The following is a 57,671-nucleotide window of genomic DNA, read 5'->3' on the forward strand; positions in this document are numbered from 1 at the left end:
CCATTTTTTCTGCATATCAATTCCCAAGAGTATGCATATGGGCAAAAATGAGATCGCCACACCCTGTATCACTGAGTATACCTTAGCTCTGGAAATTATTAATAATAGAAGAAACCGGAGAGTGACAGAAGAGGGGTAAATTCATTCGACAATAATCTAAACCTACAAATTAAGCTATTGCAAAACTACTGAATTTGGAGTTAATCAGATTCTGAGTGTTCTTTGGTTCTTTGTGAGATTCTATCAGCTTCTTGGTCTCCTTTGTCTGTTGTGATTAGATAAGCTATATCGCCAATACTCGGCTCTGTTCCTAATTGGCTCCATTCACGATCAATGCGATGTATAGCACTATCAATGTCTAAATCCCAGATCTTGAATTCTAGTTTCTTTTCATTGTTATACTCAAACATTCCTAGTTCCATAAATCCACTTTTTAGGTATTCCCGAACTATTTCAAGTGTGATCACTTTTCTTTCATTTTCATTGGCTTTTGGGAAAATCAAACGGACTTCAGAAATTATTTGCCACAGGCCTACATCACCGTCTGAAGCTTCAAGAATCCAATCTTCCCAAAACTCATACTGCATAAATTTATTCTTCATTAAACCACCTCGAATTCCTGCCTTTTTATTTGGAATGCCATTAATCATCATCATCTGGAAAATCATCAGATTCATTAGATGATTTTTTCTCTTTCAATTGCACCATGTTAGATGCAGCACTAATCCGTCTTAATTGTAATACAGCCCACTCAGCAACCTCTTGAACTTCTTCATCTGGATCGTCAACTGCATGGCACATCATATGGCTGACAGTGGCGATTAGTTCATACATGCGAGTAAAATCTCGAATCGCATTTTTTCTGACATCCGGATTATCATCTTGTAACGATAAAGATAAAGCTCGATTCATGGGCTTAATGGTTTTTACGCCAATTTCCGATAGAGCAGATAAAATTAAAGTCCGCTGTCCTGAATCAGAATCGAACAGTAAATTCAGCAAGGGTTGTACGGCCAAAGAATTCCCCCGTTGTCCCAATTCCCAAATGGCTTGACGGCGCTTTTGAGGATCGGCACTTTCTAAATCTTTAATTAAATCTTCAACAATTGTAAGTTTAGGTAAACGGGTGGTTTCATTAACGGGCAAAAGCTGATCGGTTTTCTCCGATGCTGAAGATTCTTCTTCAGAAGAAATGGATTCTTTTTCGAGTTCTGGATGGGCGTTTTTTTCTGGAGAAACTTGCTCAGGTTGCTCTTCAGATAAACCTTGAGATTCGGTTTCTGGATCGTGATGGGCTGATTTCCCATTGCGCAGTTTTTCTAGAGCCGCTTGAGCCAGAGAAGGCATCAGTTCAGGGGCGGAAGAATCAGCTCCTGACTGCACTGATTCTAGTTCTTCCTCGTCTTCTTGCTCTTCAAATTCCTCTTCTTCTACTCGTCGATTGAGCAGTTTTAGGAGGATAAAAACCGTTCCTCCTAAAACGGTTAAGCCTCCTAACCCCATCATCACCCAACCAATGATTCCTTGTCTCTGAGAAGGTTTTTGATCCTTCTTCTCTTTCTCTGATTCATTTTCTTCGCTTTCAGCTTTGCTAGAAGCCTGGACAATGAGGGCAGAGTCTAACTTATCCCAAGTATTTTGCCCGACTTGACCATCGGGATCTAATCCTTGTTCGTTTTGGAATGCGATCGCGGCTTCCTGGGTCGTTTGAGCAAAAATACCATCCACTTCACCTTGAAAATGACCTAAGTCTTTAAGCTGTTGCTGAAGTTGGGTAACCGCTTCTCCCTGAGCGCCCAGGACGAGAAAGGGTCTAGGGGTGCGGCTTTTTTCGGCTTCTTCTAAAGCAATTTCACTGTTATTGCGATAAAAGTTAATCCTCTCTTGAGCTTTAGCATAACAGTCATCTTCTGCGGGCACTTGAGTCATGAAGTCGGCGGCTTGTTGCCATTGCTCGGAGATTTGAGTCCATTGCCCAGCAGTGGTGGCAATTTTTCCGGCTTGATTGGCTTTCTGAGCTAATTCTAGACCCTGAGTGCAAACATTTTCAGAGGCTTGAGCCAGCAGAAGAGGTCTGTTTTCAGGGTCAGATAAGCTAGAAGTAGCGATAATTTGACCCATACCTCGACTGCGCTCGGTAACCATCCCTGGCGCGATCGCTGTGGCAGAAGTAATGATTCCTAGACTGGCAAGGGTACTAAAAATGCATAAGGGGAGGCGATAGGACATTAGGGTAAGCCGCTGCCGGAGAAGTGAGTTTATGGATCGGGATCTATGAGTCTGTGATACCTTGGATTGCTTGATCTGGCAAGGATCTGTCCTCCCTGTTTTGGGGGATTATGCCATGGGAATGGGGGTTTCAGAAGATGCTCGGAAGGGGGTTGAGCAATTTGAGGTATGGGTATGGAGGATTCTAAGGGGATTTTACCATAAGGTCGAAGGGCTTTTGGACTCTACGGTTTACAGATTATGCTCATCAATTTCGACTATCTGTGGGGCTAGGGAGGAATCTGGGTTAGGGGAAAATTTCAGGTTAAATTTGGCTGCTAGGATTTCTCGCTGATTAACCAAGTAGATGCTGATTAGGGTTAAGCCTACACCCAGCCATTGTAAGGGGCTGAGGATTTCTTCGAGGATCAGATTGCCAAACAGGAGGGCAAAGACAGGGGTGAGGAAGGTGAGGGAGCTGAGGCTCGTGAGATTTCCAGAGGAGGCAAAGTAAAAGAAGAGTCCATAGGCGATCGCGCTGCCAAAAATCGTTGAATAGGCGATCGCGATCCAATCATTGATCAATAGTCCATCCCATTGGTTAGTTTCCCAAAGTCCAGAGGCGAGCATCAGGGGAAGTCCTCCTAGGATCATATGCCAACCGGTGGCCATGACTGGGTCGGCATGACGGCTCACATAACGAATGAGAATGGTTCCCACTGCCATGGAGAGGGCAGCAAAGAGCATTAATCCTTGTCCATTCTGGAAAATTTGGGTCAAGTTGGGCATCTCTTGTACCGGAAATCCACCTAAAATCCATTCATCGGGTAATCCAATCAGACTAATGCCACTTATACCTAGGATTAAACCGAATGCCCCCCACAGACCAATCGTTTCCCCGAATAACCCGGCAGCCAGCAGCGCTACGGCTAGGGGTTGGGAGTCAATCATCACCGATCCGAGTCCCGCATTGGTTCGGACTAATCCTTGGGCAAGAAAGCCTTGGAAGAGGGTTCCATCCACAAGGGCAAAGAGACTAATCCATAACCCAGCTTTCCATCCTTGGGGTTGGGGGCGTTGAGTGAGCCAACCGGCGATCAGGATTAAAAGTCCAGCAGGAACAAGACGCATGGTAGCCACAAAGAAGGGGGTAGTGTGAGGAAGAGAACCTTTCATCGCTACCATAGCCGTTCCCCAGAAGAAGAACGGCGCAATTAAGATCACGGAGAAGAGCAAAGAGGATTGACTATTGAAGGGTTTCAGTTGCATATTTCTACAGTTGAGGGCAGCAAGCCAAGATTCTGAGTGGGCGAATGGTTAAGATACATTGTAGTCTATGTAGATTTGTGAAGCGATCGGTCAAGGGGTTGAGAACGGGTTAAGCAATAATGGGTAAGGGGGCTGGTCTGGTTCTCTGTAAACATCTAGGTTAATTATGATTTGGTTTTTTAAGTCAAAAGCACGAAAACAAATAGCTCGGATTGAAATTAATGGGGCGATCGCCTCTGCAACTCGCAAACGGGTTTTAGAAGCGCTCAAAACAGTCGAAGAGAAAAAATACCCGGCTCTGCTACTGCGGATTGATTCTCCTGGGGGAACTGTGGGGGATTCCCAGGAAATTTACGCCGCCTTAATGCGACTGCGCGAAAAGCTCAAAATCGTGGCCAGTTTTGGTAATATTTCTGCATCGGGTGGCGTGTATATCGGCATGGGAGCCGAGCATATCGTCTCGAATCCTGGAACGATCACCGGCAGTATTGGGGTGATTTTGCGGGGTAATAACTTAGAGCGCCTGTTAGAGAAAATTGGGGTCTCGTTTAAGGTCGTCAAATCTGGCCCTTACAAAGATATCTTGGCCTTTGACCGAGAATTAACCCAGGAGGAGCAAGATATTCTCCAACAGATGATTGATACGAGTTATCAGCAGTTTGTGGAAACGGTCGCCCAATCTCGGAACTTAGAGGTAGATCGGGTTAAAAGTTTTGCTGATGGTCGAATTTTCACTGGTCAACAGGCCTTAGAGTTAGGAGTGGTTGACCGACTGGGAACCGAAGAAGATGCTCGCCTCTGGTTAGCCAAATTAGTCGGTCTTGACCCCCAAAAAACCGAATGTAAAACCATTGAAGAACCCAAACCTTTATGGAGTCGCATTATTAGTGGCGATAATCAGGTAAAATCAGGATTGCCGGCTGCGATGGACTGGTTGGAGTTTGAGGCATCAACCAATGGCTTGCCCTTATGGTTATATCGACCTTGAATAGGGAGTAATTTTTTCTGTATCCAAACCAGACCAGCAATCATTACAAGCATGGAGAAGAGGAACGTGGGTTGGCAAGTCCGGGCAATTCGTGGAGCAACGACAGTAGAAGCAAATACCGTTGAGGCGATTCAGAAAGCGGTCACCGAGTTACTCGATGAGCTAGACCGAAAAAACCAGCTTTGTCCTGACCAACTGATTAGTGTTACGTTTTCAGTCACACGCGATCTTGATGCAGTGTTTCCAGCGGCGATCGCCCGTCAAAGAAAAGGATGGGATCATGTGCCATTATTGGATGTGCAACAAATGCATGTGGAAGGAGCCTTATCCCACTGTATCCGATTTCTGATTCATGCTTATTTGCCTGTGGAACATCATGTGAGCCATCCCTACTTAAGGGAAGCGAAGAAACTACGACCCGACTTAAACCCAGATCTGCGAGAGGGATTAAGCTAAAAAACTCAGAAGGCTGGACAGTAGCAACAGTCTGGAGGCTATCATGAAATTAGGTTACATAGTAGAGCAGGAGTTATGAGGACTGCTGAGATTGCTGCCAACTCTCTCCTGCGTTTGGTAAGGCTTTCCACTAGAACTGTTCCGGCCTGTAAATTATGTCCTTTGCTTCTGTATCTTTTCAATTGCCAAGTCTAGAAAGTGTACTGGATCGTCACCCTGTTGTGATTTCCCCCGATCTGAGTGTAGAGGAAGCGATCGCGTTTTGGAATAGCGAATCGCCCTATCCTTATTTTGTGGTCAGCCAAAACCAACAAGTATTAGGGGTAATAACGGTATCGGATTATCATCAGATTCGCCCCCATTGGCAACACTGGAGATCGGTGAGTGTTGAGCGAGTCATGACTCCTCAGGGTTGTAGTTTAACGTGGCAACCGGATTTAGATCTGTTGGCCGTCACGAAACTGATGGTTGAGCAGCAGATTGAGTATTTGCCCATACTCGATCTCCAACAGAATATCATGGGCGTAGTCTGTGCCCACGATCTGCAAAAAAGACTACAAGATTTAGATGCGATCTCTGTTTACTATGGCTTGGCACAACTTCAAGCAACACACCAAAAATCTGACGATCGCCACAATATTGGTTTTCAGACCCTTCTGGATCGCACAGTTACAGAAATTCATCAGGGTTTAAAGTGCGATCGAGTCTTAATTTATCGTTTTGAACCGGATGGCAGTGGTACGGTAATTGCAGAATCTGTATATCCCTTATGCAAGTCTTTGCTAGGTATAAAGATTTATGATTCTCATTTTGGTGAAGATCTGTTTAAAGCCTACATCAATGGCCGAACTCAAGTTACCCACGATATTGAATCAGGAGGCTTAACCCCTTGTCATGTGGAATTCTTACGGCAAATTCAGGTCAAGGCAAATTTGGTGGTTCCCATTCTCCAAGAGAATCATCTCTGGGGATTGCTAACCGCACAACAGGCGATCGCCCCTCGGCATTGGTCTAGAAACGATGAAGCCTTTCTTAAACAGCAAGCGGATCAATTGGCAATCCGCCTCAAACAAAGCTTACCGTTCCAAGATTTACCGACCCAACTGAGGGAACATCAATGGATGCACTATACCTTGGAACAAGAGAAGAACTTTACCCACGCCATTCTCAATGCGGTTGATGCGTTAGTGGTGGTTGTTAATCGACAGGGTGAAATTATTTACTTTAATAATGCCTGCCAACGTTTAAGTGGTGTTCTGGAAAAACAAGCTCAAGGTCAGCGATTTTGGGAATTTCTGATTCCCGTAGCCGAACAACCTCAGATTAAACAGGCGATCGGGCAAGCACTCCAGGGGGAATCGACTGGGGCTTATCAATGCCACTGGGTGATTCAAGGTAGTACAAAACGCCGTATTGAGTGGTCAAACCAGAGTTTTGGCAACCTAGGGATCGTTACCCATGCGATCGTCACTGGAATAGATTTAAGCCGACGACAGGAAGCTCAAATACAACTTCGGTTTCGCGATCGCCAACAACAAACTTTAACCTATTTAAGCCAGTATGCGATCGCTGCTACAGACCGACAGAGTCTGATGAACGAAATTGTACAGCAGGTTGCCAAAACCCTAAGTGTTGACTATGTAGAAATTCTGGAATTATTGCCCAATCAAGCGGCATTTCAAATGCAAGCTGCCCATGGATTTACCTCTGTTCATTATCAGAATCTTCAGCATTCTATTGAACAACTGACACTCAGTGCCACGAAAAATACACAACTGGGGTATACCTTATGGTCTGGTCAATCTGTCGTTGTGGACGACCTACAAATAGAAACTCGCTTTCGAGGATCGGTGTTACACAATCAAGGTAGAGTTATCAGTAGCATAACAACCATCATTCCCGGTGTAAAACAACCCTTTGGAGTACTGGGGGTCTATAGCAGGGAGCATCGTCATTTTAATCCTGATGAAGTGCAATTTTTGGAGGCGATCGCCCATTTATTCGCTTCTTTCCTGGAACAACACCGACTCACTGAAGAATTAAACCAATTTTTTAACCTTTCCCTCGATCTGTTTTGTATTATTACTTTTGACGGTTCTTTTAAACGGATCAATCCCCGTTTTCAAGGACTCTTAGGATATAGTCCACACCAACTGCAATCGAGGAGCTTATTTGACTTCATCCATCCCGATGATTTAGCCGCCACCCAAGCTCAAGTGAAACAACTTGCCTCTAGAGTCCCCACCGTTAATTTTGAACATCGGTATCGCTGTCAGGATGGTTCCTATCGATGGATTGCTTGGACGGCTATGCCAACGGATGAATCTTATTTTTACGCTGTTGGTCGAGATATCACAGAGCGGCGAGAAATAGAAATAGCCTTAAAAGAGAGTCAAAAACGCTATGTGACTTTAGCCACTGCTTCTCCTGTGGGGATCTTTCAAACGGATAATCAAGGTTTGTGTTTATACGTCAATCAGTGCTGGTGTAATATGACCGGTCTATCAGCGCAAGAAGCAATGATGGAGGGTTGGTCGCAAACTTTGCATCCCGAAGATTTAGAGTGGGTACTTCGGGAGTGGAATGAAGCTGTCGAGGAGCATCGCACCTTTTCTTCTGAGTATCGGTTTCAACATCGAGATGGCACAGTGGTTTGGGTCATGGGTCAGGCGGTTGCTGATCTAGATGAGGAAGGAAATATTGTAGGGTATGTGGGCAGTATTACTGATATTAGCGATCGCAAGCAAGCCGAAGAAGCTCTTAAATATCTCAATCAAACCCTAGAAGATCAAGTGGCTCAACGCACGGCTGATTTAGAAACCGCCAATGAAGCCCTCCGTTATGCCGAAGAACGGTTTAGAATTGCCCTAAAAAATTCCCCCATTATCGTTTTTAACCAAGATTTAGATCTGCGATATACCTGGATTTATAATCCCGCTCTCGGTTATACCGCAGAAGCAGTAATTGGAAAGTCTGATCGAGATTTGTTTGCTCCAGAAGATGCCCAAAAATTAGAACGAATCAAACAACAAGCCTTAGATTCTCAGAGCAGTGTGCGAGAAGAGGTCATGCTTGCCGATCGTGGGAATTTGAAGTGCTACGATATAACCGTTGACCCCTTATTAAATTTAGAGAACCAAGTTATTGGAATTACTTGCGCAGCCTTAGATATTACCCACCGTAAAAAAGCCGAATTAGCTCTGCAAGAGAACGAGCGATTTATTCAACGTATTGCTGATGCCAGTCCGAATATTCTCTATATTTATGACTTAGAACAACACAAGACTGTTTATAGTAACAAAGATATTGCCTTGGTATTAGGGTATACTCCCCGTGAGATTCAGGAGATGGGCAATATTGTCTGTGAAGACTTCCTGCATCCAGAAGATCGACCTAAACTAGTCCAATGGCAGGAAGAATTAGTCGATGCAAATAATACAGACATTTGGGAGATCGAATACCGAATGCGCGATCGCAATGGAGAATGGCATTGGTTCGTAAGTCGAGATACGATTTTTACTCGAAATGCCCAGGGAAAACCAATACAGCTTTTGGGGGCGGCTTCTGATATTACGGAACGCAAGCAAGTTGAAGAGCAGTTACGCTTGAGTGAACGAGCGATCGCTGCTAGTAGTAATGGTATCGTTATTATCGATGCTCAACAGCCCGATTTTCCCGTGATTTCAGTTAATCCTGCTTTTGAGCGAGTCACCGGATATTGTGCACAAGATATAATCGGTAAGAATTGCCGAATTCTACAAGGGACAGATCGTCAGCAAGAGGGACTTGCAACGATTCGTAAAGCATTAAAAAACGAAGAAAGCTGTACGGTTGTATTACGAAACTATCGCAAAAATGGAACCTTGTTTTGGAATCGAACAACCATTTCTCCAATTCATGACGATCGGGGTATTTTAACTCACTATCTAGGCATTCAAAATAATATCACTGAAATCAAAGTTGCTGAAGAACATTTACTGGCTAAAGTTAAACGTGAAGAGCTGTTTGGCATGATTACTCAACGAATTCGAGAATCCTTGGATTTGCAAGAAATTCTGACAACTACAGTCCAAGAAGTCAAAAAACTTTTACTCTCCGATCGCGTATTAGTCTATCGGGTTTTACCTAATTATACAGGGCAAGTAATTGCTGAAGCTGTTAATCCAGGTTGGACTGGAACCTTAGATAAAAAATTCCCAGAAGAGACTTTTCCTCGAGAATGCTACGATCAATATATTGCCGGCAAAACCTATGCCACATCCGACATTACTCAAACAGATATTCGTCCTTGCTTGGTTGAGTTTTTACAAGAATTTCAAGTCAAAAGTAAAATCGTAGTTCCCATCATTCAAAATAATTTACTTTGGGGATTGTTGATTGTCCATCAATGCGATCGAGTCAGAGACTGGAAAGAGGAAGAAATTGAGGTATTAAAACAGATTGCTTCCCAATTAGCGATCGCTATCCAACAATCAGAATTTTATCAACAACTGCAAAGAGAGCTTAAAGAACGAATTGTTGCTGAAACAGCTTTATTGATGAGCCAAGAAAGGATTCAATATTTACTCTCTTCTAGTCCTGGTATTTTATATAGTTTGCGGGCAAACAATAGCTTTGAATTTACATTTGTGAGTGACAATGCCTATGATGTCATTGGCTATGAATTATTAGAAATGTTTGAGAAAAACTTTTGGTGGACTCATCTGCATCCAGAAGATCAAGACAAAATCAGTCAGCATGGCTTAAAAAGTTTATTTGACCAGGGTTTTTATAGCCATGAATACCGTTTTTTACATAAAGACGGGAGATATATTTGGATTTACGATAAACTCAATTTAGTCCGTGATGAACAAGGCAATCCTCTAGAAATTATTGGCTATTGGATTGATATTACCGATCGCAAACGAATTGAACAAAAATTACAAGAAACAACCTCTCGCTTAACCAGTTTAATCTCTAATCTTCAACTGGGTGTTTTAGTCAAGGATGAACATCATAAAGTCGCGTTAATTAACCAAGCGTTTTGTCATCTATTCAAAACGACAAGCTGTTCTGACCGATTAATTGGGCAAGAATGGGGAAATATTGGAGATGAATTTTCACATTTATTTGATCGCCCAGAAGAAATCAGTCAACACCATCAAGAAATTCTCGACCATAATAGAATAGTCACAAACCAGGAAATTCAATTGGCTGATGGTCGCATCTTAGAACAAAATTATGTTCCTATATTGATTGACTCTATTGATCGCGGACATCTATGGATGTATCGAGATATTAGCGATCGCAAACAAGCTGAAAGTCGATTGGTGACTTCTTTAAAAGAAAAAGAAATTCTCTTAAAAGAAATACATCATCGAGTTAAAAACAATTTATTGGTCGTTTCTAATTTATTGGAATTTCAAGCGGATTATGTCAGCGATCCTACTTTAATTAAAGTCTTGGAAGATAGTCGAAATCGTATTTATTCCATGGCTCTGATTCATGAAAAGCTCTATCGATCGATGACCCTAGATACGATTAATTTTGGTGAATATTTGGAAGATTTAGTCCCCAATTTGTTTGAATCTTATAATGTAGAAGAGAATAAGGTTAGATTTTACTTAGATATCGAACCCGTTCTATTAAATATAGAAACGGCTCATCCCTGTGGCTTAATTGTGAATGAATTATTATCCAATACCTTGAAACATGCTTTTCCTGAAGGAACACAAGGAAAAGTGGAGGTGATCATGTATCAGCAAGATAACAATCAAATTGTGGTCAAAGTAGCAGATAATGGAATGGGTTTCCCAGAAGACTTAGATTTTCGCAACGTTGATTCTTTGGGCATGGAGTTGGTTTGTACCCTAACAGAACAGTTAGAGGGTGAAATTACATTATTGAGAGACCATGGCACAACATTTGAATTACGATTTTCAGAGTTAAAGTATCGTCAGAGGGTATAATTATGTCTCCTGTCAAGATTTTAATTGTTGAGGATGAGTTACTGATTGCCAAAGGATTAGCCCGTAAGTTAGAGAAGTTAGGCTATGAAGTAGTGGGAATTGTCTCTTCTGGAAAAGCAGCTCTCAACAAAATTAGAGAGATTATTCCCGATTTGATTTTAATGGATATTGTGATTAAAGGAGATATAGATGGCATTGAAACCACAGAAAAAATTAGAAAGCAATATAATATTCCAGTTATCTATGTAACGGCTTATGCTGATGATGAAACTTTATCCCGTGCTGAAAAAACGGGATCTTATGGCTATTTACTCAAACCCTTTAAAGAAAGGGAAATTCATGCCACGATTAAAATGGCGTTAAAAAAATATCAGGAAAGCTTAAGTATAGAATCTTCATTAGCTCAGGCAAAATCTAACAATCAAGAAAAAACAGAATATATCTCGATCGCGTCCCATGATTTAAAAACGCCTTTAACCGCGATTCAAATGTCGGCAGGAATGCTACAACGTTATGGCAATAAGCTAACGGAAGAGAAAAAAGAGAAGCACTTAAAACGTATTCAAACTGCAGCGCAACATATGCATCAGTTATTGGAAGATATTCTCACGTTAAGTCGGACTGAATTTGGAAAGTTAGAGTTTAATCCGGAACAGATGAATGTAGTCGAGTTTTGTGAAGAGATTATTGAAGAAATTAAAGTGATTGCCTCGTCTAAACATAATTTAGAGCTTACTCTTTATGGAGAAAACCGGATTATTAATCTTGATGCAATGATTCTACGTCATGTTCTCTCGAATTTGCTCTCGAATGCCATCAAATATTCCCCAAATGGAGGAATTGTTAAGCTTGATATTACCCAAACTGAAGCTGAGATTAGGCTTGCAGTTCGAGACCAAGGAATTGGGTTACCTCTAGACTATCGCCAAAAACTGTTTCAACGCTTTGAACGAGGCGCAAATGTGGGAAAAATACCCGGAACTGGCTTAGGACTGTCGATTGTGAAACGCTTAATTGATCTCCATGGAGGTGAAATCATGGTAGAAAGTGAACAAGGAAAGGGAAGTGCTTTTACAGTTACCTTCCCCTGTGTTTTCTAGTCGGGTTAGTCATAGATGGAACTAGGACAGACGAGGAGTTGAAGACCCTGGTTAAAGGTTAGTTTATAGATAGATTAAGTATAAAATAATTGACCTAGATCTAATCCTTGATGATTCGAGAACAATACCGATCGCTCACTACGCGGCTATAAGTATGTAAAGAAGGTTTGTCGATATAGCGCGGATTGGGTTGAATGACAGACTCTAACTGCTTGCAAACCTTTTGATGACTTCCTACGCGATCGTATCCCCAGCTATAGATAATGGTATGCTCGCTAGGGGGTTGTGCTTGGACAGGATTTGAGACGAGGGTAGTACAGAGAATTAGGGTAAAGGCTCCCAGGAATAAGATCGCGAACTTCAACATCGGGCAACTCTCGTGATTTGGTAATTAGATGGTGTTACTTCGATCATAGAAGCTGTAACCCAACTTTGAAATGAGTTAAATCACACAACTGTCAGTTTTAAAATGCACCTTGGAGATAGTCTATAATCATAAACTGCTGATGGTTATAGGTGAGTGGTGGGGCGATCGCCCGAACATCTGAACACGTACCCACTCTCTGATAATAGACCAACGCCACATCAAAACGACATCCCCATTCACCAAACTCAGGTGACTCAGCTAGAAAGAGTTCCGCAGCACAGCGCAATTTCTCCTGTTTCCTAGAAGAAATTGCACCTAATCCATTCTGATCCCAATTGCCAGCACTGCGGGTTTTCACCTCCACAAAAACCAACTCTTCCTGCCATTGGACAATCAGATCTAACTCTCCCCAACGACAATGCCACCGACGATGCAAAATCATTGCACCTTGCTGTTGCAACCATTGAGCAACGGTCTCTTCTCCTTGTATTCCCGGATTGAGCCTCATGTCAGTCCACCCTCTTTTCAGCCTCCACCTTCCCATAGGATGATGATATCGCTGTTGAATACCTAAACTGACTATTCCCATGACCGTCAAAAAAATTCCTACTTATCTGATCGGGTTATTGAGTGTATGCCTAATCCTTGGGCTGAACCTGACTGGAAGCATCGGCAACCTATCCCCGGCGTTTGCCCAAAACTATGAAAAAGTAGACCTGAAAGGCGCTGATTTTTCGGGGAAAGATCTCATAGAAGCCCAATTCGATCAAGCTGATCTGACCGAAAGTAGCTTTGTGGGAGCAGACTTGCGAGGAGCAAGTTTATTTGGAGCCAAATTAATTAGAGCGAATTTAGAAGGAGCCGATCTGAGATATTCCACTATTGGAGAAGCCAATTTTAGAAAGGCGAATTTGAAAGATGTTCTCTTTGAAGGGGCTTTTGCCCAACTGGCCAGCTTTAGAGATGCTAATATCGAGGGAGCAGATTTTACTGATGTGATTCTCCGAGATGATGCTCAGGAATATTTATGTGCGATCGCCAAAGGAACCAACCCCATCACCGGAGAAAACACCCGCGATACCCTTTACTGTGATTAACTTCACCCATTCTCTCCTGCCCGAGTAGGGCAGGCTCAGACTTTTCTCGGTTTCGCAAAATCCCTGCTTCCTAAGTTCGGTTCACCTCCAATGGCTTTTTTGAGTCCTCGTTTACAGTAAAAACAGTCAACAGAAGTCACTCTCTCATTGAGTCAAAAACTATGAATCCTAACATACCCTCCCAACATTCCGATCTCTTCGAGCAATTGGCTAATGACAACAACGTCCTAGGTCAATATCTGCATTCCCTAGACCCTGAAGCTGTTAATCATCTCTCGCAACCCTCTAAAGAAGCCCTCAGCGTCATGGAACACAATATTGTGGGATTGCTGGGACATTTGCCTCCAGACCATTTCGGAGTGACCATCACCACCAGTCGGGAACAGTTAGGCCGTTTGTTAGCTTCGGCAATGATGACGGGCTATTTTCTGCATAAAGCGGAAACTCGCATGGGATTGGAAGAGCATCTGGCAAACTTGAGCGACGAAGAGTAATCCAACTCAGTGATGAGGACCGTTTATGCCTTCCCCCTTTCCAGGGATGAACCCTTATCTGGAACATCCAGAACTTTGGCCAGGAGTCCATCACTGGCTCATTATTGAACTGGCTAGGTTTCTTTCTCCCCAACTTCGTCCTCAATATAGGGTTGCCGTTGAGGTACGCGTTTATAAAACTATTGGTCAAGAATCCCTACTGGTTAGCATTCCAGATTTAGTACAAAATTCACAGACGACAATTAAACAGCCAACCAGCAATGTTGCAGTTGCACGATCTCCAACTCAACCCCAGGCTGTAGAAGTTCCACTTCCGGTAACTGTTAGACAAGGTTATTTGGAAGTGCGAGAGGTTATTACCAAGGAAGTAGTAACCTCTATTGAAATTATCTCTCCCATTAATAAACGTTTCAGGATTGAAACGCGCAAGCAATATGAGGATAAGCGCAATAAAGTTTTAGGAAGTTCTACTCATTTAGTAGAACTTGATTTACTGCGTAAGGGACAACCGATGCCAATGTATACCAGCACCAGCAGTAGTCGAACAGATTACCGAATTTTGGTCAGTCGAGGAGACTGTCGTCCTCAAGCAGACTTATATGGGTTTAATTTGCAAGATGCTATCCCTTCATTTCCCTTACCGCTAAAGCCTGGGGATAGGGAACCCCTGGTGGATTTACAGTTATTATTGAATAATGTATACGACCAAGCGAGTTACGATCTAGTGGTAGATTATCGTCAAGATCCTGTACCGCCTTTGTTCTTGGACGAGGATCGCGCTTGGCTGGATAGCTGGTTAAGGGAGCAAAATCTGCGATCGCTACCCGATCTCAAGTCTGATTAGTCCATTATGATACCATGTGTTTAACCGGACTTAAAAGTGAAAACTACTATATAAAAAAATATGCTCAACCGACGAAAATTACTGGCTTATATGGCCGGGACAAGCGGCACGATACTACTGAGTCAATGTAATCGGAAAACGATCAGCCAAGCACCAGCTATGCCGAATACCCATATCAGTCAAGACGGATTTTTATCTGTGGATATGGTTGCCCAAGAAATGCCAATGCAATTCGGCAGAAATCGGCTCATGCAATGGGGATATAATGGGCAAATTCCCGGGCCAAGACTAGAAGCTAGACCTGGAGATACAATTAAAATTAATTTTCAGAATCAATTACCTCAAACGAGCAATCTTCATTATCACGGATTACATATTCCGCCCACAGGAACGGCTGATAATGTGTTTATTTCTGTTCCTCCTGGAGAACAATTCAGCTATGAATTTACGTTGCCTGAAAATCATCCGGCAGTCACCTCTTGGTATCATCCCCATTACCATGGACAAGTAGCAGAACAGGTATTTAAAGGATTAGCTGGCTTGTTGATTGTCCGGGGTGAATTAGACGAAATCCCAGAAATCAAAGCTGCTTCTGAAGATTTTTTAGTGTTGCAAGATTTTACTGCTAATCGTAATTCCAACCTCTCCCATGGTGCAATTATGTTAGGGAGAGAAGGAGAATTAGTAACGGTGAATGGGAAAATCAAGCCAGAGTTTTCTATTCCTGCCCAAGGTTTGCTGCGCTTACACTTGTTGAATGCGTCCAGTTCTCGGTTTTATCGCTTATCCTTGGATGAACATCCCTTTTATTTAATTGCTACGGATGGGGGCGCAATTTCTGAACCGGTAGAATTAACCGAATTACTATTAGCACCAGGAGAGCGAGTACAGGTTTTAATTCAAGGAGATCGACCTCCATCTCAGTATAGGCTATTAAGTCTACCCTATGACCGGGGAACTGTGGGCATGATGGGCCATATGAGATTATCGTCTAGCAGTAATCAAACTCAGGCGATCTCTACATTTAACTATACCGAACCTGTCACTCCCATTCCCCTACCCAAAACCCTGATTCCCATCCAACCCTTACCCGAACCACAAACCCTGCGCCAGTTTACCCTTAATCATGGCATGACTCCAGGAATGGGTATGGTGTTTTTGATTAATGATCGGGTCTTTAATCATCAACGTATCGATGTTAGGGTCAAATTGAATCAAATTGAAGAGTGGGAAATCATTAATCCAGGAGGAATGGATCATCCTTTTCATATTCATGTCAACTCATTCCAAGTGATCGGCCGCAATCAAACTCCTGAACCCCTTTTAGCCTGGAAAGATGTGGTTAATGTCCGTCGTGGGGAAACCGTTCGCTTGCGAATTCAGTATCAGGATTTTATCGGCAAAACCGTTTACCACTGTCATATCCTCGACCATGAAGATCAAGGTATGATGGGTATGTTAGAGATTGTTTGATAATTTAATACTCAAGTGCTTTATTTATGGAATATTCAAGGAAAGGGCAAAACTGGGTTGTTCTTATTCCCCATTCCCTAAACCGTAATCTGATATCCAACGTCTTGTAAGAGTGCTAAATCGAGAAGGGTAGGGAATTGTCTTATCCCTGAAGGAAGCAGGGGATCGAGTAAGGAGTCTCCACTGATGCCATTGGGTAAGAAATGGTCTTCAATATGGGATAAATCGTCAGCTAAGGGAACTGCTAAACCCTCAGTCATCACTAGGGCATTGGGTCCGATGAAGGTTTGACCGGATATCCATTGGTTAAAGGCTTGGGAGTTGCCTATACCCAGAATATGGCCGAGTTCATGAGTCGCAACGGTCATTAAGTCCACTTGTTCTGGCGGAATATCATTATGGGTTTGGGGTGTTGGATCGATAAACCAATTAATGCTTGAATTAAAACTGATGTGACCCGTCCAAGGCTCAAAGTTGGTACTGTTAAATCGGCGATCGAGGTCACTACCAGGAGTCCAATTGCCACTTGGCCCTGCTTGAGCAAGAATTGGGGAGGAGAGGGGAGCTGCGCCAACAAAGACGAGTACATCATCAATAGGACGGTCTAGGGTAAAGGATATGGTGCTTCGAGTGGTGGGATTTTTGATATAAATGGGGGTTCCGGGAGCTAGATCTGCAAATTCATCTAGAATATGGCGCTCCCAGAAGGAGGCAGCAGTTTCTAGGATTTGACGACAGTTCGGATCGTTGAAAAAACCACTGTGATCGAATCGATAGTCAAATTCAATGTTAAATGAGGTGGGGGTTTCGGGAGGGGCTAGGAGTAAGGGAGAATCGAATTGTGTGCTTTGGCTTAGGTTAAAGGGGAGAGCTTCACTGATAAAGTCTTCAGGGGTTAATTGATTGGGATGAATACCAGATAAAATGGCAAGGGTTTGGCCGGTGAGTAGGTCTTGAATGAGGGTTGTACCGGTGAGGTTGTCGGTTCCTAAACCAATGATTAGGCGCTCATAGTTTAAGCCGCCCGTAAGTTGCATATAATCTTGACCGTCTTCAAAATCAAGTATCCAATCTGCTTGGTTCTGGTTGGCGAGGGATGGCTGACTGAGGATAAAGAAGTCTCGATCTGCACCCCCGATGAGGAGGTCTGAACCGAGGTCTCCGGAAAGGCGATCGCTCCCCTTCTCCCCGTAAAGGGTATCATTTCCTTGACCTCCATGGAGCAGATCCGAGTCTTGTCCGCCATAAAGTAGATCTTGGCCTGTATTGGCTTTGAGAGTATCTGAGCCTTGATTTCCGGCAATCCAATCGTCTCCAGCATAAGTAATGATTTGATCCGGGTTCAGGGTTCCAATCAGAGTATCAGCGCTAGGGGTTCCGGCGATCGCCGATCCTGAAGTCAATGCAGACTCTAATGCATACTCATCTGTTGGCATAGATTTAGTATTTTTATTTACATTCTAGTATAATTTATTATGTCTTTTCAGGAAAAACTAGAAAACTTTAGATTATTTTTAGATTGGTAACGCCAAAAATATAATATAGGGCTTCTCTGTTCAATGGAGTACAGCTTAAAGCCTTAGAACCATCAATAAGGAGCTGAACAGATAGATTGCAATCCCTGATTTCATGCTTAAAGGAAAACAATGTGCTAGGCTATTTGAAAATCTTTTTGCAATTATCTATATCCATGAGCAAGGTTCTGGTGTTAAATGCCTCTTACGAACCGCTCAATATCGCTACCTGGCGACGGGCGGTTATTCTGTTGCTCAAGGGAAAAGCCGAACAAGTAGAACACAATGGTAAGTTGTTGTGCCCTGGTTTTCCCTTACCAACCGTAATTCGACTGCGGCACTATATCCAAGTTCCCTATAAAGAAATTCCCTTAACGAGACGAAATGTTTTATACAGAGACTCCCATTGCTGTCAATACTGTGGATACAAGGGAGAGGGTCTAACGCTCGATCATGTAATTCCGCGATCGCGCAAAGGAGGAGATACTTGGGAAAACTTAGTCACGGCCTGTGTTCGCTGTAATGTCAAAAAAGGAAACCGGACTCCGGAAGAAGCTTCCATGACTTTATCTCATCCCCCACGAAAGCCATACAGCAGTCTCTATTTCGAGCTGCAAAAGCATGTGACGAGCGGTACACATCAAGAATGGAAAAAATATGTGATTGGCATCTAAACCCCTGACTTCATCTTCAGGGGTTTTTTCAACACTAAATGATGGGTAATGATCGGCAAATCTCTAGGGAATATGGGGAAAAGCTCCTCAACCCAGCAGATTGGTCATTACCCATCATTTAGTGTCATAATCAAGTCCGGTTGATTGGCTATGATGCAATGCTATCACGTTGAGGAACAGGCAATGTTCTAAGAGATTTTTCTCCCCACCTTACAGCTATTCCCATTCATTTTCTGGAAGCCACTGTAAAGAATTTAGAGTTTCTTGATAATGAAAATAAACGGCTTGTCGAGGATAGGGAAGTAACCCATCTGTTCCAAACCAGCGTTGAAAAATGGCAATTTCGGCAGGTTTATCGGTTAAAAATCCTTGCATATATTTAACCAAGCTGTAATTAATCATTGATTGCCAACGAGAATTGTTTTCTGGGAGAATACAAGCATAGGATTCTAAGCTGTAAGGACGACTGGGGGTCACTCTCCAGGCTTGGGGGTCTTTGGCGGTTCTCCGGAGAGCTTCTAGGAGAACTCCATCACTCACTAGGGCATCAATGTTTCCTTGTTCTAATTGTTGCAATCCCTGGACGCGATCGCGCACCCAGATAAATTCAGCATTGGGTTGGATCTTTTGAATGATTTCAGCATTGGTGGTGTTTTCAATAATTCCTATCCGTTTGTCCTCTAAAGATTCTGGGTTTCCTATCTTAGTTTGTTGTGGAACTAAAAGCTGAGTACCTGTGCTAAAGTAGCTAATGGAAAAATCGACGATTTCATCTCGTTCCCAAGTAAAGGAGTTTGAACCACAATCGAGATCTACCTGGTTCTCTTGAATGGCTTGAAACCGATTTTGGGTATCAACTTCGACCCATTCTATCTCAATAGATTTATTCAATTCTGCTTCTAGCTCGGCTTGAATACGCTTAACTAAATCCACAGAAAATCCCATCCATTGTCCTCGATCGTTTTTGAATCCAAAGGGAATGGTATCTTGGCGAACGGCAACTCGTAAAGTTCCGCTTTGATTGACTTGTTCGAGAACATTAGCCGCCCAACTGGGATAAGCAATAGAAAGGGGAATTAAGCTCAATAGAGCGGTAGCGATCGCTAGTTTTTTCTGCATCTGAATATTTTCCTAATTTCCACTAATATGAACGACCAGTTCTCGGTGGTGACTCCGACTGCGATGTTCCCATAAGTAAATCCCCTGCCAAGTCCCTAACAGTAAGCGTCCTTGGTGAATGGGAATTTGTTCTGATGTTTTGGTTAATGCACTGCGGATATGGGCGGGCATATCATCTGGTCCTTCAGCATCATGAATATAACTTATTCCATCTTCAGGAACTAATTTGGCAAAAAAGTTAGCTAAATCTTGCAAAACATCAGGATCGGCATTTTCTTGAATGACTAAACTGGCGGAAGTATGCCTTAAAAACAGGGTACATAATCCAGTTTGAATCCCAGATTCTTTGACTACTTGTTTAATTTGAGCCGTGATAGCGGAAAAGTTCTTTCCTGTGGTTTTGATATGCAATTGGGTTTGATAATGGGTCATGGGGGAATGGGGGGATGGGGGAATGGGGGAGACACGGAGACACGGAGACACGGAGACACGGAGACACAGGGAAATGTCCTATTACTCATTACTCATTACTCCTTTGGGAAGAGAATCTTCACCGGTAATCAACCGCGCTCCTCTTCCACTGGTCAGGTAGTTCCATCCCCATTGCACCATGACGACTAATTTATTATCAAACTCGATTAAATAATAGATATGGGCGAATACCCAGGTTAACCAGGCAATAAATCCGGTGAGCTTAATCCATCCTAAGTCTACCACCGCCGCATTTTGACCAATTACGGCTAGACTTCCAACTTCGGTATAGCGGAAGGGGGAATGGGTTTGGCTGCGCAGTTCCTGTTTTATGTATTGGGCTACATATTTGCCTTGTTGCATGGCGACAGGGGCAATACCGGGTAAGGGTTGCTCTCCTTGATGGGAGAAGTTGGCTAGGTCACCAATAACAAAAATATTCGGATAACCGGGAATGCTTAGGTTCTCTTCCACCCTTACCCGACCTGCCCGATCTAGGGCAACTCCGGTTTTCTCATTGAGTACTTTCCCTAGACTCGAAGCCTTTACCCCAGCAGCCCAAAGAATGGTACGAGCGGGAATTACATTTTCTTCCTCTCCTTGGCGCACGGTTACTGAACCGTCCGTGACTTGGGTGACTAGGGTCTGAGTTTGTACCCTTACCCCTAGCTGGGTCTTCTGCTCTAATGGACAATTTTGGCGCGTAAGGGGGTAAGATACGATCTACGCCCTCTAGGAGCAAAATTTTGGCGCTGGTGGTGTCGATGTGATGAAAGTCGTTTTTGAGGACGCTATGGGCTAATTCGGCGATCGCCCCAGCTAATTCTACTCCAGTCGGACCACCACCGACAATCACAAACGTCAGCCAAGCTTTTTGTTTTTCGGGATCGGTTTCTTTTTCTGCGGCTTCAAATGCGCCATAAATGCGACGACGCATGAGCAGAGCATCTTCAATAGTTTTCAAACCAGGGGCAATATTTTGCCATTGATCGTTGCCAAAATAGTGATGCTTCACACCCGTGGCCAGAATCAGGGTATCGTAGGAGAGGGTACGGTTGTCGAGGGTAAGCTGTTGGCGATCGGGATCGATATCCTTTACCTGATCTAAAAGGACTTGGGTATTTTTATTTTGATTTAAAACCAAGCGCAGAGGGGAAGAAATATCCGCAGGAGATAAACTGCCCGTCGCCACTTGATACAGTAAGGGTTGAAATAGATGGAAATTGCGTTTATCGATTAAGGTCAGTTTAACCGGTGCTTTGCCTAGGCTTTGGGCTGCATAAAGCCCCCCAAAGCCTCCTCCAACAATCACGACATGGGGGACAGAGGGTTGGGTTTTTGCATCAACCATAGCGTTTGGGTTCTTAATGTAAGATTTCGATCCAATCTTAGTTTAGCAATGAAACATTGAATTAACTATGAATGATGCACTAAAGCCTAGAGATACCATCATCTTCTGATACTTTGGGTTATTGAGGTTGAAGATCTGGCGATCTAAATTCCCGAAATATCATGCGATCGCGACCCTGTTTTTTCGCTTCATAGAGGGCTTGATCCGCAATTTCAAATAATTCTTCTCCTGACGTTTCATGAGTGGGGATGGTTGAAGAGAGTCCCATACTCATCGTAATGAAAGGACTAACGAGCGAGGCTTGATGATCGAGGGATAAGTGACGCACATGCTCTTGGATTTCTTGAGCAACTATCCAAGCTCCAGATGCTTGAGTATTGGGCAAAATTACGACAAATTCTTCTCCTCCATATCGAGCCACTAAATCCGCTGGTCTTTTTAAAGCTTGTTTGATTGCTTCCGCTATTTTTTGTAAGCATTCATCTCCCATTTGATGCCCATAAGTATCATTATAGCGCTTAAAATAATCCACGTCACAGATAATAATGGATAGGGGCGATTTCTCCCTTGCAAGTCGATACCATTCTCGATCGAATGTTTCTTGCAAACAGCGACGGTTTGCTACTTGGGTTAAACCATCTAAATTAGCCAGTTGATTTAATTCTTGGTTTACCCGCTCTAATTCAGCAGTTCTTTCAGCTACTTTTCTCTCTAAGGTATAAGAATAGTCCCGGAGTTGTTCATAAAATAGGGCATTCTGAATTGAGGCAGCGGCTTGGGAAGCTAGAGCTGTAAATAACTTGAGGTCTTGGGCAGTATAGTCTAGGGTGCGATCGCTACTAATTTGAATGATGCCTAATTTCCCCGTTTGTGTCATTAACGGACAACACATCATAGACACAATTTCAAACTCTTGAGGAATAAATCGAGGATCTAAAGTCACCTGATTTACAATTTCCGCCTTTCCCGAATTAAAAACAGAACCATAAATTCCGATATTAGTTGGAATTTTCTTCCCTAAGATAACTTGATTTTCATCAGCTTTAGGATAAAAAGTTTGCATAGATTGTTCATAAGCATTATAAATCATGACCACTAAGGCATTACCGGGTATTTGTTTGAATGCTTCATTCGCCATGAGTTTTATTACTTCATGGACATGCAAACACGTAGATATTTTAGAGGAGATGTCATACAAAAAATTGAGTTCTTCGTATTTATCTAAAGCATCAGCCGCTAACACTTTTTTGTTGACTTCTATTTCAATTAAATAAATGACCAGTTGGGCAACCGAATTATGGATATTTTCGCTGACGACCCAACCTAAAATTTTATCTTCTACAACAATTTCATATCCTTGGGCATTGGTTAGGGTTAGCTCTCCTAAAATGGGAATTTGACGATTGTCTAAAATCCCTATTTGATGATTATCATTAATGAGCCGCTGGATGATTTTTTTTATTCTAGGCTTGAGAACAATTTTTTTAAAATTAATATTTATCATTAAAATTTACTCATTTATAAATCCAAGAATTTCTCTTGATTTAGCCAATACTTCCTTCGGACGAAAAGGTTTAGTCATATACAAATCTGCTCCTACAGCTATGCCCGTTTTTCTATCAAACTCTTGACCTTTTGCCGTCAGCATAATAATATAGATATTATCAAACTTAGAATTTTCTTTAACTTGGGCACAAACTTCTAGTCCATTCATCTTAGGCATCATCACATCTAAAAAAACCAAGTCAGGGTTTTCTTCTTCAATGACCTCCAACGCTTCTTGACCGTTTTTAGCTGTTAAGAGAATTACGTCATCTTCATCCTCCAATTTCTCAAGCGCTTGTTCCATGAGGATAAGGATATTAGGTTCATCATCAACAATTAATACTTTTTTATTCATTGAATTCCTCTATATGTGTTCTAATTACTTTTGGATCGAGGGGAAGCAACAAAGAAAACTTACTTCCTTGATTAAGGGCACTTTCAACCCAGATTTTACCCCCATGATATTCAATAATCTGTTTACAAATTGCTAATCCTAAACCTGTTCCTTTAGGTTTATTCGTTAAAATATCCCCCACTTGCTTAAACCGCTCAAATACAGTATCCTGGTTTTCTGGTGCAATACCTATACCTGTATCAATAATGGAAACCACCAGGTGGTTGTCTACAACCTCTGCTTCACAAGTAATGGTTCCTTGTTCGGTAAATTTTACAGCATTAGAGATTAAATTAATGAGGACTTGAATCAGGCGATCGGTATCAACTTCAATCACGGGTAAATCTGGATTAATTTTTTTGATTAACTGTAAATTATTACTGTTGATGAGAGAAAAAGTTACGGCAATCGCTCGATCCAAAATAACCTTCGGATTAACGGGTTGAATATTCCAGTCTACTCGACCAGATTCCATTTTGGCAATATCTAATACATCATTGATTAGGGAGGTTAACCGTTCTGCTTCGGAAATTATGATGTCAATGTTATTACTGACTGCGACAACCGATCTCTTCACTTTTCTATCCTGTTGTATAGTCGCAGGAAAAATGATTTCTTCCAGCTTCTCCTGAATCATTTCTGCAAATCCTAGGACTGAAGTTAAAGGGGTTCTTAATTCATGGGAAACTGTATTTAAGAAATCAGTTTTCATCCGATCTACTTCCCGCTCGACAGTGACATCTCGAATGAGAATCACTGAACCCATACATTGATCCCCTTCCATTCCTTCTCCTTCCTTAATAATACTGGTCGCTAAGGCTTGACCTTCACGATGATTTCCCAACTTCACATCAAGGGTAATAATTTCTTGATTTCGATTATGAATTAATGCGATCAATTCCTCTAATTCAGGGGAGAAAATCGTCCAAACATTCTGTCCTTCTAGCTGCCATCTTTCTAGGTTAAACATCGACAAAAGAGCAGGATTAAATCGGGTGACTCTCCCTTGGGTATCAGTCACTAATAAACCATCGGCTAAATTATCAACAATGGCATTTAAATCTGCTAGGGTTATTCGTAGTTCACTGGATCGCTTTTGTGCTTGAGAGAGTAATTCTGCCTGTTGTAAGGCTACGCCTAACTGAATGGCAATTTTACGGGTAAATTCAATTTCTTTGGGGTTCCAAGTTCTGGCTTTGGAACATTGATGAATACAGAGCAAACCCCATAACTGATTCCCTTTGACTAGGGGTAGAACTAGATTGGCACGAATTTGAAATTTGTTTAAGATATTAAAATAGCAAGGAGATAAATCGGCAGTAAAAATATCGGAAATGGCTTGTAGTTTTCCGGGGTTATAATTATTGTTTTGATGCCAATCAAAACAATAATCATAAACTTTTTGAGTTAAGGTTGATTCAAAGCTAGGTAAGACATCTTCAGAAACAAATTTTCCCTGAGTACAGTCGGATTCGCGATCAAACTCAAAAATAGCGACTCGATCTGCATTTAGCAGTTGTCGGACTTCTGTTGCAGCCGTTTGAAAAATAGTCTCTAAGTCTAGGGTACGACGAATTTTATCAATTACTTCAGCGATCGCCTTCTCCCGTTGTGCTTCTTGCTCTAATTCATTGGCTCGTTTTTGCAGTTGGGCATCTAATATGCTTTTTAATTCGCTAGAGCGTTTTTGGGTTTGGGCTAATAATTCTGCTTGTTGAATAGCCACTCCTAATTGAGAACTAATCTGAACTAAGAAGTTAATTTCAATCTCTTGCCAATCCCTGGGGCCAGAATTTTGAAAGGCAGCTAATAAGCCCCATAGACGCTGGTGTCGATAAATGGCGACAATGGCATAGGCTCTAGCTTGATAGGATTCTAAGGCCTGAATATAACATTCGGAAAAATTACTATTATAGATATCTGAACAAACCCGAAATAATTGCACTTGGTTAAATAATTGCCCTTGGGTTTGCTGGAAGTACGTATCTGTGACGGACAAATGTTCTAGATTTTTGAGGCTACATTCACCAATCTTACAGTTCAAACCTGGATTTTCCTGTTGCCCGATAATTAAGGATTTCCACATCGGAGCGACGGAGTCTACAACAAATTTTCCACTCCAGTCATCGTTAAAACGATAAATGACGACTCGATCGGCTTTGAGGAGTTGACGGACTTCATCGGTGGTGGTGCGAAAAATGGTATCGAGATCGAGGGATTGGCGGATTTTCGTGATTACAGCAGCGATCGCCTGTTCCCGATCCACAGCCTGAGCTACCGCTTTAGCTAACCGATCTGACTGTTGTTTTTGCCCGGCTAAGACTTCTGCCTGCTGTAGTGCGACTCCTAAATGAACCGCGATCTGGGAAACAAATTCTATTTCTTGGGGTTGCCAACATCGAGGAGTGCGACACTGATGAATACAGAGAAGTCCCCATAATATCTCTCCCTTTAGGAGGGGAACCACCAAATTAGCTTGGACTTGGAATTGCTCTAAGATCTTAATATGGCAAGCATTTAAACCTCGTGCATAAATATCATTACAAGCCCAAATTCGCCCTTCTTGGTAATATTGGGCATAATTATCGCCAAAACAGCGATCTTCAATTCGAGCGGATAAAGTGGAAGAAAAAGGTGGTAAGACATCTTCCGAGACAAATTCCCCCCATTGGTAGTTAGAGTTTTCAGCAAATTGATACATGCCTACCCGATCGGCATTTAATAGTTGTCGTACTTCTATCGCTGTCGATTGGAAAATAGTTTCCACATCCAGAGATTGACGAATGCGCGTAATGACGGCTAAAAGGGCTTTTTGTTGAGCCACCTGGATAAGTTCAGGTTGAATTTGGGTTGGCTGTTCAAGTGCCGATACCTTTTCTCTGAGGCGTTTTACTTCCTCTTGAAGGGAAGTATATTCACTGGTTTTAACCACAATATACTCATCGGACATGGGATTTATAAGGGGGAAAAAGTGACTATCATTGCCTTGATCGGTAGCTTGGCCAGTATAAAAGATTGGAAGGGGAACTGTGCGTAAAGAAGTTTAAACCTTTTTTTAGGATTCTGCTGTGCCCCAAGGCAATAGGCAATAAATTTTCTAATGAATAAGGGATACAACGAACCGGTTGTATCCCTTCAGAGTTGTGAATCTGTTGGCTTTCAGGGCTATATGTTATGAGCGAGTTTGCCAAACGGCGATCGCCCGTTGGGCTTCTGCATAAGCTGCCGTGTTTTCGGGAACCAATTCAGCCGCCGCGATCGCCTGTGCCGGACCATCGCTGGCTAATCGACGGTAGGCAATTTTGAGAATTTCATTACTCCATTGATTGGCCAATGCTTGGGCTTGGTTATATCGGGGTTGATCCGCTCCAATCGTCTTCACCTGGGCGATCGCCTGATTATAAGAAGACGCTTGATTGGCCTTAATCTTACTACTGGCTTGTTGAATCACGACCTGATTCGCCTTGGCTTGAGCTGCCTGCTGTTGCCACGTGGTCATTGAACTTTGAGCTGCTGAATAAGCCGATACTTCGGGTGGCACAAGTTGGGCAGCGGCGATCGCCCCCTCAAATTGCCCTTGAGCTGCCCGACCCATGGCAATATCCATAATTGCTTGACTCCATAGCTCAATTTTTCCTTGAGCCTCAGCATAATTGGGATTATCTGCCGAAATTTTCCGCGCTTCTTCAATCGCCTTTACATATAGCGACGCTTGCTGAGAGCCTAAAATACTCGTCACCTGGGTCAAGGTTGGGGCACTCACTGGCTGAGGCTGGGGAGCGGGAGCCGGTGTAGCTACAGTCGCTGGAGCTTGAGGAACCGCTGGAGAAGGCGCTGGAGTCGCCGCTACTGGAGAATTAGCCGGGGCAGGAATCACCACCACTTCCGAAGGACTTGCGGCAGGAGTTGGAGCCGGAGAACCCGCAACTGGCTCAGTCACTGCTGGACTAGGTGGTGTCTCGACCGTAGTTAACGCATTACGATTGCGTAAAAAGACTCCTCCAATCAAAATTAGGGCAATACCCCCCCAAGCCAGAATCAGTAATCGCCAAAATTGTGCATCTTCTTCATTGGATTTGGGGTCTTGAGATTGGGGTTTTTTGTCAGGTTCCATAGGCTTATGAATATCTGTTGAGGTTTTCTGGGCAACAGGGCTTGGCTGAGGAATAACCCCAGAACCGGACGGAACACTTAATGGTTCAGCGGTACTGGAACTTTGAGAAAGGGCTTCCTCTGTTTCGGTCTCCTCAATCGGTAAAATCACCCGATGAACTCGGCCGGGAGGATTCACCACCATCAAGGCTTGTTGGTTGGGTCGATTGTGTTGATCGCTCAATTCCATTAGCCGACGGTGCAGATAATGATCTAAACTCGCTAATGTACTGCATTGACCCGATCGCAATCCTTCCAGCAAAGCAGCCGTAAATAACCCTTGTCGTAATTCTAAGGTCTCTTGGGAAAATTGACCGGGTTGACATGAAAGAAGAGTGGCAATTTCTAGTTCTCGCGCTAAATTAGCGGTCTGATTCCCTAAAAGTCCCCCAATTTGCAAACTCGATGGCCGATTCATATCTAACACCACCAACAGATTTTGAGTCGGTAAGTTGGCTAGAGAGTTGAATAACCAAGCCATAGAGATTCCTGTGGTGCTGACTTGATTGGGATCGCTGTCAATGGGCATCAGATAGTCTATGCCATCGACACTGGAACCATAACCACTAAAGAACAGCCAGAGGCGATCTTCTGGATCGAACTGGAATTGTGGATGATTGCCACTAGAAATTTTCTCAATCCATCCTTCTATTGTGGGGCGATCGGGGTAAGTTGATTCACCCTGAATGGGTTGAGAAACCTCACTCAAGAGTAAGCATTGATCGAGAGATAACCCAGCTTGATACGTCCAAAAATCACAAAATGCTTGGGCATCTTGTTGGGCATAGCTTAACGGCTGGAAATACTGATACTGATTAATGCCGATGGCGATCGCCCTAGTTTTTCCCATGACCCACTCCTAATATACCTAGTGCCTTGATGGTTAGTGTCTTTGAATTTGTCTTTAATGTATCGGGTATTGTCCTTGGTCACAAGAGGGGATTGGAGAGGGGACGTGGGCACACTCGATACCCAGAGATGGAGGAGAATGGGAGAGAGAAACCTTTACTCATTTTGCCTATTGCCTATTGCCTATTGCCTATTGCCTTCTGTATAATTGGAAGGTTGTGGAAAAATTGCCCTCTTAAGAGAGACTCTGACATCCTATGGCTGTTCCAAAGAAGAAAACCTCTAAAACAAAACGCAATCAGCGTCGCGCTGTCTGGAAACGCAAGGCAGCACTAGAAGCCCAGAAAGCTATGTCTCTGGGTAAGTCCATCCTTACGGGACGATCCAATTTTGTCTATCCTTCTGATGAGGATGAAGAAGAAGAGTAAACGGTATCCATTGTGTGTCTAATTTTAGACACACTAAACCGAGGATTGGGTTATTTGCTCGATACGAATATTATTACTGCACTGGTGAAGAGAAATTCGATTGTAGTGACTCGATCCCTTATTATTGCGACATCCTAACTATGTCCAATTAAGAAGATTTGATCTTGGAAGATTGGCTTTAGCGTAGGCGGGAAGTGGAAGGATGTGGCAGTCTAATCTTGAGGTGTCGTTTCTGGGAGTTATGATATCTCTAGCGAGTTCACCCCATTGAGAGAGAAACTTATGCAATACGAAGCTTTATATCAAAATGGTAAAATTGTGTGGTTGACTCAAAAGCCTCCCATTCATTCAGCTCGCATTGCCATTTCTATTCTGGAAGAGTTTCCTAGCTCCACTGGAAAACGCCGCCAACCTTCACCCTTGATTGCAGGCAAAGCTAAAATTACAGGAGATTTGGTCAGTCCTATTGTTAATGAAAACGATTGGGAATGCCTGAAATAATTCTCTTAGATACCCACATCTGGATCTGGTTTGTGAATCTTCAATGGGAACAGTTTCCTGCTACTTGGGTAGAAATAATTTCAACAGCAGAGTTAGTCGGTGTTACTTCCGTATCTTGCTACGAAGTGGCTTTGGCAGAGCAACGCGGACGGTTATCATTGCCCTGTACTCTCGATCTCTGGTTCCAAGAAGCTTTAGATCCCTCCGGAATTTCTCTTTTTCCTCTGACTCCAGAGATTGCTTCTCGTGCAGTACAGCTATCAGCAATTCATCGAGATCCGTTTGACCGCATGATTATAGCCACAGCGATAGAATACCAAGCACAATTAGCTACAATTGATGGTTCGATTCGACGATATCCAGAGCGAACAGATTTGCTGATGTAGCAACTCAGGAGTGCAGCGAGATCGCACTCGCTCCCTTTCCAGAAACGAGATCGCACCTGCAAAGTGAAGAAAAAGATTGCATTCTGATGGGTTCGGGATGCGATCTTGATTATGATGGAGAGGACAACCCTCAACGCTTTGTGGTATGGCAATTGGTAAATTTTTCAGCAAACCCGATCCGTCCTTACAAGATCGCACTCCACCTGGGCAACACCTAAGTAAAGGGTTTCCCGTCCTCACGTATGGGGAAACGCCCGAAGTTACGGCCGATGCCTGGCAATTGAAGGTATGGGGATTAGCCAAAGAAGTCAGCTTCACCTTCTCCGACTTAATGGCGATGCCCCAACATGACTTCACCAAGGATTTTCATTGTGTTACCCACTGGTCGAAGCTAGATGTGCAATGGCGTGGGGTTCGGGTCATGGATTTCATGAAACAGGTAGACCTTGACCCTAAAACGACCCATCTGATGCAACATGCCTATGGAGGATATACCACTAATCTGACTCTGGAGGATTTCTTAAAAGAAGATAACTTCTTTGCACACACTCTGTTTGGTGAACCTCTATCCGCAGACCATGGGGGCCCCGTTCGCCTCGTCATCCCCCATTTATATGCTTGGAAAAGCACCAAGTGGATTCATGGTTTAGAATTTCTCGATCGCGAAGAGTTGGGCTTTTGGGAGAGTAATGGCTATCATCGTCGCGGGGAACCCTGGGCACAAGAGCGATATAGTAACGGCAATTGATAATTGCTTATCTAAGCGCTAACGCAATAATGAATGCTGTTCCTTTACCCGGTTGAGATTCACATCGCAACTGTCCATTATGGCGTTCAGTGATAATTTGTTGACTTAGAGATAGTCCCAATCCTGTTCCTTTGCCCAGGGGCTTGGTGGTAAAGTAGGTTTTAAACACTTTCTCTTGAACCTCTGGAGTCATACCTGTACCATTATCAGCAATGCGAATCTCTACGCGATCGCTAGAAGATAAGGAAGTCGTAATCTGAATCTGGGGATCTTCCGTCTTATACCCCCCTTGTTCGAGTCTTTCTTCGATCGCATCGATCGCATTACTTAACAAGTTCATGAAAACTTGATTGAGTTGTCCCCCATATCCCACAACCTGCGGAATTTCACCATAGTGTTTCTGTACTACAATCTCCGGTTGACTGCCTTTCGCTTTCAAGCGATTATGTAAAATCATCAAGGTGCTATCCAAACCTTCATGCAAATCAACCGGTTGCAGAGTTTGATCGTCTGCACGGGAAAAATGACGCAAACTCCGAACCAGTTGATTAATGCGGTTGGCTCCCACTTCCATAGAAGCAAGAACTTGGGGTAAATCTGCCACCAGAAACTCTACATCCAGATTCTCTTGGGCCTGTTGAATTTCGGCCCCAGGTTCTGGATATTGGTTTTGGTAGAGTGTCACTAACTCTAACAAGTCTTGAGTATAGGCGATCGCGTGGGTCAAATTCCCACAGACAAAACTCACTGGATTATTAATTTCATGGGCCACCCCCGCAACCAACTGTCCCAAGGAAGACATCTTGTCCTGTTGTACTAATTGACTTTGGGCTAGTTTTACTTGCTCTAAAGCTTGTTGCAGCGCTTCGGACTGTTGACGATAAGAAGCCTCTGACTCTTTAAGTGCCAATTCTGCTTGTTTGCGATCGGTGATATTCTGAACCATCCCTTCATAATATAGAAGGATTCCTGCCGGATTCCGCACTTCCCTAGCCGTTTCTGAAATCCAAATCACTTGGCCATCCGGTTGGCGAATTTGGGATTCAAAATCCCACACCTGTCCGTATTTCGTTAATTGCTCTACAAACTCCTGGCGACGGTCTCTGTCTACATACAGATCTCCTACCCGAATTCCCTCATTCTTCAGAGCTTCTACAGTAGAATAACCATAAATCCCAGCCAGAGCCGGGTTCGCACTGATTAGCTCACCCTCTGGAGTGCTTTGAAACATTCCTTCCATGGCATTCTCAAACATGGAGCGATATTTTTCTTCTGCCTGCCTCCTTTTGGCAACCTCATCCGCTAACTCTAAGTTAGCTTGGGCCATTTGTTGGGTTCGTTTTACCAATCTTTGATGGATATTGGGGGTTGAGCGGGGGTTAATGCCCTCAGAAAAATTCATCCGTCGAATATGGGTCTCAGGTTTTGAGTAGTGTTCATACAAGTACATAGCATCGTTTCCCCCCTAGGTTTACGCAACTCTATCTATTAGTATCTAAGAATTCATGAAATCTTGATGTGACAATACCCTAATCAACTTGTGATTATTCGCTCAAAAAGGTGTGATATGAATTACAGACAAATTCAAGCATTAAATCGGAGACTTTGGAGGTCTCCACTCAACATTGTCCTGAATTACTTAGGGTGGATTGGAGCGATCGCCTTATCCTTCCTGGCTTTTCCCGCTCTAGCTGCCGAACTCAGACAATGGCAATATGACCCACTGAAGACTCAATTGGAGTTAATCTTCCAAGGAAAAATAACACCTCGCTACTTCGTTGTCGAGAATCCCCTGAGAATTATTTTAGAATTACCGGATACAGAAATTCAAGTACCTACGGATCGCAATTTTTACTCTGGATTAGTTCAGAAAATTTCCTTAGAAACTTCGGAATCCGATGAAACACAGTTGATTTTATATTTGTCTCCTGGGGTGACATTAGCCCCAGAATCAGTGGAGATCGAATCCTCTCCCACATCTGCTGGATTCTATAGAACCGTAATTCGTCCCTTGATTACTCAAGATCGGTCAACATCAGCCCTAACCCTCCCTCCAGCCACGTTTGAACCCTCAGCGAATCAGCCCCTCGTCTCGGTTCCTCCCCTATTTCCCCGTCAGTCCCAAGCGCCAACTGGCAATGCGGAAGAACCCACCCCTGGAGCATCAGCCGCTTCCCTGGTGACGCAACCGGCATCCGTAGAAACGACACCGGATTTAGTCGGAATCAGAAGGCGATCGCTCCCTCAAGCTCCTGCTCCCAGTTTGGATGTGCCCCCTATCCGCTCCACAGTGATTCCTACCATCGAGTTTGGGCAAGATTTGCCCTCGTCTAATTCAGGAACCAGAATTGCTCAGAATCCTAGAGATTCTCTGCCTCGCGGAACTCGTTTAAGATTGCGCTATCCAGGCCAGGAGAGCATTTACCTCACTCCTGGTATTCCCTTACAAGAAGTGTTAATTGTTCATGAAGCTATCATAGATCGGCAGGGGAGTTTACTGATCCCCGTAGGAACACGGGTAATTGGGCAATTTGAAACCCAAGGCCAACAGAGTCGCTTCCGAGCTACTGCGATTATTCTGGGGTCTGACCGTACTTTTCCCATTCAAGGAAGATCGGATCGTCTGACTTCTGTCAATCCCAATCTGCCGGTAATCATTCAACCCGGACAGATCATCGAGATTCGCTTATGATAGCGGCCAGATTTCCATTAAAATTTATCGCTAAAGACAATCGGACCGAATCGATATACTACAATCGTGTTATCCCTATGGGGGTAACATCTGTTTTATCTTGTGCAACTGCTCAGGGAGAGAGAGCCTATCGATACTATCTACGGCAACATTCAAGGATTAAAGCCGAGTCAACTCAAACAATTGCAACGGTTGTATCATCAACGGCTACCGGGAGATCGCCTAACTACATCCGAATTTGCCCAGCGCGTTGCTGCCATCAGCTCAGAAATTAATCAACCCATCTGTAGCTACATTAACCGTCGCGGCCAAGTCATTCGCGTAGGAGTCGGGAGTCCCCACCAAACCCAGATCCCCCCTCTGGAACTGCCCCGATATGGCATGGAGCGACTGAGCGGTATTCGCTGTATTGCCACCCAACTCAAGCAGACTCCGCCCAATAAGTCATCCCTCACTGCCATGGCTTTGCAACGCTTGGATGCTCTAGCGGTTTTAACCCTGAGTGGTGAGGGTTCCTATCGTAGGGGTAAAGGAGCAACGGGCTATGTTAAATCAGCCTATCTCGCCCATTTAATCGCCGATCCGCAACTGAATTGGATTCTTTCTCCTCCCGTGAGTTTGGAGAAATTGACCGATTCAGATTTTCTGGACTTGGTAGAAGAACTGGAAAATGAATTTCGCACAGAAGCGGTTGCTCAAGCCGTTGATACGGAGCAAGACCGGGTATTATTGGTGGGTCTACAGGTGGATCGAGCCAGTCCTGAACAGTTCTCAGAAGGGTTGCAAGAGTTAGCTCGGTTAGTGGAAACGGCTGGCGGTATAGTCTTAGAGACCATGCAGCAGAAGCGATCGCAGCCCCATCCGCAAACCGTTGTCGGCAAGGGTAAGGTCTCGGACATTGCCTTAACCGTCCAAACCCTAGGAGCCACCTTGGTCGTATTTAACCGGGATTTATCCCCAGCCCAAGTGCGAAATTTGGAAACCCAAATTGGTATTCGAGTCTTAGACCGTACTGAAGTAATTTTAGATATCTTTGCCCAACGGGCCCAGTCCCGTGCCGGGAAACTCCAGGTGGAGTTAGCGCAACTGGAGTATATGTTGCCTCGGTTGACGGGACGCGGTCAAATGATGTCTCGGTTGGGTGGAGGTATTGGAACTAGAGGCCCGGGGGAAACCAAGTTAGAGACCGAGCGGCGGGTCATTTCACGACGCTTGTCTCGTTTGCAACGGGAAGTGAACCAATTGCAAGCTCACCGAGGTCGTTTGCGTCATCAGCGACAACATCGGGAAATTCCGGCGATCGCCATTGTCGGCTATACGAATGCCGGTAAATCCACCCTGCTCAATACCCTCACTAATGCTGAAGTTTATACTGCTGACCAGTTATTTGCCACCCTGGATGCCACCACCCGTCGGTTAGTGGTTCCCCATGCAGTGACTGGAGTCGCGCAAACCATTCTGATGACGGATACGGTAGGATTTATCCACGAGCTGCCCCCTCCCCTGGTGGATGCATTCCGGGCAACTTTAGAGGAAGTCACTGAAGCGGATGCCCTGTTACATTTGGTCGATCTATCCCATCCCGCTTGGGAGCAACAAGTGGAGTCAGTGACCACGCTGTTATCGGATCTGGCGATCGAACCTTGTCCTAGTTTGATGGTGTTTAACAAAATCGATCGCGTCGATGGCGATACCCTGGCTCTAGCTCAAGAAAACTATCCCCAAGCTCTGTTTATCTCCGCTAGTGCGCGTCTGGGTTTAGAAACCCTGCGTCACAAACTCGGTCAACTGGTTCATTATGCTGCCCATCAAAATTAGGGAATAAAGAGAAATTCCTTGTGAACTTATGCACCTCCAATACCATCCCAAACATGACTTACCCTCAGCTCAAGATTTACCGGACTCGGATGAAACCCCTGTGGATAATCAGAAGTGCATCAACTAAAGGGAGGTGAATATCAGTTATAGCAGAGAAAGAGTCGGTTAGGACTCCGGTTCAATACTGAAACCTAGCTAACATAACCTATTCCCTATTCCCCATTCCCTATTCCCTAGCGCGCAGCGCTATAGATTACTACGCTCTTCTCACCCAACCGTTAATCGTAAACCGACTATCGGTAAACTTTTTCGAGGGACAACGCACCGGTAGGACTTCATGTAAATAACGACTGAGGAAAAAGACAATACTGTTATGTCGGGGTTCAACCGTTTGGTACGTATCTGCTTTAGCATAATACCCATTTTTGATTGTACTGTCGTAAAGGAGCAGCTCTCCCCCACTAAAGTTTTTGGGTTGATTATGGAAATAGTAAACATAGGTTAGCTCTCGGGTGGCAGTATCTGGAGAGCCATTATCATTATGGAGCCTAAAATAATGACCATCATTATGGGCGGTTAATTGGGCTTCCACATCGTGGGGTTCAAACAGGGGGCGATCGAGTTGGGGTAAAACTTCTGGTATTATCCCTTTTATCCGTTCAATCATCATCTCGGAGAATTCGGGGAAGTGATAGAGAACGGTGGAATAGCGATAGTCTGCTTCTCCAGTGGATGTAGTGGTACTCGTGAAATCTTTTTGACGTTTTTTGACATATTTGAGTAAGCGATCGCACTCTTTGTCACTCAGGAAGTTATCTAAATGGACAAAGCGGGAGGTAATGGTATTCGATATGGGAGCCGGGGGTTGAGGTGCAGGAGTCGCCATCTGCTGTGTTTTCTGTTGCACATATAATGGCGGCTCTGTAAGGACTCCAATGAGTTGATGACTGGGAAAACAGAGTGCTTGGCGATCGTCATTTAAGGGAATTTGAAATAATTGAGAGCCAGAGCTTCCCTGGTTTCCTATTTGGGCAGCCAAGACTTTCATCACTGCTACCAGGATAGGGGAATTGGAGGGCAGAGATAGGGTATACTGATGACCCCCGGCTAAGAGCAGGGTAACTTTAATGGTTTGAACTGCGACTGCTGATGTTTGGCTACTCATTGGATGAACAGTGTAGAGTTGATAGTGAACAGTTGATCGTTATCTTACGATTGGGGAAGTCTCTTAATTCAGAAATTCTATACTTTGAATCTCCGATGTCCAAAATTTCCATTCACCCTTATATTTTTTTAAGGTATGAAGTATGATGAGTCGGTTATCTCTAAATTGAGCATCACCTCCAATTTTGGTCGTCGTTTGAGTGGCCATGATTTGAGCTTTATCGCCCGTGAGTTCAACAATTTCCCAATCGTTAAATTCATATCTTAAATCCACTAAATCAATGGAAGAGAGAACCGTTTGTCGTGTGATTTCCCATTGGGGAGAATCCGGGTGCATCGTGTTCATATATCTCTCAACATTTTCCGCATTGATAGCGTTTAAGTTTTCGTCGAGTAAGGCTTGGATTTTGGCTCTCTCTTCAACTTCTTTAGTCTGAGATGAATTTTGCTCATGGCGTGGATTGAATACGTCAGTCGTAGACGCAATCGTGGGTAAGGACTCAATCGGGAACAGAGTCATAATCGAGACTAAGGCAATATGAGAAAACATAAATAATTCAGTTAGCCAGCTAAAGGTTATTTGATTCTAATTTTTGTCCTATCCTCCTATCTCCCCATTCCCCTATCCCTTCTAAAGTCTCGGTGGAATGACATACCACCCATACCAGTGATGAACGGCTAACCAAGTGACAGATAAGAGGGCGGCTAAACTTAAGGTTAACCCACTATAGGGAACCAATAGCCCTAAAACGGGTAAAACGGCTCCGGAGATAGTGGCAATGAGTGCAGCAGAGGATTCGCGATGGTTGTCACCTAATCCCCAAGCTAGGGGGAGTAATACAAAAGAGAGGAGAATCCAGGATAGCTCTGGGCTAAGGACGCGACTAGCGTAGGTGAGGGCGAAAATACAGGCGAAAAACACGCCACAGGCGATCGCCACATCCCGCAGTTGCAGAGGTAACGATAAGTACAGCAAGCCAATCCACCAGAGCAATAAACCAGGAGTGAGTAGCAGTAGACGGGGCAAGACTCCTGTTCTGCCCACAGGACTCGTAGCGGTAAATACACCGAAGGGATTACGGACAGAAACGTTATCTTCAAATACCCAGATAAACCGTTTACCTTGTCCTTCTTCCAAGGTTTGAGTGGGAACGATACCACTGGCAAAATCAGCTTTAGGAAAATTGGCGATCGCCGTTAACTGAAAATTGGATAATAATTGTCCATTGGCATTATAGACCCATCGCGGAGACCCTTGAACTTGATAGGTAACCCGAAATTGGGCGGTTTCTTTAGACTCTAAGCTAAACGGAAAACCGTAATCTCCAGGATTAATGGGTTCTAAACGTTGTCCATCGCGATCGATACGAAAATTCTGGAGGATCGTATAACTGTAGGGAGGCTGGATTTCAAAGAAAAAATCCTCCTTCTCTCCCAAGAGATTCGTCACCTGATACTGAGCATCAAAGGAAACCTGATAAACCGGGAGATTCGTTTGCACATCCATCACCTGATTGAGTAATACGTCAATCTCAGAAGCTTCTAAAGTCAAATAGCGGTTGACCTCTCGGACTTCCTCCACCTCCACATACTCACCCTCTACATATTGGTTATAGCGATAGGTTTCAGGGATAGTGTAGCGCACTTGAGGAGCAGCCTGTTCCAATCTCTCCCTAGAGAGGATCTGGGCAGATTCAACGACTTTGGCTTGTTCCCAATGATGATAGCGGTTGGCTAGGGTTGTACAGAAGAAAAAGCCAAGGGCGATCGCCACCAACAGTACCACACCATGTTGCAGAAGTTCCAAAAGTAGATCGTAGCGTTGTAACCATTTATGCGTCCAAGCCGAAGGATCTCGATCCCGTTGCAAGGCAAAACCCAAAGCCGCTAAGACGAAACCAAATCCTGCCACCACCAGAATAAAAATGAGAAAAGCATTAAAAATATGACTGCCAAACTGCATTAATTCGTCGGCATGGGTAAGATCGGGTAAATTGGGAATGCCTTCAGGAAGTCTAAACATAAGATCTTATAGCGCTTCGCGCTAGGGAATAGGGAATAGGGAATAGTAATGCAGTCATCATATATTCTTATGACTCTTGCCTCTTGCCTTTTGCCTTTTGCCTGACTTCTGTAAGAAGTCAATGTCCACTATCGACTATTCACTGGCTATGGATCGCAATCAGAACCATACAGATCAAATCGATATCTTGGTGGTTGATGACACTTCAGCGAACTTAAGTGTACTCACCCAACTGTTATCTAAAGAAGGCTATAAAGTCCGAGTCGCTCGTAATGGTGAGTTTGCCTTACGCTCTGCATTGTCTTCTCCTCCGAGTCTGATTTTATTGGATATTATGATGCCAGAAATGAATGGCTATCAAGTTTGTGAATATCTAAAATCCAACCCTAAAACCCAGGATATCCCGATTATTTTTTTGAGTGCTTCTGATGAAATTTTGGATAAAGTGACGGCGTTTGGGGTGGGAGGGGTTGATTATATTACTAAGCCTTTTGAAGGGATAGAAGTTTTAGCCAGAATTGAAAATCAACTCCGGTTGCGCTCTCTACAACTGCAACTGCAAACCCAAAATCAACATTTATACGCAGAAATCGAAAAGCGCAAGTCTATCGAAGCCTCTTTAGCTCAATCTCGTTCCCTACTATCGGGAATCTTGAATAGTTCCCTAGATGGTATAGCCGCCTTAGAATCTATCCGAGATCATCAAGAAAAGATAATCGATTTTCGCGGCTTATTGCTTAACCCTATGGCCTATCAATTATTAGGCCAATCTCAATTATCGAGTAAATCGTTATTGCAAGCTTTGCCGGGTTTAAAACTCGATGGGCTATTCAATGAGTTTATCTCGGTGGTAGAAACCTCACATGCGATCCAAAAAGAACTTTATTATGCTCATGATGACATTGAATGCTGGTTTGAGATTTTGTTAGTGAAGCTTGGAGATGGGTTAACGGTGACGTTTCGGGATATTACTAAGCGTAAACAGATTGAGTTAGCCCTGGAAAAAGCGAATTTAGAATTAACCAATCAAGCGAATCTGGATGGTCTAACTCAAATTGCCAATCGTCGCTATTTCGATCAGTATTTGGCCGAGCAATGGCAACAGTTGAAGCTAGAGCAACGGCCTTTGGCGTTAATTTTGGCAGATGTAGATTATTTTAAGCTCTATAACGATAATTATGGCCATCAAGGGGGCGATCGCTGTTTAATTAAGGTGGCTCAAACCCTTTCCCATCATTTACCGACAGCCGAAAGTTTAGCCGCTCGCTATGGGGGGGAAGAATTTGGGATTATTCTTCCCCAAACGTCCTTGGAGCAAGCGGTTCAAGTAGGAGAGAGCCTTCGCCAAGCCATTCATACACTCAGGCTCGATCATGCCCATTCTCAGGTGTGTTCCTGGGTAACGTTAAGTTTAGGAGTCAGTGCCGTGGTTCCTGGGGATATTCAATCTCCGGAGGGACTTATTGCTCAAGCCGATCGCGCTTTATACCAAGCCAAACAAAAAGGACGCAATCGCTTAGAATGTGCCTAGTGGACGGCTCCAATTAAAATGATGCATAGCTTTATTCCTCCCCATCGCTTTTTCCCTTATTTAACTTGGACCGAGATTCGGGATATGCCCAATAAAGAAAATGTGGTGATTGTGCAACCCATAGGGGCAATTGAGCAACATGGACCCCATTTACCCTTAATTGTCGATTCGGCGATCGCCACTGGAGTCTTAGGAAAAGCACTAGAAAAGCTCCCTGAAGATATCCCAGTCTACGCCTTACCCACCCAATATTACGGCAAATCTAACGAACACATTAACTTTCCAGGAACCATTACCCTCAGTGCCCAAACCTTGCTTGCGGTACTCAAAGAACTGGGAGAGAGCATCTATCGCGCTGGTTTTCGCAAACTCGTTTTTCTCAATGCCCATGGAGGACAACCTGAAATTATTAGCATTATCGCCCGTGATTTGCATATCCAATACGCGGATCTGATGGTCTTTCCCCTCTTTGTTTGGCGCGTTCCCAATGCATCGGGTGAACTGCTCAAATCACAACCCCATCCAGAATTAAGTATTCACGCCGATCTGGGAGAAACCAGCCTTTTGCTCTCCCTACTCCCCGATCGAGTGCATATGGAGCGAGCCGTGAAAGAATATCCTCAAGGATTACCCCCAGAAGATAGCCTACTGTCTATGGAAGGAAAACTCCCCTTTGCTTGGGCAACCCATGAACTGAGTCAAAGTGGGGTATTTGGCGATCCGACAGGTGCAACCTCTGAAATTGGCGATCGCCTCCTCGACTCCCTCGCTCAAAGTTGGGCGAAAGTGCTGCAAGATGTCTATGATTTTTCTCGACCCAACCTAGTACCGCGATCGCATTAAAATAGTGCATTAGAATTAGAATTAGAATCAGATCGGGAAGAGGGGATAGGAAGGCGTTTCGCGCATTCTCTGATTTTGTAGAATGGAATGCGTTCTATGAAATGTGGCAACGTTTGCAGGAGCAGATAGAATTACTGCAATCGAGTTGAAATTGATGTTAATTGAGAATTATCTAATTGCCATCCAAGTTAAACTCTTAACCAGTAGAGTTGTTCACTCTTTTACTATTCTCAAGGCTAGATGTAGGGATTCAGGTGTTGTCACTCTCCAAGATATTGCACGGGATATAAATCCCCTTGGACAAATATTAGTTCCACTGTGGGCTGGAAATCGATCGCTTCTCAACTGTCCCAAACCCTGATAAGATGAAGTCTTTGCTTCCCTGTCCTCCCTGCTAAAACACTCAAAAACCTGATCGTTCTCACCATCAGGTAAACATCAATGTTAGGATTGCCACAGAGAAGAAACGAAAAGATGTGTCAATAAAAGGTAACGAATTGCATGGTAGAGATAGACAAGTCAATATCCTTTGACGGACGGGATATTCGGCTCAAAGTGGGAATTCTTGCGCCTCAAGCTGGTGGTTCAGTTCTGATCCAATCGGGAGATACGGCAGTTTTAGTGACGGCAACTCGTGCTTCAGCACGGGAAGGAATCGATTTTCTACCCCTACTGGTTGACTATGAAGAGCGACTCTATGCTGCGGGGCGAGTCCCAGGTGGATTTTTGCGTCGAGAAGGAAAACCCTCGGAAAAAGCCATATTAACCAGTCGCTTAATCGATCGCCCCTTACGTCCCCTGTTTCCCTCCTGGTTGCGGGATGATATTCAAGTCGTAGCCACAACTCTATCGATGGACGATCGGGTTCCCCCCGATATTTTAGCGGTCACGGGTGCATCCCTAGCGGTGATGTTAGCGAAAATCCCCTTTTACGGGCCCATGGCTGCTGTACGGGTGGGATTAGTTGGCGATGATTTTGTGATTAACCCCACCTATACAGAAGTGGAGAATGGTGACCTCGACCTAGTGGTGGCTGGATCGCCCGATGGTGTGATTATGGTGGAATCGGGAGCCAACAAACTGCCAGAACAAGATATCATCGAGGCGATCGATTTTGGTTACGAAGCGGTTTGTGACTTAATTACTGCCCAACGGGAATTAATGGCAGAAATGGGCATCGAATTAGTCATTCCCGAAGTGCCTCAAGAAGATGAAACCCTCACCCAATTTATTAGCGATCGCGCTACGGAGAAAATTAAAGGCATTCTTTCCCAATTTGATCTGGATAAACCCACCCGCGATCAGCTCCTAGACGATATTCGAGAAACTGAAATCTCCTCTGCGATCGCCGAACTCCCAGAAGACGACTCCATTCGTCAAGCCGCAGAAGCTGATGATAAGGCAATCTCCAAAACATTCAAAAGCTTGACGAAGAAGCTGATGCGTAAACAAATTGTGGATGACGGAGTGCGTGTCGATGGACGCAAACTCGATGAAGTTCGCCCCATCTCCTGCATGGTGGGCCTATTACCGCCTAGGGTTCACGGTAGCGCTCTCTTTAACCGAGGGTTAACCCAAGTAATGTCCATCGTCACCCTGGGAACCTCTGGAGATGCCCAAGAACTCGATGACCTGCATCCCGATGCCCAAAAACGCTATATCCATCACTACAACTTCCCTCCTTATTCTGTGGGAGAAACCAAACCCATGCGATCGCCCGGTCGTCGGGAAATTGGCCACGGCGCTCTAGCAGAACGGGCTATTATCCCCGTACTGCCCCCTAAAGATGACTTCCCCTATGTGATCCGGGTGGTCTCTGAAGTTCTCTCCTCCAACGGTTCCACCTCCATGGGGTCGGTCTGTGGCTCAACCCTAAGTCTCATGGATGCTGGTGTCCCCATTGCTCAACCCGTTAGTGGTGCAGCCATGGGTCTGATTAAAGAAGGGGATGAAGTGCGTATCTTGACCGATATCCAAGGCATCGAAGACTTTCTTGGCGATATGGACTTTAAGGTTGCCGGAACTGACTCCGGGATTACCGCCCTGCAACTGGATATGAAAATTACTGGATTACCGGTAAGCGTGATTGCTGATGCGATTAAACAAGCCAAACCAGCCCGGTTACATATCCTAGAAAAGATGACCGGTACCATCAGCACCCCTCGCGAAAACCTATCGTCCTATGCCCCTCGGATCGTCACGTTCAAAATTGACCCCGAACGGATTGGCTTAGTAATTGGGCCGGGTGGAAAAACGATTAAGGGCATTACGGAACAAACTGGAGCTAAAGTCGATATCGAAGATGATGGCACGGTCATGGTCTATAGTTCCGATCCGGAAAAAGCCAGACAAGCCCAATACCTGATCCAAAACATGACCAAAAAGCCTGAAGAAGGGGATGTTTATCTGGGCAAAGTCACTCGCATTATCCCCATTGGCGCTTTTGTCGAGTACCTTCCAGGGAAAGAAGGCATGATCCATATTTCCCAGTTGGAAGATCGACGAGTGGGTAAAGTCGAAGATGTGGTGGCTGTAGGCGATGAAGTGATTGTCAAAGTGCGTGATATTGATAATAAAGGACGCATTAATCTGACTCGCTTGGGCATTCATCCGGAGGAAGCAGAAAAGGCGAGACAGGAGGTTAAATCTTTTTAGCTAGGCTGCCCAGAAGCCCACACTAGCCTTTCGGTATAGTGTGGGAGTCGGTCATATTTTGAGCGTTATTACCTTTGCCATTACCTATTGCCTGATTCCAACTTATCCTGACTCGGATACTCACGGCTGTCAAAGAAAAAAGCGTTGTTAGTATCTGCTAGTATGAGTCACTATAGTTTATTGGCCCTTAGTCTATTGGCCCAAGGCACAGCTACCGATCTGGGGGATGGACTGCTCACCGTTCTGCCAATGGATGAGTTCGTTCCTCCCGTATCTGATGCTTCCTCCGATCTGTCTTTAGCACGAATCGTTGAGGAAGTGTTGGATACTTTGCCTACAGTTGATGACTTTCAACCCCAGTTTAGTCAATCAAATCAGGTAGCTCAGTTGAGTCTGGATCGAACGGCAAATTTACTGCCAGTAATGCCCCAACCAGCAACTTCTGCGGCTGCCGTTGAGTGGCGGCCGGTATCCGGAAAGCAATTGTATCAACAAAGACTGGCGGCGTTGAAAGAAGGGAAGATTTATACTCGTTTGTCGGTTAATAGTTTTGCCGATCGCTGGACCAAAGCAATAGAACAACCGACTCATCAACAATGGCAATGGTTATTAGAGCTAGAAGCTAAGGCGATCGCCAGCGGTCAAGGAAAAAATCGCTTAAATGTATTGGTGGGAGACTCCCTCAGTGTTTGGTTCCCCCATGACCAACTCCCCCCAGGTAAATTATGGCTGAATCAAAGTGTCTCAGGAGAAGCCACTCGACATATTCTCCAACGCTTACATTTTTTCAACTCCACTCAACCCGATCGCATTTTTGTTTTAGCTGGAATTAATGACTTGCGTCAGGGAGTGAGTAATCAGGTCATTATCCAAAATTGGCGCACCATGGTGGAAAACTTACGCCACAAGCACCCCAACTCAGAAATTATTCTCCAGTCCCTGTTACCCACAAGATTAGAGGCGATTGGCAATCAGCGTATCCGTTATCTTAATGGACATTTAGCAGCGATCGCCCATCAAGAAGGAGCTACCTATCTCGATCTCTATTCTCAATTTACCGACGACCAAGGAAACCTAGACCGGAATCTAACCACTGATGGCATTCATCTGAGTCGCCAGGGTTACAGCATTTGGCAACAGGCACTCCACGAATACGAAAATCCCCAACTGTTGGATCGAGGCTATCATGCGATCGAAATTGAGAGTGCGATCGGGGGATAGGGAGACACGGGGATAGGGAGACACGGGGGCACGAGGACATGGAGATCGCCTATTGTCTAGCGCTTTGTGCTATATTTTTTAGATTTCCTTCCACTCTTAACTTGTCCATAACCTATTTACCTATGTTATCATATAGATGACGTATAGATAAAAAACAGGCTGATGACTGCCAAACGTAAGTTAGTCACCTTTAAAACGGATGAGAAGCTTTGGAAAGATTTCAAAACCGTTTGTGGCAAAACCACCGCTACAGAAGCATTTATCAGCTTTATGGAGCGCTGTGTAGAACAGGGAATACTACCCTCAGATCAGCCGACCCCCGAACAGTACGCAGCCCTAGAACAACGGGTTGCTACCTTAGAAACGCTTGTGATCCAAGGACAAGAACAAATCTTAAAATTGAGCCAAAACATTAATCAACCTCAAAGTCGTGTTGCAGCTAATTCATCCAAAAAATAATCCCAGTTAATAAAGGAATTTAAAACTATGCTAACTCCTGAGCCAAAGATTTTAGTCATCTACAACGCTTTAAGCGATTTAAAAAGCATCCTGGGCCTTTTGCAAGAGAGTGGTTATCAAGTGCAAACCCTATCCTATAGAGAAGGGCAATCTACTAAAATTCTAAAAGATCGCCCTGACTTAATCTTAATCGATCGTCGTGAGGTACACCCTGAAAATCTGGCATGGATTACGTCCTTATGTGGTCAAGCTGTCATGAAATCGATTCCTATGGTAGCGATGACGACCTTAGAAGATCTCATGGATCATTATCCTTTTTATCTCGATTATCAAATCGATTACTTACTCAATCCCTTTGAAGCAGAAGAATTATTATCGCGATTAGAAACCCATTTCCAAGCGTCCCATGAATTTCAAGACCTTCACACTCAAGAAGAATATCAGTCTCCTTCTCCTGTCGCTGATGACCAACCACTAGAACTCACCTGGATCGATCATCTCAATCATGAGATTCGCACTCCCTTACATGGCATTTTAGGTCATATTCAAATGCTCTATCGTGAGTCGGATTTAACTCCACAACAAAAGTCTCACTTACACAGGATTGAAATCTGTAGTCATCAGGTTCTGCAAACTATGCATCAGATGCTTAATCCCTCTGACAAAGACGATTTTAGGGAATATAAGACTTTAGCTCCTCAACCCTCTATAGAAGTTTCCTTAGAGGCTTCTCAGATTCCTCCTAGTGGCGAACTGATGACCCTATATAATGCGGCTCAAATTGGGGATATTGAGGTGATTGAACAGGAAAGTTTACGCTTGAAAGCTTTAAGCCCGAGCTATTTGAAATTTGCCAATTGCATTCTTGAGTTAGCTGAACAGTTTGAAGATAAAAAGATTGTGGAGTTGATTCGGCAATATGCTTCCTTAGAGCAACGGGTCAGTTGAAGTTCGAGTGCTAGAAAATTGTAACACTATAGTATAGCGGTTCTCTTGTCAGTGATTAAATTAAGGGTAAAACGAGCAAGGTCGTTCTACGGCTATTGGTAGTAGAGCCTGATACTCTGAATTACTGATAATATAAGCGCCGAACCGAGCTAAATGGGGGTTCATCATTTGTGCATCAAAGAGGAGAAAGTGGCGATCGCGCAACCATTCAACTAATTTGACCATGGCTACCTTAGAGCCATCGGGAATCCGAAAAAACATGGATTCCCCAATAAAAGCCCCACCAATGACGATACCTAAAATCCCTCCAGCTAGGGTATCATTCTGCCAGGTTTCAAAACTATAGGCCCATCCCGCGCGGTACAGAGCCAAATAAATAGCTTTGAGTTCTGAGGAAATCCAAGTTGAGGGGCGATCGGCACATCCTTCTACAACTGCCTCAAAATCACGATTAATGGCTACCGAAAACCGGTTTTGGTTCAGAACGCGTTGCAGGGATTTCGGATATCGGAAGCGATCGTCGAGGGGGATCAGAGTACGAGCCTTACTTGAATACCAGCTTAACGTTGAGGACTTTTTTTCATCCTCGTCTTCGGACATCAAGAAAAAGCCTTGGCGATACCCGTCAATAATTAAGGGGATATCATAATCCATAGTATTCTACTATAATTCATCAATCTGAAGGTTGCTCTTCAAGGAAAGGGGAAAACTGGGTTGTCCCGATTGAGTTGTGCCGTTTACCTCTTGGCTTGTCCATTGACAAAACGGCGAAAGACCTTAACTTATTATTTATAACTATTCCCCATTACTGATTACCCCTTACCAGAAAAAAGCACTATATCTATGACTGAACCGATTCAACCGATTACGTTACCTCTAGCTAGAGATGCACAACAGGAGGGACAATGGTTACAAAAAACCCTGCATCAGTGGCTCGATCGAGAGTTTCTACCAGAACCAGTCAATCATCAGATTGCCCAGCGAGCCACCCAAGTCTATGTACGACATCGATTGGAAGGGGAAACAGATCTCGGTTCCCTAGTGATTGCGATTGTCACTGAAATGCAGGGATTTGATTTTTCCGAAAGCTTTTATGGCGAATTTGCGATCGCCAATGCAGTAAGTGATTTATTGCTTCAAAGTCTAGGGATTGATACTTGTTGTGGTCAAGGCTAGGGATTGTCAGCCAATCCCTATCTCTAATCTACCAACTGGATTTGACCACTCCTGGTAATAGCCCCTCGTGGGCCATTTCCCGAATCACATGGCGAGATAGGCCAAAATCGCGGTAATATCCTCTAGGACGGCCTGTCGCCCAACAGCGATTGCGCAAACGACTGGGAGCGCTATTACGGGGAAGACGTTGGATTTGACGATGGAGTTCAAATTTTTCCCCTGGATCATCAGCTTTCCGGAACTGCTCAAGTAACTCTTGGCGCTTCTGAGCATACTTCTGTACTAGCTTTTGGCGTTTCTTTTCCCGCTCGATCATACCCTTTTTAGCCATGGGTAACTGGTTCACCTCTGTTCTAAAGACACCATCTTCCATTATAGCACGCTCCTTAGATTGTCACCACTACTGAGGTTAAAGGTTAAACCTAAAAAACGATACCCTTCTGTACCTCTGAGTGTTTCCGTATCCTCCTCACCCCACCGGCTTAATGGGGATTCTAATCACAAATTCCGATCCTTTTCCAGGTTCCGAGAAACAATCAATTTTTCCCCGATGTTTTTCGACGACAATCTGATAACTAATCGACAGGCCTAATCCTGTTCCTTTACCGACAGGTTTAGTAGTAAAAAACGGATCAAATAATCGGCGTTTAACTTCTTCCGTCATCCCTTGACCATTATCTTGAATTCGGATCGCCACATGGGGAGTTTTCCAATCCTTGGGTTTTCCCCGGTCTGTCACAATGGTAATTTGGCGAGGTTCTGCTCGATTTTCCAGAGCATCAATACTATTACTAATGATATTCATAAACACTTGATTAAGTTGACTGGCGTGACATTCAACTTGGGGCAAATCACCATAGTTTTTAAGAACATTGATGCCACCCAATGAGCCTTTAGCTTTCAGACGATGCTGCAAAATAAGCAAGGTATTATCGATGCCCTCATCAATTTGAACCGGTTTCATTTCCGCTTCATCTAACCGGGAGAAATTCCGGAGTGACAGGACAATTTGACTAATCCGATCCGCTCCCACTTTCATGGAATCGAGCATTTTAGGTAAATCTTCGCGCAGAAAATCAATATCAATATCTTCGGATTCGTCCAGAATATCTTCATTCGGTTCGGGATAGTGTCTCTGATACAGTTCTAAAAGTCTTAATAAGTCTTCAATATAATTACTGGCATGAAGAAGATTACCATTAATAAAATTAACAGGATTATTAATTTCATGGGCAATACCCGCCACCATCTGTCCTAAGCCTGACATTTTTTCCGTTTGCACTAATTGCGCTTGAGTTTGTTTGAGCTTTTTCAAGGTCTGTTCTAATTGTTGAGCTTGGGCTTGGGCATGGAAGGCAGCGGCACGAGTTTGGGTATAGAGTTCAGATTGGTCAATGGCGATCGCCAGTTGGTCACAGGCTGCTCGTAACAGTTCCACCTCACTATCGGTCCAGACTCGCGATTTGTGACATTGACTACAGACAATTGCCCCCAATTGACCGGTATGAGTTCGCAAAGGAACTAATAATTCTGACATAATGCCAAATTTTTCTAACAATTCTTGATGATAGGGATGTTCATCACTATTGATCCGGGTATCATCAATGCGGAAAATATCCAAAGACTGGAATTTTTCCACCACTTCCTCCACTTGAGTAATGGGATATTCACCTAATAAACTGGGCAAATCTCGCTCTTGAGCTTCATGGGTAATCGTTAAAATGGGTAGATGGATGGATAGACTATCTTTCATGGGTAAAATGCACCAGAGAAAATGACAGCTATCAATTTGCAAAAGATTGCGAATTTCATGGACAGCGGTATCTAGAATAGTATTAAGATCTAAGGACTTACGAATTTGACTGGCTAATCCAAATAATAAACCTTCTCGACGGCTAATTAATTCAGTTCTGGCCCAAGAGCGGTCAATAGCTAAAGCGATCGCATCAGAAATCCACGCTAACATCTGATAAAGGTCTTCGCTGAAGGGATTTCGACCGAGGACTGCTAACACCCCCAATAAGCGCTCTTCCAGAATCAGGGGATATCCAGCAAAGGCTTGGATCTGTTGATCAGAAATCCAAGCCGGAGCGCCAATGCAAACATCATTAGCCGTATGATTGGTACAGTAAGCCTGTTGGCGGGTAGCGATAAATCCAATCACGGAAATACCTAAGGGAATTCTAGCCTGTAGGGGATCGGTTAAGGTAATTGACCCAGCTAAGGCTTGCAATTCCAACATTTGACTTTCAGCATCAAATGTCCAAATTCTAGCACCAATGGCTTCGAGTTGCTCAATTAAAATTTGCGTACAGCGATCTAAAAGTGCAGGTAAATCTCCCCCTTGTCCCAAAGTTTTTCCGATTTCAGCCGCTAAACTAGACAGTTGCGATCGTTCTAATAAAACGGCTTCTGCTTGTTTGCGCTCGGAAATATCATGGATAGAAATAGATAAACCCTCAGTGTAGGGATAAATTGCCACTTCCAACCATCTAGTTAAACTAGGGTTAAACGTTTCCAAATGTCTTGCTTTCTGCTCCAGAGTAGCTTGGTCACATTCCGGTTTCAAGATTTTTTGCCAAAATTCGGGCAATAAATCCCACAAGAGTTGTCCTAAGATTTTATGCTGTTCTGAAAACAAAAGACATTGAGCTTGGGCATTAACATACGTTATATGACTTTGCTGATCGACGGTTAAGAGGGCATCACTAATACTGTCTAAAATCTTAGTGATTTTTTCTGTCTGTTGTTCAAAGCTTGCTTGGGTATCTTGGCGCTCGGTAATATCACGAGAAACTGTAATCAGTTCTTGGAGTTCGTGAGTTTGGGGATCGTATAATCGGCCAATAGTGGTTTCAAACCATAAATAATGCCCCTGTTTATGGCCCATCCGATAGGTTAGGATGCGAATATCTGCGGGATCGAGAAGACGTTGACCTGCTTTTTGTAAGCGTTGTAAATCTTGGGGATGGAATAAATCTTCAACGTGGGTTCCTAGCAGTTCTTGAGGGGTATAACCGAGTAGCTTTTCACAAGCGCCAGAGGCATATAAACAAATTCCTTGGGGACTATAGCGAGCGATTAAGTCTTGCGTATTGTCGGTCATAATCCGATGGCAGTCTTGACTTTCTTGAAGTTGAGCTTCGATTGGTTTGCCATCGCTTAGAGCTTTAGGCGTGAGTTCAATGAGCCAGAATTTAGGGGTTTGGGATAAGGGGGCAATCTCTACATTAAGAAACTTTCCGGGAGTATTTTGGAGCGTCCAAGTATAGTCTTGGCGATCGCTCATCGGCAGAATGGTTTCTAGAGTCACTTGCTCTAGATCCGAAGGGAAAAAGAACGTTAGAGGTTTACCGACTAGATCGTCTATGGCAGCATCGTGGAGTTTAGCATAAGCACAATTGAGATAGATTAAAGTTGCATTCTGGTCAAGAATGCCCATGGCTACTGAACTTTGATCCCAAACTGCTGAGAGCAAGAAGGTTTGGGGTATCATAGTCAGGTCAGTAAATTCAGATTGTGCCATACTCTTAAGTCTGTCAGCAATTACAGCACGAAGCGCTGGAATAGGTCATGGGTAATCGGTAAACCGTTTTTAACTTTAAAAGCAAAATCCCCCATTGATCGAGTTTCGGAGAGGTTCGGATAGATGCTAGATCTAAATTTTACTCGAAGATCCCACTTAGTTCTCGTTACATTGGCTAAATGCTCGATCCTACACAAGCAAGATTGAACCTCCAGTCTACTCAATGGCAGGGAAAATTATCGGTTCAGTATCGGTTGTCTGCGGGCCGAACCTATCCCGTTGTTGAGGAGATGGTTGCACCTCTGAAGCTGCAACGTCCATTTTACAACCTAGGATCGGGTCACTGCCAAAGTGTTCTTTTGCATACGGCAGGGGGGTTAGTGGGCGGAGATCGCCTTTCTGTGTCCCTAAATTTAAGGCCAGAAACGTCTGTATTCTGGACTACACCCTCCGCAACTAAAGTTTATCGCTCTGCGGGAGAAATGGCTCGAACTCAGGTACAGATTCGGATTGAAGCAGGTGCAAGCTTAATTTGGTTTCCTTTGGAGACGATTTTGTTTAACGGCGCTCTTTATCAGCAGGATCTTCAGGTGGAATTATCTCCTGGAGCGATTTGGTGTGGCTGGGAGTGGACAAGGTTAGGGCGCACGGCCCTAGGGGAGGGTTTCGATCGCGGACAATGGCGCTCTCGAACTCAAGTCACCCAGCAGGGAATGCCCCTGTGGATTGATGCCCAGAGTAGCTTGACCCAGCAAAGGGCTTTAGACGCTGATTATGGCTTGGGAGGATATCCTGTGGTGGGATCGTTCTGTTGCTTGGGGAGGGAGATCGGGCGATCGCTCCTAGAAGAGATACAAGCCTTTTTTCCCCGTTCTGAAAAAAAGTTCTCCGTTGGGGTTACTCGACTGCCTCAAGGCCTCCTCTGTCGCTATCGAGGATATTCTACGGAAGAGGGAAAGCGTTTGTTTATGGGGGCTTGGCAGATTTTATCTCCAGATCGGGGACGAGACAAAAAATCTATGAATAGAATTTGGCCATTATAGCATTAAGTCTTAATTTTGGCATTTTGATCGAAAATTGTCAATAAATGCTATAAAAAAAGATAGATTAATCGGCTAAGGGACTATGCAACTCACTCCCCAAGAAAAAGACAAATTGTTGATTTTTACGGCGGCGCTATTAGCAGAAAGACGTAAAGAAAAAGGGTTGAAGCTAAATTATCCGGAAGCTGTGGCCTATATTTCATCTGCTATCCTCGAAGGAGCAAGGGAAGGGAAAACAGTAGCAGAACTGATGCAATTGGGAACAACCTTGTTAACTCAAGAAGAGGTGATGGATGGGATTCGTGAAATGTTAGCTGAAGTGCAAGTAGAAGCCACATTTCCAGATGGCACCAAATTAGTTACAGTCCACGATCCAATTCGTGCATGAGGTAAGGTTTATGATTCCTGGAGAACTGTTGGTTGAACCTGGAGAAATTGAATTGAATGCCGATCGCCCCACGGTGACGATTTCCGTAGCGAATCGGGGCGATCGTCCGATTCAAATCGGCTCCCATTTTCACTTTTATGAAGTCAATTCAGCCCTACATTTTGAGCGCGATCGGGCCTTGGGAATGCGCTTAGATATTCCGGCTGGAACGGCTGTCCGTTTTGAACCAGGGGATGAACGGGAAGTGAATCTTGTTCCCTTTGTAGGCGATCGCCAGGTCTATGGCTTCCAAGCTCAGATTAATGGCCCTTTACCTAACTAACCGTCCTAACTCACGCATTCACTGCTATACATCAAATTAGCTCTACCACGATACTAGGAACTGTTTTTGTGATAAGTTAAGTTTTGTAAACAACTTCTCACGGAGACACCCATGGAGATTCCAGAATCCATTAAACTATGGAGTCAATTCTTCCACCCCTTCTTAATGTGGGTTTTATTAGCCCTGATCCTCTATAGCATGTATCTGGGTTTCAAAATTCGCGAAACCCGCAGCGCTACCGGTGACGCAAAAAAAGAATTAATCAAAGGAAAATTTAACGCCAAACACCATAAAATCAGTTCCATTATTCTAGCCTTGATGGTGATAGGAACTCTTGGAGGAATGGCCGTTACTTACATTAATAATGGCAAGCTCTTTGTGGGTCCTCATTTAATCGTCGGTTTGGCAATGACTGGAGTTATTTCTATTTCGGCAGCACTGACCCCTTGGATGCAAAAAGGAAACGATATCGCTCGATATAGCCATATTACGCTCAATACCGTTTTAGTCGGTTTGTTTGCCTGGCAAGCAGTAACAGGTCTGGATATTGTGAACCGTATTTTAGAGAATATGTTCTCTTAAATCCATCCTCGAAAGGCAAGGGGCTTCAAACCCCCTTGTCCAAAGCAGCATTAGAGAACAAGAAATAGATCCAACCCCTAATTTCTCGGTTGGCGAGGGAAAGTACGGTTGTAGGTCTGGTGAAAGTCCTTGAGAATTTTATGATTGAGACAATGAGAAACCTGACGTACAATTTGGGCTAAGAGGCGATCGCCTGTTTTTTGAATTAAACTTTGGGGCAGAGCATGAATAAAGTGGGGAAAATACACCTTCACCTTTAAATCTAGCGTCCATTGGGCATAAGTCATCCTCCCCTCTTCACTCACCCGATCGACGGCTTCTACCAACTCCATGGAAGAGCGAAAATCAACCTCATATCCGAGATCTACATCATCGGGGACAGCAATAGAGTTAATTGTATAGATGCCTTGAAGTTGGGGTTGCATTTCCAAGCCGACTTTTGGCTCCACATCATAGCCAAATGCACCGAATTGACCAATAATTAAAGCATAGCCATTCTTACTAATGGGGCGGACTTTCATGGGAGCTGCACAACGGCAAAACCATCCCTGATGGTCGTCAAGATACTCAGCAACGGTTTGGGGATGGGCATTAAATAAAAGTTTGCCTTCAGCTAATGTGGAAAATTGGAACGGTTCCTTGACGATTTCTTCCTGCGCCACAGTTTCCAATGATGTGTACTCTGGAACTGCCCCCAAAATTACATCCGATTGATTGTGGTCTTGCTCTAAATTTAAACTCGATTGAAGCTTCATGATTTTGAACTATCCCCATAATTCGACAATTGGCCACTGGAATAGAAGCTATCACCAGCACATTTACTCAATCGAGCAAATGATTTGATCCCCAATTTCTGGCTCAATTGGGTCAATCCATTTGACCTAATGCTTAGTGTACAAATCTATCCTTATTTTTTTATAATCCAGATCACACCTAGGCAGAGATCTGGATCGGCAGAGGTCTGAAAACCCTTAGAAAACCAAGGTTAAGGTTGTAATGTTAATATTTGTAGAGAAATTGTAATCCCCCGAAAAACCATGAAAGCATTTGTAGCCGGAGCAACTGGAGAAACTGGAAAACGGATTGTTCACGAATTAGTAAAGCGAGAGATTCCCAATATATATTAACAGGAGATGGCAATTGCAAGCCATTCAGGTATAGTGAATCGAGACAAATAATCAGCGTTGGGTTAGGTTCGGTTGTGATTGCAGAAAGTATTGGAATTGGTCTAGGAGGTTCAGCTCTCCTGTTTCTATGGGTGATTGAGAATCAATATCGAGGTCGCCCTGGGAATCAACTGGCCCTGAAGTTTGAACAGTGGCAAGGAGAATTTTTGGCGGCTGACCATTATCAGTTGGTGGGAGAAGCCGTTTTAGTCAATGAAACCTCGACCTTGGAAATTATGGTTCCAGAGGTTTCCGTAGAGGTGGAACTACTCAGTAAGGGATCGTTGGAGGGAGTAAGCTGGAAAACTCGCGTGATTCCCCTGCACTCGGATGCTCCGAGTCGAGACGATGATTATTGGTTTGCCTATATTGTCAAAGTGGGTAAACAGACACGGTTCAAAATTAGCATTGATATTACGGGGACGAATTTGGATCGGGTGCAAACGGCTTGGATTAAGGTCAATTATGTCACCTATGGTCCAGAAGGACGGATTCCAAAAACGGGTCATTCGGTCTATGCGCTCCAGTATCCCGATACCTCCCAATTGGCTTCAGGACGAGAGGCAGAAGGGACGCAGGTGTTTCCGATTCCGACCCATATTTTAACCGATCGGGACGATCCAGCAGCGGTAGTAGAGAGGTATGTTTTGCCTCATGCTCAACCCGGAGATATAGTGACGATTGGAGAAACCCCGATCGCCCTCATGCAAGGTCGGCTGCGCCATCCCACTACGGTAAAACCCGGATGGGTTGCCAAACGGATTTGTTATTATTTTCTCCCAACATCGAGTTTGGCTACCGCTTGCGGAATGCAGACGTTGGTGGATATCGTCGGGCCAGTGCGGGTGGCGTTTGCCTTTGTGGTCGGGGCTTTAGCCAAAGCTCTGTTGCGTAAACCGGGTGTCTTTTATCAACTCGCTGGAGAGCAAGCGCGGTTAATTGATGATGTGACGGGAACCTTGCCTCCCTTCGATCAATTTATTGTCCTAGGGCCAGAAAAACCGGAAGAGGTGGTAGCTAAAATTAAAGAAAAAACGGGATTATCAGCGGCGATCGTGGATGTCAATGACTTGAAAGCCGTTAAAATATTAGCAGCGACCCCAGATTTATCAACGGAGTTGCTCACTAAAGCCCTCAGAAGTAACCCAGCGGGTAATGCTGATGAACAAACCCCCATTGTTCTGATTCGACCCCAGGGTTAATTATCCTCACCGATCCCCCGTTCCCCCTGTCGATTGAGAGAATACCCCATGATACCAGCGTCTCCCCAAAATTTAGAAAAACAGACGGAAATCCGGAGTTTGCAACATCGAGACCTCGATGTGGTGGAAGCTTTACTCGATACGGGGGCTTCTTCTCCGATGCTGGGTAAGGATAAACCCTATTCGGGACAGGATATTCGCCAGTGGTTTGGAGTCTTAAAACTGTTAAGTTTATTTCCTAATCTCTGGCGCTATAAGCTGTCGATCCATGTGGCAGAGCAGCGTCAGCGCTCCGAAAGTACGGATGAACAAGTGGTGGGGGTGATCGAAATTTCGCCTTTTAACCGCACTCGCAGTACCTGGCGGGTCGATCGCGTGGGAGTGAAACCAGGAGTCTCGCGATCGGGGATTGGTTCCCTACTCCTGCGCTATTGTATGCAAGCGGTGCGAGAAGCCAGAACTTGGTTGTTGGAAGTGGATGTGAATGAGGCGGATGAAATTGCCCTGTATCGGCAAAATGGGTTTCAGCCTTTAGCTCACATGACCTATTGGGCGATCGCCCCGGAACAGCTCGCTAAATTAGCCCAACGGGAGCCGGATCTGCCCAATCTCTTACCAGTGAGTAATGCTGATGCCGGACCGCTGTATCAATTGGATACCGTCGCCATGCCGCCCTTTGTACGCCAGGTCTTTGACCGCCATGTGGATGACTTTAAGACTCCCTTGTTGCAATCGGTGATTGACGGGATTAAGCAATGGTGGACGAAAACTGAGGTGGTGAGTGGCTATGTGTTTGAAACGCAACGGCAAGCGGCGATCGGCTATTTTCAGTTACACTTGCAGCGTCAAGGTGAGGGCTACCATCAAGCGGAGTTGACAGTTCATCCTGCTTATACTTGGCTCTACCCAGAATTAATGGCGCAAATGGCTCGCATTACCCAAGAGTTTTCCCCCCAACCTTTATATTTAGCTTCGGCAGATTATCAACCGGAACGGGAGGAACATTTGCAGCAAATTGGTGCAAGTCGGATCGGTCATACGTTGATGATGTCGCGATCGGTTTGGCATAAATTGCGGGAGTCGAAGTTAGTTTCTCTGGAAGGTCTACAACTCTCGGATATGCTGCAAGGCTTACAACCAGCCGGAAAACCCATTCCGGGACGGATGTCAATTCTCCATTCTTTGAGTCTGGAGGAGAATGCGGAAGACCTTTCCCCTGGTGACAAAGAGGGTAATGGTGGAGTTGAAGGGGATGGCACTGGGGAGAACGGTTCATCGGTGGAGCAATGATTTTAGTCGAAGAAACCGGGCTTCTGGTTGCCAGTGCGATCGCCACTGAAAACCCAGCTACTATAACCTATTCCCCATTCCCCATTCCCTGCTAGGGAATAGGGAATAGATTATGGTCGCTAGGTTTCAGTTAAGATAAGCGAGATCGAAGTTACAGGAGATTGCATGATTTCAGCTTTGGGTTTGGATATTGGTCAGAAACGAATTGGGGTGGCAGGATGCGATCGCCTCGGATTACTCGCAACCCCCCTCACTACCATCTATCGTGAATCTTTTGAGACAGATATTGCCATCCTCAAGCCGATCATTATTGAACGGGAAGTCAGTATTTTAATCATCGGTTTGCCCTATCGGATGGATGGACAATTAGGCACTCAAGCTCAACAAGTGCAAAAGTATAGCGATCGCCTGCAACAGGCTCTTCAATTACCCGTCGAGTATGTAGATGAGCGCTGCACGTCCCTGGAAGCGAAAGAAATCCTCGTCTCCCGAAAACGCTCCCCATCTCACAATAAAGGATTAATTGATGCCCAAGCTGCCGCCTTAATTTTGCAACGTTGGCTCGACGATCGCGCATAACTGGAACAATACTCTAGGACATTCACCTCTCCATTAAACTAAAAGAGGCAAACCCGATCAAATCCTTTTACCCATTACCGATTACCCTTGTGCCGTGCGAAGCGCATATAAGATATGATAAAAGGTCGAAGTGAATCCGCGATCGCTGCGGTCAATAGGAAGTAACCCTCATGGCTCAAGAAGCAATGGAGAACGATCCCCTGACTGTATTCTTAACCGATTCTGGGGGACAGGAATTAGAATGCACAATTGAATATTCCTTTACCCATGAAAACGAAAACTATTTCGTTTTATTGCCCAAAGATACCCCTGTCGAAATTTTTGTCTGGCAAACTTCTGGAGAGGAAGAAGATCTAGTTCCGGCAGAAGATCCCTCTATGATTGATGAACTGTTTAACTTAGCTAAAGCAGTTTTATCCGAACAAAATCTGCAACTCAAACGTACCGGAATTACACTCACTGTAGAAGGAGATATTCCTGATTTAGAAGAAGAGGATGATGAAGATATTGATGGCGATCTCGAATCATTCCAGTTATTAGCCAGCTTCTATTTTGGTGAAGATGAGTATGAAATTTCTACACCTTTAGACCCACTTTTCTTGCTCGGGAAAATGGCAGACCATGGTAAAGCCACCGAGCTGTCTGAAAGTGAACTCAAGACAATTGA

General features: G+C 44.2%; 51 protein-coding genes and 2 pseudogenes (1 of these 53 running past the window's edge). 31 read left to right on the plus strand and 22 right to left on the minus strand.

Going from position 1 to position 57,671, the window contains the following annotated elements:
• Window positions 1-200 precede the first annotated feature (200 nt).
• The 3 genes from J7545_RS07570 to J7545_RS07580 all read right to left on the minus strand — a co-directional run bounded on the left by J7545_RS07570 (window position 201) and on the right by J7545_RS07580 (window position 3,477).
• Window positions 201-656 (minus strand): hypothetical protein, encoded by a 456-nt coding sequence (locus J7545_RS07570; RefSeq protein WP_318699515.1) that lies wholly within the window; start codon window positions 654-656, stop codon window positions 201-203.
• The gene (locus J7545_RS07575) at window positions 643-2,229 is read right to left on the minus strand and encodes a peptidoglycan-binding protein (RefSeq protein ID WP_318699516.1); all 1,587 of its coding nucleotides are present in this window, start codon (window positions 2,227-2,229) and stop codon (window positions 643-645) included. Before J7545_RS07575 ends, J7545_RS07570 begins: the two co-directional genes overlap by 14 nt.
• A 231-nt stretch (window positions 2,230-2,460) precedes the next feature.
• Window positions 2,461-3,477 (minus strand): DMT family transporter, encoded by a 1,017-nt coding sequence (locus tag J7545_RS07580; RefSeq protein WP_318699517.1) that lies wholly within the window; start codon window positions 3,475-3,477, stop codon window positions 2,461-2,463.
• A gap of 166 nt (window positions 3,478-3,643) precedes the next feature.
• On the opposite strand from J7545_RS07580, the gene sppA reads away from it, so the two are divergent.
• The 4 genes from sppA (at window position 3,644) to J7545_RS07600 (ending at window position 11,969) form a co-directional block, all read left to right on the plus strand.
• Window positions 3,644-4,465, plus strand: a complete 822-nt coding sequence (gene sppA, locus J7545_RS07585; RefSeq protein ID WP_318699518.1) for a signal peptide peptidase SppA — start codon at window positions 3,644-3,646, stop codon at window positions 4,463-4,465.
• Between the two features lie 66 nt (window positions 4,466-4,531).
• Window positions 4,532-4,921 (plus strand): chorismate mutase, encoded by a 390-nt coding sequence (gene aroH / locus J7545_RS07590; protein WP_318699519.1) that lies wholly within the window; start codon window positions 4,532-4,534, stop codon window positions 4,919-4,921.
• Window positions 4,922-5,076: 155 nt separating this feature from the next.
• Window positions 5,077-10,869 carry a PAS domain S-box protein gene (locus J7545_RS07595; RefSeq protein WP_318719378.1) on the plus strand — a complete coding sequence of 1,931 codons (5,793 nt, stop codon included), beginning with the start codon at window positions 5,077-5,079 and terminating at the stop codon, window positions 10,867-10,869.
• Window positions 10,870-10,871: 2 nt separating this feature from the next.
• The gene (locus tag J7545_RS07600; RefSeq protein WP_318719379.1) at window positions 10,872-11,969 is read left to right on the plus strand and encodes an ATP-binding protein; all 1,098 of its coding nucleotides are present in this window, start codon (window positions 10,872-10,874) and stop codon (window positions 11,967-11,969) included.
• A 100-nt stretch (window positions 11,970-12,069) separates the two neighbouring features.
• On the opposite strand, the gene J7545_RS07605 is transcribed toward J7545_RS07600, so the two are convergent.
• On the minus strand, window positions 12,070-12,336 hold the full coding sequence (locus J7545_RS07605; protein ID WP_318719380.1) for a hypothetical protein: 267 nt from the start codon (window positions 12,334-12,336) through the stop codon (window positions 12,070-12,072).
• A gap of 97 nt (window positions 12,337-12,433) precedes the next feature.
• Window positions 12,434-12,844, minus strand: a complete 411-nt coding sequence (locus tag J7545_RS07610) for a YraN family protein (protein ID WP_318719381.1) — start codon at window positions 12,842-12,844, stop codon at window positions 12,434-12,436.
• Between the two features lie 79 nt (window positions 12,845-12,923).
• Between J7545_RS07610 and J7545_RS07615 the strand changes: the two genes are divergently transcribed.
• The 4 genes from J7545_RS07615 to J7545_RS07630 all read left to right on the plus strand — a co-directional run bounded on the left by J7545_RS07615 (window position 12,924) and on the right by J7545_RS07630 (window position 16,244).
• On the plus strand, window positions 12,924-13,433 hold the full coding sequence (locus J7545_RS07615) for a pentapeptide repeat-containing protein (RefSeq protein WP_318719382.1): 510 nt from the start codon (window positions 12,924-12,926) through the stop codon (window positions 13,431-13,433).
• Window positions 13,434-13,594: 161 nt separating this feature from the next.
• The gene (locus J7545_RS07620) at window positions 13,595-13,927 is read left to right on the plus strand and encodes a DUF760 domain-containing protein (RefSeq protein WP_271940082.1); all 333 of its coding nucleotides are present in this window, start codon (window positions 13,595-13,597) and stop codon (window positions 13,925-13,927) included.
• A 25-nt stretch (window positions 13,928-13,952) separates the two neighbouring features.
• The gene (locus tag J7545_RS07625) at window positions 13,953-14,771 is read left to right on the plus strand and encodes a DUF4058 family protein (RefSeq protein ID WP_318700585.1); all 819 of its coding nucleotides are present in this window, start codon (window positions 13,953-13,955) and stop codon (window positions 14,769-14,771) included.
• A gap of 60 nt (window positions 14,772-14,831) precedes the next feature.
• Window positions 14,832-16,244, plus strand: coding sequence for a multicopper oxidase family protein (locus J7545_RS07630; RefSeq protein WP_318719383.1), 1,413 nt, complete (start codon window positions 14,832-14,834; stop codon window positions 16,242-16,244).
• Between the two features lie 77 nt (window positions 16,245-16,321).
• Here J7545_RS07630 and J7545_RS07635 read toward each other — a convergent pair whose 3' ends face one another.
• Window positions 16,322-17,680, minus strand: a complete 1,359-nt coding sequence (locus J7545_RS07635; protein WP_318719384.1) for a matrixin family metalloprotease — start codon at window positions 17,678-17,680, stop codon at window positions 16,322-16,324.
• A 254-nt stretch (window positions 17,681-17,934) separates the two neighbouring features.
• On the opposite strand from J7545_RS07635, the gene J7545_RS07640 reads away from it, so the two are divergent.
• Window positions 17,935-18,432, plus strand: coding sequence for an HNH endonuclease (locus tag J7545_RS07640; RefSeq protein ID WP_318719385.1), 498 nt, complete (start codon window positions 17,935-17,937; stop codon window positions 18,430-18,432).
• A gap of 216 nt (window positions 18,433-18,648) precedes the next feature.
• Here J7545_RS07640 and J7545_RS07645 read toward each other — a convergent pair whose 3' ends face one another.
• The 8 genes and pseudogenes from J7545_RS07645 to J7545_RS07680 form a co-directional block, all read right to left on the minus strand.
• Window positions 18,649-19,551: an amino acid ABC transporter substrate-binding protein gene (locus J7545_RS07645; protein ID WP_318700581.1), complete on the minus strand. Its 903-nt coding sequence runs from the start codon at window positions 19,549-19,551 to the stop codon at window positions 18,649-18,651.
• 12 nt (window positions 19,552-19,563) lie between these two features.
• On the minus strand, window positions 19,564-19,983 hold the full coding sequence (locus J7545_RS07650) for a secondary thiamine-phosphate synthase enzyme YjbQ (protein WP_271940076.1): 420 nt from the start codon (window positions 19,981-19,983) through the stop codon (window positions 19,564-19,566).
• Window positions 19,984-20,064: 81 nt separating this feature from the next.
• Window positions 20,065-20,385, minus strand: coding sequence for a hypothetical protein (locus J7545_RS23955; RefSeq protein ID WP_413039286.1), 321 nt, complete (start codon window positions 20,383-20,385; stop codon window positions 20,065-20,067).
• Window positions 20,386-20,433: 48 nt separating this feature from the next.
• Window positions 20,434-21,373 (minus strand): annotated as a pseudogene (locus tag J7545_RS07660) (NAD(P)/FAD-dependent oxidoreductase); the annotation flags it as partial.
• A gap of 118 nt (window positions 21,374-21,491) precedes the next feature.
• Window positions 21,492-22,877, minus strand: coding sequence for a diguanylate cyclase domain-containing protein (locus tag J7545_RS07665; RefSeq protein WP_318700578.1), 1,386 nt, complete (start codon window positions 22,875-22,877; stop codon window positions 21,492-21,494).
• Window positions 22,878-22,883: 6 nt separating this feature from the next.
• Entirely contained in the window at window positions 22,884-23,273 is a 390-nt protein-coding gene (locus J7545_RS07670; RefSeq protein ID WP_318700577.1) for a response regulator, read from the minus strand.
• The gene (locus J7545_RS07675) at window positions 23,266-26,262 is read right to left on the minus strand and encodes a GAF domain-containing protein (RefSeq protein WP_318700576.1); all 2,997 of its coding nucleotides are present in this window, start codon (window positions 26,260-26,262) and stop codon (window positions 23,266-23,268) included. Before J7545_RS07675 ends, J7545_RS07670 begins: the two co-directional genes overlap by 8 nt.
• Before the next feature lie 222 nt (window positions 26,263-26,484).
• The gene (locus tag J7545_RS07680; protein WP_318700575.1) at window positions 26,485-28,314 is read right to left on the minus strand and encodes a caspase family protein; all 1,830 of its coding nucleotides are present in this window, start codon (window positions 28,312-28,314) and stop codon (window positions 26,485-26,487) included.
• Between the two features lie 256 nt (window positions 28,315-28,570).
• Between J7545_RS07680 and rpmF the strand changes: the two genes are divergently transcribed.
• The 4 genes from rpmF (at window position 28,571) to J7545_RS07700 (ending at window position 30,376) form a co-directional block, all read left to right on the plus strand.
• The gene (gene rpmF, locus J7545_RS07685; RefSeq protein ID WP_271940070.1) at window positions 28,571-28,741 is read left to right on the plus strand and encodes a 50S ribosomal protein L32; all 171 of its coding nucleotides are present in this window, start codon (window positions 28,571-28,573) and stop codon (window positions 28,739-28,741) included.
• A 282-nt stretch (window positions 28,742-29,023) separates the two neighbouring features.
• Window positions 29,024-29,242 (plus strand): hypothetical protein, encoded by a 219-nt coding sequence (locus J7545_RS07690; protein WP_318700574.1) that lies wholly within the window; start codon window positions 29,024-29,026, stop codon window positions 29,240-29,242.
• Window positions 29,230-29,628 carry a type II toxin-antitoxin system VapC family toxin gene (locus tag J7545_RS07695; protein ID WP_318700573.1) on the plus strand — a complete coding sequence of 133 codons (399 nt, stop codon included), beginning with the start codon at window positions 29,230-29,232 and terminating at the stop codon, window positions 29,626-29,628. Before J7545_RS07690 ends, J7545_RS07695 begins: the two co-directional genes overlap by 13 nt.
• A 145-nt stretch (window positions 29,629-29,773) precedes the next feature.
• Entirely contained in the window at window positions 29,774-30,376 is a 603-nt protein-coding gene (locus tag J7545_RS07700; RefSeq protein ID WP_318700572.1) for a sulfite oxidase-like oxidoreductase, read from the plus strand.
• Between the two features lie 7 nt (window positions 30,377-30,383).
• Here the strand turns inward: J7545_RS07700 and J7545_RS07705 are convergent, their stop codons facing one another.
• Complete coding sequence (locus tag J7545_RS07705; RefSeq protein WP_318700571.1) at window positions 30,384-31,778, minus strand: sensor histidine kinase; 1,395 nt, start codon at window positions 31,776-31,778, stop codon at window positions 30,384-30,386.
• A gap of 165 nt (window positions 31,779-31,943) precedes the next feature.
• On the opposite strand from J7545_RS07705, the gene J7545_RS07710 reads away from it, so the two are divergent.
• Both J7545_RS07710 and hflX read left to right on the plus strand, forming a co-directional pair.
• Window positions 31,944-33,068 carry an AMIN domain-containing protein gene (locus tag J7545_RS07710; protein ID WP_318700570.1) on the plus strand — a complete coding sequence of 375 codons (1,125 nt, stop codon included), beginning with the start codon at window positions 31,944-31,946 and terminating at the stop codon, window positions 33,066-33,068.
• Window positions 33,069-33,197: 129 nt separating this feature from the next.
• The gene (hflX, locus tag J7545_RS07715) at window positions 33,198-34,886 is read left to right on the plus strand and encodes a GTPase HflX (RefSeq protein ID WP_413038606.1); all 1,689 of its coding nucleotides are present in this window, start codon (window positions 33,198-33,200) and stop codon (window positions 34,884-34,886) included.
• A gap of 256 nt (window positions 34,887-35,142) precedes the next feature.
• On the opposite strand, the gene J7545_RS07720 is transcribed toward hflX, so the two are convergent.
• The 3 genes from J7545_RS07720 to J7545_RS07730 form a co-directional block, all read right to left on the minus strand.
• A complete protein-coding gene (locus tag J7545_RS07720; protein WP_318700568.1) occupies window positions 35,143-36,051 on the minus strand; it encodes a 2OG-Fe(II) oxygenase in 909 nt (302 codons plus the stop codon).
• Window positions 36,052-36,114: 63 nt separating this feature from the next.
• A complete protein-coding gene (locus J7545_RS07725; protein ID WP_318700567.1) occupies window positions 36,115-36,600 on the minus strand; it encodes a hypothetical protein in 486 nt (161 codons plus the stop codon).
• A gap of 81 nt (window positions 36,601-36,681) precedes the next feature.
• Window positions 36,682-38,073: a hypothetical protein gene (locus J7545_RS07730; RefSeq protein WP_318700566.1), complete on the minus strand. Its 1,392-nt coding sequence runs from the start codon at window positions 38,071-38,073 to the stop codon at window positions 36,682-36,684.
• A gap of 148 nt (window positions 38,074-38,221) precedes the next feature.
• Between J7545_RS07730 and J7545_RS07735 the strand changes: the two genes are divergently transcribed.
• The 6 genes from J7545_RS07735 (at window position 38,222) to J7545_RS07760 (ending at window position 45,730) form a co-directional block, all read left to right on the plus strand.
• On the plus strand, window positions 38,222-39,604 hold the full coding sequence (locus tag J7545_RS07735) for a diguanylate cyclase domain-containing protein (protein WP_318719386.1): 1,383 nt from the start codon (window positions 38,222-38,224) through the stop codon (window positions 39,602-39,604).
• A 21-nt stretch (window positions 39,605-39,625) separates the two neighbouring features.
• The gene (locus J7545_RS07740; RefSeq protein WP_413038607.1) at window positions 39,626-40,447 is read left to right on the plus strand and encodes a creatininase family protein; all 822 of its coding nucleotides are present in this window, start codon (window positions 39,626-39,628) and stop codon (window positions 40,445-40,447) included.
• A 501-nt stretch (window positions 40,448-40,948) separates the two neighbouring features.
• Window positions 40,949-43,102, plus strand: coding sequence for a polyribonucleotide nucleotidyltransferase (locus J7545_RS07745; protein WP_318700205.1), 2,154 nt, complete (start codon window positions 40,949-40,951; stop codon window positions 43,100-43,102).
• A gap of 162 nt (window positions 43,103-43,264) precedes the next feature.
• The gene (locus J7545_RS07750) at window positions 43,265-44,323 is read left to right on the plus strand and encodes a GDSL-type esterase/lipase family protein (RefSeq protein WP_318700204.1); all 1,059 of its coding nucleotides are present in this window, start codon (window positions 43,265-43,267) and stop codon (window positions 44,321-44,323) included.
• 162 nt (window positions 44,324-44,485) lie between these two features.
• Window positions 44,486-44,782 (plus strand): hypothetical protein, encoded by a 297-nt coding sequence (locus J7545_RS07755; protein ID WP_318700203.1) that lies wholly within the window; start codon window positions 44,486-44,488, stop codon window positions 44,780-44,782.
• Window positions 44,783-44,809: 27 nt separating this feature from the next.
• Window positions 44,810-45,730, plus strand: a complete 921-nt coding sequence (locus J7545_RS07760) for a histidine kinase dimerization/phospho-acceptor domain-containing protein (RefSeq protein WP_318700202.1) — start codon at window positions 44,810-44,812, stop codon at window positions 45,728-45,730.
• Window positions 45,731-45,790: 60 nt separating this feature from the next.
• Here the strand turns inward: J7545_RS07760 and aat are convergent, their stop codons facing one another.
• Entirely contained in the window at window positions 45,791-46,384 is a 594-nt protein-coding gene (aat, locus tag J7545_RS07765; RefSeq protein ID WP_318700201.1) for a leucyl/phenylalanyl-tRNA--protein transferase, read from the minus strand.
• Window positions 46,385-46,573: 189 nt separating this feature from the next.
• Between aat and J7545_RS07770 the strand changes: the two genes are divergently transcribed.
• Window positions 46,574-46,906 carry a hypothetical protein gene (locus tag J7545_RS07770; RefSeq protein ID WP_271940056.1) on the plus strand — a complete coding sequence of 111 codons (333 nt, stop codon included), beginning with the start codon at window positions 46,574-46,576 and terminating at the stop codon, window positions 46,904-46,906.
• 28 nt (window positions 46,907-46,934) lie between these two features.
• Here J7545_RS07770 and rpsN read toward each other — a convergent pair whose 3' ends face one another.
• Window positions 46,935-47,237: a 30S ribosomal protein S14 gene (gene rpsN / locus J7545_RS07775; protein ID WP_271940139.1), complete on the minus strand. Its 303-nt coding sequence runs from the start codon at window positions 47,235-47,237 to the stop codon at window positions 46,935-46,937.
• Window positions 47,238-47,375: 138 nt separating this feature from the next.
• The gene (locus J7545_RS07780) at window positions 47,376-50,432 is read right to left on the minus strand and encodes a PAS domain S-box protein (RefSeq protein WP_318700200.1); all 3,057 of its coding nucleotides are present in this window, start codon (window positions 50,430-50,432) and stop codon (window positions 47,376-47,378) included.
• Window positions 50,433-50,611: 179 nt separating this feature from the next.
• Here J7545_RS07780 and J7545_RS07785 point away from each other — a divergent pair, with 179 nt between their 5' ends.
• The 4 genes from J7545_RS07785 (at window position 50,612) to J7545_RS07800 (ending at window position 52,767) form a co-directional block, all read left to right on the plus strand.
• Window positions 50,612-51,475, plus strand: coding sequence for an urease accessory protein UreD (locus J7545_RS07785; protein ID WP_318719388.1), 864 nt, complete (start codon window positions 50,612-50,614; stop codon window positions 51,473-51,475).
• 82 nt (window positions 51,476-51,557) lie between these two features.
• Complete coding sequence (ureA, locus tag J7545_RS07790; RefSeq protein WP_318700198.1) at window positions 51,558-51,863, plus strand: urease subunit gamma; 306 nt, start codon at window positions 51,558-51,560, stop codon at window positions 51,861-51,863.
• Between the two features lie 10 nt (window positions 51,864-51,873).
• Window positions 51,874-52,185 carry an urease subunit beta gene (locus J7545_RS07795; RefSeq protein ID WP_318700197.1) on the plus strand — a complete coding sequence of 104 codons (312 nt, stop codon included), beginning with the start codon at window positions 51,874-51,876 and terminating at the stop codon, window positions 52,183-52,185.
• Between the two features lie 111 nt (window positions 52,186-52,296).
• Window positions 52,297-52,767 carry a DUF4079 domain-containing protein gene (locus J7545_RS07800; RefSeq protein ID WP_318700196.1) on the plus strand — a complete coding sequence of 157 codons (471 nt, stop codon included), beginning with the start codon at window positions 52,297-52,299 and terminating at the stop codon, window positions 52,765-52,767.
• A gap of 77 nt (window positions 52,768-52,844) precedes the next feature.
• On the opposite strand, the gene J7545_RS07805 is transcribed toward J7545_RS07800, so the two are convergent.
• Window positions 52,845-53,522: a DUF1997 domain-containing protein gene (locus J7545_RS07805; protein WP_318700195.1), complete on the minus strand. Its 678-nt coding sequence runs from the start codon at window positions 53,520-53,522 to the stop codon at window positions 52,845-52,847.
• A gap of 282 nt (window positions 53,523-53,804) precedes the next feature.
• Here J7545_RS07805 and J7545_RS23960 point away from each other — a divergent pair.
• The 5 genes and pseudogenes from J7545_RS23960 to J7545_RS07825 form a co-directional block, all read left to right on the plus strand.
• Window positions 53,805-53,882: pseudogene (locus J7545_RS23960) on the plus strand (SDR family NAD(P)-dependent oxidoreductase); the annotation flags it as partial.
• 86 nt (window positions 53,883-53,968) lie between these two features.
• Window positions 53,969-55,135: a hypothetical protein gene (locus J7545_RS07810; RefSeq protein ID WP_318700194.1), complete on the plus strand. Its 1,167-nt coding sequence runs from the start codon at window positions 53,969-53,971 to the stop codon at window positions 55,133-55,135.
• A 48-nt stretch (window positions 55,136-55,183) separates the two neighbouring features.
• Complete coding sequence (locus J7545_RS07815) at window positions 55,184-56,425, plus strand: GNAT family N-acetyltransferase (protein WP_318700193.1); 1,242 nt, start codon at window positions 55,184-55,186, stop codon at window positions 56,423-56,425.
• A 165-nt stretch (window positions 56,426-56,590) separates the two neighbouring features.
• Window positions 56,591-57,004 carry a Holliday junction resolvase RuvX gene (gene ruvX / locus J7545_RS07820; protein ID WP_318700192.1) on the plus strand — a complete coding sequence of 138 codons (414 nt, stop codon included), beginning with the start codon at window positions 56,591-56,593 and terminating at the stop codon, window positions 57,002-57,004.
• 170 nt (window positions 57,005-57,174) lie between these two features.
• Window positions 57,175-57,671, plus strand: the 5' portion of a protein-coding gene (locus J7545_RS07825; protein ID WP_318700191.1) for a DUF3727 domain-containing protein. Its footprint extends 52 nt past the window's final position; only the first 497 of its 549 coding nucleotides appear in the window; the start codon lies at window positions 57,175-57,177; the stop codon falls past the right edge of the window.

Origin of the sequence: Roseofilum sp. SBFL, from assembly GCF_017746885.1 — a bacterium.
Lineage (GTDB): Bacteria > Cyanobacteriota > Cyanobacteriia > Cyanobacteriales > Desertifilaceae > Roseofilum.

Excerpts from the sequence above, each read along its gene's own strand:
- J7545_RS07675 (WP_318700576.1), bottom strand. The coding sequence starts at position 26,262 with ATGTCCGATGAGTATATTGTGGTTAAAACCAGTGAATATACTTCCCTT.
- J7545_RS07780 (WP_318700200.1), bottom strand. The coding sequence starts at position 50,432 with ATGGCACAATCTGAATTTACTGACCTGACTATGATACCCCAAACCTTC.
- sppA (WP_318699518.1), top strand. The coding sequence starts at position 3,644 with ATGATTTGGTTTTTTAAGTCAAAAGCACGAAAACAAATAGCTCGGATT.
- J7545_RS07735 (WP_318719386.1), top strand. The coding sequence starts at position 38,222 with ATGGATCGCAATCAGAACCATACAGATCAAATCGATATCTTGGTGGTT.
- J7545_RS07815 (WP_318700193.1), top strand. The coding sequence starts at position 55,184 with ATGATACCAGCGTCTCCCCAAAATTTAGAAAAACAGACGGAAATCCGG.
- J7545_RS07645 (WP_318700581.1), bottom strand. The coding sequence starts at position 19,551 with ATGCAGAAAAAACTAGCGATCGCTACCGCTCTATTGAGCTTAATTCCC.
- J7545_RS07605 (WP_318719380.1), bottom strand. The coding sequence starts at position 12,336 with ATGTTGAAGTTCGCGATCTTATTCCTGGGAGCCTTTACCCTAATTCTC.
- J7545_RS07580 (WP_318699517.1), bottom strand. The coding sequence starts at position 3,477 with ATGCAACTGAAACCCTTCAATAGTCAATCCTCTTTGCTCTTCTCCGTG.
- J7545_RS07570 (WP_318699515.1), bottom strand. The coding sequence starts at position 656 with ATGATGATGATTAATGGCATTCCAAATAAAAAGGCAGGAATTCGAGGT.
- J7545_RS07705 (WP_318700571.1), bottom strand. The coding sequence starts at position 31,778 with ATGAATTTTTCTGAGGGCATTAACCCCCGCTCAACCCCCAATATCCAT.
- ureA (WP_318700198.1), top strand. The coding sequence starts at position 51,558 with ATGCAACTCACTCCCCAAGAAAAAGACAAATTGTTGATTTTTACGGCG.
- ruvX (WP_318700192.1), top strand. The coding sequence starts at position 56,591 with ATGATTTCAGCTTTGGGTTTGGATATTGGTCAGAAACGAATTGGGGTG.
- J7545_RS07600 (WP_318719379.1), top strand. The coding sequence starts at position 10,872 with ATGTCTCCTGTCAAGATTTTAATTGTTGAGGATGAGTTACTGATTGCC.
- rpsN (WP_271940139.1), bottom strand. The coding sequence starts at position 47,237 with ATGGCTAAAAAGGGTATGATCGAGCGGGAAAAGAAACGCCAAAAGCTA.
- J7545_RS07690 (WP_318700574.1), top strand. The coding sequence starts at position 29,024 with ATGCAATACGAAGCTTTATATCAAAATGGTAAAATTGTGTGGTTGACT.
- J7545_RS07725 (WP_318700567.1), bottom strand. The coding sequence starts at position 36,600 with ATGTTTTCTCATATTGCCTTAGTCTCGATTATGACTCTGTTCCCGATT.
- J7545_RS07760 (WP_318700202.1), top strand. The coding sequence starts at position 44,810 with ATGCTAACTCCTGAGCCAAAGATTTTAGTCATCTACAACGCTTTAAGC.
- J7545_RS07595 (WP_318719378.1), top strand. The coding sequence starts at position 5,077 with ATGTCCTTTGCTTCTGTATCTTTTCAATTGCCAAGTCTAGAAAGTGTA.
- J7545_RS07700 (WP_318700572.1), top strand. The coding sequence starts at position 29,774 with ATGGCAATTGGTAAATTTTTCAGCAAACCCGATCCGTCCTTACAAGAT.
- J7545_RS07630 (WP_318719383.1), top strand. The coding sequence starts at position 14,832 with ATGCTCAACCGACGAAAATTACTGGCTTATATGGCCGGGACAAGCGGC.
- J7545_RS07750 (WP_318700204.1), top strand. The coding sequence starts at position 43,265 with ATGAGTCACTATAGTTTATTGGCCCTTAGTCTATTGGCCCAAGGCACA.
- J7545_RS07665 (WP_318700578.1), bottom strand. The coding sequence starts at position 22,877 with ATGATAAATATTAATTTTAAAAAAATTGTTCTCAAGCCTAGAATAAAA.
- J7545_RS07755 (WP_318700203.1), top strand. The coding sequence starts at position 44,486 with ATGACTGCCAAACGTAAGTTAGTCACCTTTAAAACGGATGAGAAGCTT.
- J7545_RS07695 (WP_318700573.1), top strand. The coding sequence starts at position 29,230 with ATGCCTGAAATAATTCTCTTAGATACCCACATCTGGATCTGGTTTGTG.
- J7545_RS07745 (WP_318700205.1), top strand. The coding sequence starts at position 40,949 with ATGGTAGAGATAGACAAGTCAATATCCTTTGACGGACGGGATATTCGG.
- rpmF (WP_271940070.1), top strand. The coding sequence starts at position 28,571 with ATGGCTGTTCCAAAGAAGAAAACCTCTAAAACAAAACGCAATCAGCGT.
- J7545_RS23955 (WP_413039286.1), bottom strand. The coding sequence starts at position 20,385 with ATGCAACAAGGCAAATATGTAGCCCAATACATAAAACAGGAACTGCGC.
- J7545_RS07680 (WP_318700575.1), bottom strand. The coding sequence starts at position 28,314 with ATGGGAAAAACTAGGGCGATCGCCATCGGCATTAATCAGTATCAGTAT.
- J7545_RS07770 (WP_271940056.1), top strand. The coding sequence starts at position 46,574 with ATGACTGAACCGATTCAACCGATTACGTTACCTCTAGCTAGAGATGCA.
- J7545_RS07730 (WP_318700566.1), bottom strand. The coding sequence starts at position 38,073 with ATGTTTAGACTTCCTGAAGGCATTCCCAATTTACCCGATCTTACCCAT.
- J7545_RS07635 (WP_318719384.1), bottom strand. The coding sequence starts at position 17,680 with ATGCCAACAGATGAGTATGCATTAGAGTCTGCATTGACTTCAGGATCG.
- J7545_RS07720 (WP_318700568.1), bottom strand. The coding sequence starts at position 36,051 with ATGAGTAGCCAAACATCAGCAGTCGCAGTTCAAACCATTAAAGTTACC.
- J7545_RS07640 (WP_318719385.1), top strand. The coding sequence starts at position 17,935 with ATGAGCAAGGTTCTGGTGTTAAATGCCTCTTACGAACCGCTCAATATC.
- J7545_RS07800 (WP_318700196.1), top strand. The coding sequence starts at position 52,297 with ATGGAGATTCCAGAATCCATTAAACTATGGAGTCAATTCTTCCACCCC.
- J7545_RS07740 (WP_413038607.1), top strand. The coding sequence starts at position 39,626 with ATGCATAGCTTTATTCCTCCCCATCGCTTTTTCCCTTATTTAACTTGG.
- J7545_RS07710 (WP_318700570.1), top strand. The coding sequence starts at position 31,944 with ATGAATTACAGACAAATTCAAGCATTAAATCGGAGACTTTGGAGGTCT.
- J7545_RS07785 (WP_318719388.1), top strand. The coding sequence starts at position 50,612 with ATGCTCGATCCTACACAAGCAAGATTGAACCTCCAGTCTACTCAATGG.
- J7545_RS07620 (WP_271940082.1), top strand. The coding sequence starts at position 13,595 with ATGAATCCTAACATACCCTCCCAACATTCCGATCTCTTCGAGCAATTG.
- J7545_RS07795 (WP_318700197.1), top strand. The coding sequence starts at position 51,874 with ATGATTCCTGGAGAACTGTTGGTTGAACCTGGAGAAATTGAATTGAAT.
- J7545_RS07670 (WP_318700577.1), bottom strand. The coding sequence starts at position 23,273 with ATGAATAAAAAAGTATTAATTGTTGATGATGAACCTAATATCCTTATC.
- J7545_RS07625 (WP_318700585.1), top strand. The coding sequence starts at position 13,953 with ATGCCTTCCCCCTTTCCAGGGATGAACCCTTATCTGGAACATCCAGAA.
- aat (WP_318700201.1), bottom strand. The coding sequence starts at position 46,384 with ATGGATTATGATATCCCCTTAATTATTGACGGGTATCGCCAAGGCTTT.
- J7545_RS07610 (WP_318719381.1), bottom strand. The coding sequence starts at position 12,844 with ATGAGGCTCAATCCGGGAATACAAGGAGAAGAGACCGTTGCTCAATGG.
- J7545_RS07650 (WP_271940076.1), bottom strand. The coding sequence starts at position 19,983 with ATGACCCATTATCAAACCCAATTGCATATCAAAACCACAGGAAAGAAC.
- J7545_RS07615 (WP_318719382.1), top strand. The coding sequence starts at position 12,924 with ATGACCGTCAAAAAAATTCCTACTTATCTGATCGGGTTATTGAGTGTA.
- J7545_RS07805 (WP_318700195.1), bottom strand. The coding sequence starts at position 53,522 with ATGAAGCTTCAATCGAGTTTAAATTTAGAGCAAGACCACAATCAATCG.
- J7545_RS07575 (WP_318699516.1), bottom strand. The coding sequence starts at position 2,229 with ATGTCCTATCGCCTCCCCTTATGCATTTTTAGTACCCTTGCCAGTCTA.